Source organism: Streptomyces sp. NPDC004542 (assembly GCF_040610035.1).
GTDB lineage: Bacteria > Actinomycetota > Actinomycetes > Streptomycetales > Streptomycetaceae > Streptomyces.
The window spans coordinates 1-57671 of the sequence record NZ_JBEXLP010000029.1 but is presented as its reverse complement, the minus strand read 5'-3'; the positions used below and the strand labels follow the sequence as shown (position 1 = coordinate 57671).

The 57671-nt window shown below is 70.1% G+C and carries 50 protein-coding genes and 1 pseudogene (1 of these 51 running past the window's edge); 23 read left to right on the top strand and 28 right to left on the bottom strand.

The window, feature by feature from the left end:
- Positions 1-61: the 5' end (the start) of a LysR family transcriptional regulator gene (locus tag ABZX30_RS18190; protein WP_355934552.1), read on the bottom strand. It extends 869 nt beyond the left edge of the window; 61 of the gene's 930 nt are visible here — the first part of the coding sequence; it begins with the start codon at positions 59-61; the stop codon falls past the left edge of the window.
- A gap of 105 nt (positions 62-166) precedes the next feature.
- On the opposite strand from ABZX30_RS18190, the gene ABZX30_RS18185 reads away from it, so the two are divergent.
- Together ABZX30_RS18185 and ABZX30_RS18180 are read left to right on the top strand one after the other, a co-directional pair.
- Entirely contained in the window at positions 167-628 is a 462-nt protein-coding gene (locus tag ABZX30_RS18185) for a nuclear transport factor 2 family protein (RefSeq protein WP_355934550.1), read from the top strand.
- A complete protein-coding gene (locus tag ABZX30_RS18180) occupies positions 625-1218 on the top strand; it encodes a short chain dehydrogenase (RefSeq protein ID WP_355934548.1) in 594 nt (197 codons plus the stop codon). Before ABZX30_RS18185 ends, ABZX30_RS18180 begins: the two co-directional genes overlap by 4 nt.
- Positions 1219-1579: 361 nt before the next feature.
- On the opposite strand, the pseudogene ABZX30_RS18175 reads toward ABZX30_RS18180, so the two are convergent.
- The 6 genes and pseudogenes from ABZX30_RS18175 to ABZX30_RS18150 all read right to left on the bottom strand — a co-directional run.
- Positions 1580-1822: pseudogene (locus ABZX30_RS18175) on the bottom strand (transposase); the annotation flags it as partial.
- Positions 1823-1948: 126 nt separating this feature from the next.
- Positions 1949-5884 carry a MobF family relaxase gene (gene mobF / locus ABZX30_RS18170; protein ID WP_355934546.1) on the bottom strand — a complete coding sequence of 1312 codons (3936 nt, stop codon included), beginning with the start codon at positions 5882-5884 and terminating at the stop codon, positions 1949-1951.
- 378 nt (positions 5885-6262) lie between these two features.
- On the bottom strand, positions 6263-7378 hold the full coding sequence (locus ABZX30_RS18165) for a ParB/RepB/Spo0J family partition protein (RefSeq protein WP_355934544.1): 1116 nt from the start codon (positions 7376-7378) through the stop codon (positions 6263-6265).
- Positions 7375-8538, bottom strand: coding sequence for a ParA family protein (locus ABZX30_RS18160; RefSeq protein ID WP_355934542.1), 1164 nt, complete (start codon positions 8536-8538; stop codon positions 7375-7377). Before ABZX30_RS18160 ends, ABZX30_RS18165 begins: the two co-directional genes overlap by 4 nt.
- Positions 8539-8753: 215 nt before the next feature.
- A complete protein-coding gene (locus ABZX30_RS18155; protein WP_355934540.1) occupies positions 8754-9245 on the bottom strand; it encodes a hypothetical protein in 492 nt (163 codons plus the stop codon).
- 85 nt (positions 9246-9330) lie between these two features.
- On the bottom strand, positions 9331-11634 hold the full coding sequence (locus ABZX30_RS18150) for a hypothetical protein (protein ID WP_355934538.1): 2304 nt from the start codon (positions 11632-11634) through the stop codon (positions 9331-9333).
- Positions 11635-11737: 103 nt separating this feature from the next.
- On the opposite strand from ABZX30_RS18150, the gene ABZX30_RS18145 reads away from it, so the two are divergent.
- Positions 11738-12952: an IS30 family transposase gene (locus tag ABZX30_RS18145; RefSeq protein ID WP_355934536.1), complete on the top strand. Its 1215-nt coding sequence runs from the start codon at positions 11738-11740 to the stop codon at positions 12950-12952.
- A 128-nt stretch (positions 12953-13080) separates the two neighbouring features.
- Here ABZX30_RS18145 and ABZX30_RS18140 read toward each other — a convergent pair whose 3' ends face one another.
- The 9 genes from ABZX30_RS18140 to ABZX30_RS18100 all read right to left on the bottom strand — a co-directional run bounded on the left by ABZX30_RS18140 (position 13081) and on the right by ABZX30_RS18100 (position 19930).
- Positions 13081-13494 carry a conjugal transfer protein TraB gene (locus ABZX30_RS18140; RefSeq protein WP_355934534.1) on the bottom strand — a complete coding sequence of 138 codons (414 nt, stop codon included), beginning with the start codon at positions 13492-13494 and terminating at the stop codon, positions 13081-13083.
- Entirely contained in the window at positions 13491-15770 is a 2280-nt protein-coding gene (locus tag ABZX30_RS18135; RefSeq protein WP_355934532.1) for a hypothetical protein, read from the bottom strand. Before ABZX30_RS18135 ends, ABZX30_RS18140 begins: the two co-directional genes overlap by 4 nt.
- A gap of 129 nt (positions 15771-15899) precedes the next feature.
- Positions 15900-16130 (bottom strand): hypothetical protein, encoded by a 231-nt coding sequence (locus ABZX30_RS18130; RefSeq protein WP_355934530.1) that lies wholly within the window; start codon positions 16128-16130, stop codon positions 15900-15902.
- Positions 16131-16135: 5 nt separating this feature from the next.
- Positions 16136-16681 carry a hypothetical protein gene (locus ABZX30_RS18125; RefSeq protein WP_355934528.1) on the bottom strand — a complete coding sequence of 182 codons (546 nt, stop codon included), beginning with the start codon at positions 16679-16681 and terminating at the stop codon, positions 16136-16138.
- Between the two features lie 85 nt (positions 16682-16766).
- Positions 16767-18572 carry a hypothetical protein gene (locus ABZX30_RS18120; RefSeq protein ID WP_355934526.1) on the bottom strand — a complete coding sequence of 602 codons (1806 nt, stop codon included), beginning with the start codon at positions 18570-18572 and terminating at the stop codon, positions 16767-16769.
- Between the two features lie 65 nt (positions 18573-18637).
- Positions 18638-19057, bottom strand: coding sequence for a hypothetical protein (locus tag ABZX30_RS18115; RefSeq protein WP_355934525.1), 420 nt, complete (start codon positions 19055-19057; stop codon positions 18638-18640).
- Complete coding sequence (locus ABZX30_RS18110; RefSeq protein ID WP_355934523.1) at positions 19054-19377, bottom strand: hypothetical protein; 324 nt, start codon at positions 19375-19377, stop codon at positions 19054-19056. Before ABZX30_RS18110 ends, ABZX30_RS18115 begins: the two co-directional genes overlap by 4 nt.
- On the bottom strand, positions 19374-19514 hold the full coding sequence (locus ABZX30_RS18105) for a hypothetical protein (protein ID WP_355934521.1): 141 nt from the start codon (positions 19512-19514) through the stop codon (positions 19374-19376). The genes ABZX30_RS18110 and ABZX30_RS18105 overlap by 4 nt, the downstream gene beginning before the upstream one ends.
- Complete coding sequence (locus tag ABZX30_RS18100; protein ID WP_355934519.1) at positions 19511-19930, bottom strand: hypothetical protein; 420 nt, start codon at positions 19928-19930, stop codon at positions 19511-19513. Before ABZX30_RS18100 ends, ABZX30_RS18105 begins: the two co-directional genes overlap by 4 nt.
- Before the next feature lie 474 nt (positions 19931-20404).
- On the opposite strand from ABZX30_RS18100, the gene ABZX30_RS18095 reads away from it, so the two are divergent.
- The 4 genes from ABZX30_RS18095 (at position 20405) to dnaB (ending at position 24492) form a co-directional block, all read left to right on the top strand.
- Positions 20405-20611 (top strand): hypothetical protein, encoded by a 207-nt coding sequence (locus tag ABZX30_RS18095; RefSeq protein WP_355934517.1) that lies wholly within the window; start codon positions 20405-20407, stop codon positions 20609-20611.
- 379 nt (positions 20612-20990) lie between these two features.
- Positions 20991-21344, top strand: a complete 354-nt coding sequence (locus tag ABZX30_RS18090) for an XRE family transcriptional regulator (protein ID WP_355934516.1) — start codon at positions 20991-20993, stop codon at positions 21342-21344.
- A gap of 374 nt (positions 21345-21718) precedes the next feature.
- The gene (locus tag ABZX30_RS18085; protein ID WP_355934514.1) at positions 21719-22999 is read left to right on the top strand and encodes a hypothetical protein; all 1281 of its coding nucleotides are present in this window, start codon (positions 21719-21721) and stop codon (positions 22997-22999) included.
- Positions 23000-23094: 95 nt separating this feature from the next.
- A complete protein-coding gene (gene dnaB / locus ABZX30_RS18080; RefSeq protein ID WP_355934512.1) occupies positions 23095-24492 on the top strand; it encodes a replicative DNA helicase in 1398 nt (465 codons plus the stop codon).
- Positions 24493-24792: 300 nt separating this feature from the next.
- On the opposite strand, the gene ABZX30_RS18075 is transcribed toward dnaB, so the two are convergent.
- The 5 genes from ABZX30_RS18075 to ABZX30_RS18055 form a co-directional block, all read right to left on the bottom strand.
- Positions 24793-25881, bottom strand: a complete 1089-nt coding sequence (locus ABZX30_RS18075) for a hypothetical protein (protein ID WP_355934510.1) — start codon at positions 25879-25881, stop codon at positions 24793-24795.
- A gap of 101 nt (positions 25882-25982) precedes the next feature.
- Positions 25983-26249: a hypothetical protein gene (locus ABZX30_RS18070; RefSeq protein WP_355934509.1), complete on the bottom strand. Its 267-nt coding sequence runs from the start codon at positions 26247-26249 to the stop codon at positions 25983-25985.
- On the bottom strand, positions 26246-26539 hold the full coding sequence (locus tag ABZX30_RS18065) for a hypothetical protein (protein WP_355934507.1): 294 nt from the start codon (positions 26537-26539) through the stop codon (positions 26246-26248). The genes ABZX30_RS18070 and ABZX30_RS18065 overlap by 4 nt, the downstream gene beginning before the upstream one ends.
- 114 nt (positions 26540-26653) lie before the next feature.
- Positions 26654-27223 carry a peptide deformylase gene (locus tag ABZX30_RS18060; protein ID WP_355934505.1) on the bottom strand — a complete coding sequence of 190 codons (570 nt, stop codon included), beginning with the start codon at positions 27221-27223 and terminating at the stop codon, positions 26654-26656.
- Positions 27220-28191 (bottom strand): helix-turn-helix transcriptional regulator, encoded by a 972-nt coding sequence (locus tag ABZX30_RS18055; protein ID WP_355934504.1) that lies wholly within the window; start codon positions 28189-28191, stop codon positions 27220-27222. The genes ABZX30_RS18060 and ABZX30_RS18055 overlap by 4 nt, the downstream gene beginning before the upstream one ends.
- Positions 28192-28330: 139 nt before the next feature.
- On the opposite strand from ABZX30_RS18055, the gene ABZX30_RS18050 reads away from it, so the two are divergent.
- From ABZX30_RS18050 to ABZX30_RS18040, 3 genes are all read left to right on the top strand, one after another.
- Positions 28331-29488, top strand: a complete 1158-nt coding sequence (locus ABZX30_RS18050; protein ID WP_355934503.1) for a glycosyltransferase family 1 protein — start codon at positions 28331-28333, stop codon at positions 29486-29488.
- A complete protein-coding gene (locus ABZX30_RS18045) occupies positions 29485-30192 on the top strand; it encodes a hypothetical protein (protein WP_355934502.1) in 708 nt (235 codons plus the stop codon). Before ABZX30_RS18050 ends, ABZX30_RS18045 begins: the two co-directional genes overlap by 4 nt.
- A 1206-nt stretch (positions 30193-31398) precedes the next feature.
- Entirely contained in the window at positions 31399-32289 is an 891-nt protein-coding gene (locus ABZX30_RS18040) for a glycosyltransferase family 2 protein (RefSeq protein WP_355934501.1), read from the top strand.
- On the opposite strand, the gene ABZX30_RS18035 is transcribed toward ABZX30_RS18040, so the two are convergent.
- A complete protein-coding gene (locus ABZX30_RS18035) occupies positions 32247-32765 on the bottom strand; it encodes an ATP-binding protein (protein WP_355934499.1) in 519 nt (172 codons plus the stop codon). The genes ABZX30_RS18040 and ABZX30_RS18035 overlap by 43 nt on opposite strands.
- Positions 32766-32864: 99 nt before the next feature.
- On the opposite strand from ABZX30_RS18035, the gene ABZX30_RS18030 reads away from it, so the two are divergent.
- Positions 32865-33770, top strand: coding sequence for an FkbM family methyltransferase (locus ABZX30_RS18030; RefSeq protein WP_355934497.1), 906 nt, complete (start codon positions 32865-32867; stop codon positions 33768-33770).
- Between the two features lie 187 nt (positions 33771-33957).
- Here ABZX30_RS18030 and ABZX30_RS18025 read toward each other — a convergent pair whose 3' ends face one another.
- A complete protein-coding gene (locus ABZX30_RS18025) occupies positions 33958-34866 on the bottom strand; it encodes a hypothetical protein (protein ID WP_355934496.1) in 909 nt (302 codons plus the stop codon).
- Between the two features lie 280 nt (positions 34867-35146).
- On the opposite strand from ABZX30_RS18025, the gene ABZX30_RS18020 reads away from it, so the two are divergent.
- From ABZX30_RS18020 to ABZX30_RS18010, 3 genes are all read left to right on the top strand, one after another.
- Positions 35147-35455 (top strand): DUF4158 domain-containing protein, encoded by a 309-nt coding sequence (locus ABZX30_RS18020; protein WP_355934494.1) that lies wholly within the window; start codon positions 35147-35149, stop codon positions 35453-35455.
- 289 nt (positions 35456-35744) lie between these two features.
- On the top strand, positions 35745-35882 hold the full coding sequence (locus tag ABZX30_RS18015; protein ID WP_355934492.1) for a hypothetical protein: 138 nt from the start codon (positions 35745-35747) through the stop codon (positions 35880-35882).
- 301 nt (positions 35883-36183) lie between these two features.
- Entirely contained in the window at positions 36184-37470 is a 1287-nt protein-coding gene (locus ABZX30_RS18010) for a helix-turn-helix transcriptional regulator (RefSeq protein ID WP_355934491.1), read from the top strand.
- On the opposite strand, the gene ABZX30_RS18005 is transcribed toward ABZX30_RS18010, so the two are convergent.
- Positions 37464-37748, bottom strand: a complete 285-nt coding sequence (locus tag ABZX30_RS18005) for a hypothetical protein (protein ID WP_355934489.1) — start codon at positions 37746-37748, stop codon at positions 37464-37466. The two genes, ABZX30_RS18010 and ABZX30_RS18005, sit on opposite strands and share 7 nt — an antisense overlap.
- Positions 37749-37985: 237 nt before the next feature.
- On the opposite strand from ABZX30_RS18005, the gene ABZX30_RS18000 reads away from it, so the two are divergent.
- The 3 genes from ABZX30_RS18000 to ABZX30_RS17990 all read left to right on the top strand — a co-directional run bounded on the left by ABZX30_RS18000 (position 37986) and on the right by ABZX30_RS17990 (position 45456).
- Entirely contained in the window at positions 37986-41183 is a 3198-nt protein-coding gene (locus ABZX30_RS18000) for a Tn3 family transposase (RefSeq protein WP_355934487.1), read from the top strand.
- Between the two features lie 159 nt (positions 41184-41342).
- Positions 41343-42131, top strand: coding sequence for a hypothetical protein (locus tag ABZX30_RS17995; protein ID WP_355934485.1), 789 nt, complete (start codon positions 41343-41345; stop codon positions 42129-42131).
- Between the two features lie 280 nt (positions 42132-42411).
- Positions 42412-45456: a Tn3 family transposase gene (locus ABZX30_RS17990; RefSeq protein WP_355934483.1), complete on the top strand. Its 3045-nt coding sequence runs from the start codon at positions 42412-42414 to the stop codon at positions 45454-45456.
- 129 nt (positions 45457-45585) lie between these two features.
- Here the strand turns inward: ABZX30_RS17990 and ABZX30_RS17985 are convergent, their stop codons facing one another.
- On the bottom strand, positions 45586-47910 hold the full coding sequence (locus ABZX30_RS17985) for a plasma-membrane proton-efflux P-type ATPase (RefSeq protein WP_355934482.1): 2325 nt from the start codon (positions 47908-47910) through the stop codon (positions 45586-45588).
- A gap of 343 nt (positions 47911-48253) precedes the next feature.
- Positions 48254-49591 (bottom strand): chloride channel protein, encoded by a 1338-nt coding sequence (locus ABZX30_RS17980; RefSeq protein WP_355934480.1) that lies wholly within the window; start codon positions 49589-49591, stop codon positions 48254-48256.
- A 225-nt stretch (positions 49592-49816) separates the two neighbouring features.
- Between ABZX30_RS17980 and ABZX30_RS17975 the strand changes: the two genes are divergently transcribed.
- From ABZX30_RS17975 to ABZX30_RS17960, 4 genes are all read left to right on the top strand, one after another.
- Positions 49817-50041: a hypothetical protein gene (locus tag ABZX30_RS17975; protein ID WP_355934478.1), complete on the top strand. Its 225-nt coding sequence runs from the start codon at positions 49817-49819 to the stop codon at positions 50039-50041.
- Positions 50042-50215: 174 nt separating this feature from the next.
- A complete protein-coding gene (locus tag ABZX30_RS17970) occupies positions 50216-51223 on the top strand; it encodes a recombinase family protein (RefSeq protein WP_355934476.1) in 1008 nt (335 codons plus the stop codon).
- Between the two features lie 76 nt (positions 51224-51299).
- Complete coding sequence (locus tag ABZX30_RS17965) at positions 51300-52052, top strand: hypothetical protein (protein WP_355934474.1); 753 nt, start codon at positions 51300-51302, stop codon at positions 52050-52052.
- A gap of 99 nt (positions 52053-52151) precedes the next feature.
- Entirely contained in the window at positions 52152-54179 is a 2028-nt protein-coding gene (locus tag ABZX30_RS17960) for a pentapeptide repeat-containing protein (protein ID WP_355934472.1), read from the top strand.
- Positions 54180-54286: 107 nt separating this feature from the next.
- Here the strand turns inward: ABZX30_RS17960 and ABZX30_RS17955 are convergent, their stop codons facing one another.
- Entirely contained in the window at positions 54287-55342 is a 1056-nt protein-coding gene (locus ABZX30_RS17955) for a tyrosine-type recombinase/integrase (protein ID WP_355934470.1), read from the bottom strand.
- A gap of 256 nt (positions 55343-55598) precedes the next feature.
- Here ABZX30_RS17955 and ABZX30_RS17950 point away from each other — a divergent pair, with 256 nt between their 5' ends.
- Both ABZX30_RS17950 and ABZX30_RS17945 read left to right on the top strand, forming a co-directional pair.
- Complete coding sequence (locus ABZX30_RS17950; protein WP_355934469.1) at positions 55599-55967, top strand: hypothetical protein; 369 nt, start codon at positions 55599-55601, stop codon at positions 55965-55967.
- A 132-nt stretch (positions 55968-56099) separates the two neighbouring features.
- The gene (locus tag ABZX30_RS17945; protein WP_355934467.1) at positions 56100-56660 is read left to right on the top strand and encodes an NYN domain-containing protein; all 561 of its coding nucleotides are present in this window, start codon (positions 56100-56102) and stop codon (positions 56658-56660) included.
- Between the two features lie 513 nt (positions 56661-57173).
- Here the strand turns inward: ABZX30_RS17945 and ABZX30_RS17940 are convergent.
- Positions 57174-57446 (bottom strand): hypothetical protein, encoded by a 273-nt coding sequence (locus ABZX30_RS17940; protein WP_355934585.1) that lies wholly within the window; start codon positions 57444-57446, stop codon positions 57174-57176.
- Between the last annotated feature and the right edge of the window lie 225 nt (positions 57447-57671).

Sequence of the window (57671 nt, the reverse complement as noted above, 5' to 3'; positions counted from 1 at the left end):
TGAGGTTGCCTTCCTCGACCACTGCGGCGAAATAGCGCAGCAGACGGGTGTCGATATCCATGCCGTCAGGTTATGGAAGCAGGTATTGGACGACTACGGCGGACTGACGGAATCGTTGATCACGCGACCGGGCAGCCCGGTACCGACCCCATCGGGGAGCATCCACGTGACGACGAATAACGCCGTGCCCGACTCCAAGGTCGAGGCCGTCAACCACTTCTTCGCTGCCTACGCCGCCAATGACGTCAAGGCGATGAGCGCGATCCTGGCTCCGGGGATCGAGTGGACCATCCCGGGCCACCACCCGCTCTCGGGCACCAAGCGCGGCCTGGACGAAGTGGTCAGCTTCTTCGACCAGCTCGGCAAGGCCGGCTTCCAGGCCGAGCCCGTGTTTCTGGGCAGCAACGGCGAATACGTCGTCGACATCCACCGAGGCTGGACGACCCAAGGCGTCGGCCAGGTCGACACGATGTGGGCATTGGTATGGCACTTCGACGCAGAAGGCCAGGCCGACCGAGTGGTCAACCTCAGCGGTGACCAGCACCAGATGGACACCTACGTGTGGGCCAATTTCCCGCTGGCGCCCCTTCCGGGCCGCCTCGCCCGGGGACGGTCGGTATCAGCATGAAGATCATCGTGATCGGGGCGACCGGCACCATCGGCCGCGCGGTCGCCGACACGCTGGAGACAGAGCATGAGGTTATACGGGCTTCACGCAACGGCAGCACACAGGTCGACCTGGAAATCCCTGGCTCCATCGACGCTCTCTTCGACACCGTCGGCGGGGTGGACGCGGTCATCTGCTGCGCAGCCAGCGGTCGGCTCACGCCGGTCACGTCTCCGTCCGACGACGAGTTCACTCTCGGTCTGAAAGGCAAACTGCTGGGGCAGGTGATGCTGCTGCGCCGGGGCTGTGACCATGTGCGCGACGGCGGTTCCGTCACACTCACCAGCGGCGTCTTCAAGGAGCCGACGCCAGGCAGCTCGTTCGGTGCTCTCGTCAATGCCGGCCTGGAGGCGTTCGTCCAAGCCCTGGCCATCGAGATGCCCCGCGGGCTGAGAGTAAACGTCGTCAGCCCGGGCTGGGTGAAGGAGACACTCGAAAAGCTCGGCATGGACAGCCGGGGAGGCACGCCGCTGAGCGATGTCGTCCACTCCTACATCCAGGCAGTCACAGGCTCGATGCAGGGGCAGACTTTGACCCCGTCGCCCCGCTGAGACGTCGCTACCGACGCTCAGGAGGACCGCGCCCCGAGCAGCGGAGCCGTTAGGACAGGGCAGCCGGGGCGAGGCGAACGGTACGCGGTTGGAGTGTCCGAAGGCGTATGGGCTTGGGCTTGGTGTCCGTGGCGGCCGGTTCGACGGGGTGCGGTGCGGAACGCGGGGGCCGGGGTGGCCCGGTGAGACGGCGGACCATGAGAGTGATGAAGGTCCAGGTGATGTGGGCTTCGCTGTGGGAGATGAGCCGTTCGTAGTCTCGGACGTTCCTCCGGGCCCTCATGATCCACGAGATGGCGCGCTCGACCCGCCACCGCTTGGCGAGGACGGCGAAGCCGTCCTGGTCTTTTCGGCGGGGCACTAACCGTGTCGGCTCCAGCCATCCACGGTCCAGGGCCGCGTACAGAGCACCGTGCCCGCGTCGGTGCTCGACCGCCAAGGAGAGCTCGACCAGGGTTTTCACCGGCCCGTCCGTGCACAGCACCGCGTCGGTGAGCTCGAAGAGCGCGTCCGCCCGCTTGTAGAGGCACTCGTAGAACTCGACCCGAAAGCGGGACAACAGGCCCAACGCCTCGATTCCGGGCACACCGACAGGCAGACTCATGGGCAGCGGCCGTTCTCTCGTGCTTTGTGACTCGACATCTCGAAGCGTGGAGAACGGCCGTCTCCGCTGTCCGGTGAAGAACCGCAGGTCAGCAGGACGAGTGACCCGCGAGGTTAAACGCCAAGCTCAGCCGACGTGGATACCGCCTCCTGGGCGCTGCTGCGGAAGCTGGCGCTGGGCCTGTCCGCGGGCCTGACGGGCGCGGTCCGCGCTGTGCCGCCGCTCCTGCTGCAGCGCGGCGTCGCGGGCCGCGTCCTCGGCCAGGTGTCGACTGGGGGCCTGCGCGCTGATCTGCTGTCGCAACCGCTGCTCGGCCTGAAGCTGCTCGGCAGTCGTTCGCAGGTCGCGGGCCTTGGCTCCCAGCGAGACGGCTTCTTGCCGGGCCTGCCGGGCCTCCTCGGCGCGGGCGGTGTCGATCTGCGTGGCCAGGGTGGGCAGGTGGGCGCGCATCGCGGCGAGCTGCTGCCGCAGGGCCGTCGGGTCGGCGGGGGCCTCGCCGAGCGCGCCCTGGGAGCGGAAGGCCTCGGCGTAGGGGGAGGTACGCAGCGTCTGCCAGGCCTGTTGCCGGGTGGTGGCGGCCGCGCGTTCGGCGCGCTGCTGCTCGTCATGGGCTTCGGTCATCTGTCGCGTGTACTGGGCGAGCAGGGACTGTTGTTCGGCGCGCGAGGTGCCGGCCAGCCGCAGGGCGACCCGGCTCCGGCCGGCGGCCGCCTCGATGCGCTCCTTGATCACCTTGGCCTGCTCGGCCACGGTCGCGGCGCGGCGAGCGATGCCGGTCTCCTGCTCGGCCTGTGCGGCCAGTTGGTCGGCCGCGGCGAGGACAGCGGCCGCGGCTTGCGCGGTGCGCCGCCCGGAGCTCGGGTGTTCGGCCGCGACGGCCGCCAGTTCGCGCGCTTGGCGGGTCTGTTCGTCGGCGGCGTGCTCGGTGGCGGCGGCCGCGCGCAGTGCCTTGGCGAGCCGTGCCTCCAGCTGTCCGGAGGCCAGGCCCCCGTAAGGGCGGACTTCGCGGTCGTTCCAGGCAGGGAAGTCGGGTTCGCCGACGGCGGGCGTGGGCGGTGCCACGGGCTCGGGGGCGGTGCGCAGCTGGTCGCTGACCATGGCGTCGGCGCGGTCCTGGCGCAGCAGCACGGTGTACGCCTGCAGGGCGCGCTCCAGGAGTTCGGCCTCGTCGCGGGGCTCGCCCAGCCGGGCGCGGGTTTCGGGGTCCTCGAGGGCCGCGGCGGGCAGCCACAGGTGGTTGACCTCCTTGCCGCGGGTGATGCCGGGGTAGAGGGCGTACGCGTTCGCGCCCAGCCCGTAGACGAGGGCGGTGTCGGTGGTCAGGCCCTGGGAGGAGGCGATGGTCATCGCGTAGCCCAGGGAGACGGCGCCGGCGGTGATCTGCCCGGGGGTCAGCCAGGCCTGGGAGGTATGGGCCGTGCCGTCGGGGTTCTTGCGCCGCCAGGTGATCTGGACCCGGTGGTCGTCGGCGATGTCGGTGACCACGGCGCGGTAGCCGTTGAGGACGTCGGGGCCGGTGCCGCGGCGCGAGCGGTAGTCGTTGCTGCGCACCCGGACGACATCGCCGACGCCCAGGGTGAGGTGGTCACCGCCGGGCAGGGCGTAGCGGTGGGTGTGACCGAGTTCGCCGGCAGCCCGGCGCAGGGTCTGCGCTCCGGCGTTCAGCAGGGCCGCGTCACTGTTGCGGGCGGCCAGCACGACGAGGTTGTCGAGCATGTCGTACGCGTCGACGTAGCGGGCGCGGGCCTCGTTCCAGGCGGCGAGGATGCTGCGGCGAGCGTCGTCGGCGCTGTCGGTGGCGTGGATGCGGCCGCGGTCGGCCAGCAGGTTCAAGGCCTGTTCGCGGGCGCCGGTGCGCCAGATCTCCAGGGCGGCTCGCTCGCCCGCGTCCTTCTGCCGTCGGTTGACGGCGAGGGTCTCGCCGCCGACCAGGCGGTGGACTTCGGTGAAGCCGCCGCCGGGGCCGATCGCCTGCAGTTGCTGCGGGTCACCGACCGCGATGACCTTGGTGTTGGTGCGGGCGGCCTCGGTCAGCAGCACCGCCATGGCCCGGTCGTCCGTCATCGCGGCCTCGTCCAGGACCAGGACGTCGATGCCGGTCAGGCCGGTGCCGTCGTGGATGCGCTGCAGCCAGGCGGCGACGGTGCGGGAGGGGATGCCGGAGCCCTCGTACAGGTTCTGCGCGGCGACCGCGGACAGGGAGGCGCCGGCGTAGGTCAGGCCGGTCGCGTCCCAGCCGATCCGGCAGGCCTCCATCAGGCTCGTCTTGCCCGATCCGGCGACGCCGATGACGGCGTCCACGCCGTGCCCGCCGGTCAGCAGCCGCTCCACCACGCGCCGCTGCTCGGCGGCGAGTGAGAACCCGGCGGCCACCTCGAACACGGACAGGGCGGCCGCCGCCTGATCCCGGCTCAGGCGGGCGGAACCGTCGGCGTAGCGGGCCCGGGCCTGGTCCACGATGGTCTGCTCGGCCTGCAGGATGTCGAGGGTGGTGTACCGCTCGGCGTGCGCCATCAGCTGAGAGCCGCGCGGCGGCAGCGCCTTGACGTATCCGCGGACCGCGAGCACCCGCTCCGCAAGGCCTTCCAGCTCGGACGCGGGCAGGCCGAGCGGGCAGGCTTCGGCGACCCGGGCGAGCAACTGCGCGTGGGAGAACTCCTTGTCGGACGCGGTCAGCCCGTACTGGGGGTGGAAGACCTCGGCGGCGATCTGCTCGGGGGACGGGGTGCGCGGGCCGTCGGGGCCGGTCACGGCGAGCGGCCCGTCGGGGCCGGACGGGCCGGGAGCGGCGGCCGAGACCATCGCGTCGACGTCGTAGCCGAGTTCTTCGGCCCGTTGGCGCCAGCCGGCGCGCAGGTCCAGGACGCCGGTGTCGTGCTTGGCGTGCCGGGTCTGGGCCGACACCCGCAGCTTCTCCTCGCGGCTGGCGTCGGCGCCGGCGATGGCGTCCACCTGGGCGGCGCGGCGCGAGTAGTGGTCGCGCAGCGGCTCGGGGATGCCCTCGACCTCCCAGGCGCCGGTGCGCGGCGAGCGGGCGTAGCGCACGCCGAACCGCTCGTGGGCCAGCGCCCGCACCCGCCCCTTGAACAGGGCGTCGAACGCGCGGGCGTGCCGGTGCAGGTCCATGCCGCCGTTGGCGATGGCCCGCCACTGGTCGTCCTCGCAGCGGGCCATGTTGACGATCACGATGTGGATGTGCAGGTGGGGGTCACCGGGGGTGTCGTCGACCGGGCGGGCGGACTGGTGCTCGACGCTCCAGCCGAGCAGTCCGCCGGTGGCGATGCGGTGGAGCTTGCCGTCCTCGCTCGCCAGGCCGTAGCCGATCCACTGCTCCAGCTCGGCGAAGGCCTCCCGCTTGGCCTGGTGGACCAGGTCGCGGAACTCCTTCTCGTGCCGCTCCGCGAGCAGCGCCCACAGGGTGGAGTCGCTCTTGGGCAGGTCGGCGACGATGTCGTAGGCACGGATGCGGACACTGACCCGCTCGCCCTCGTGGGCGCGGGCCTCGGCCAGCTCGTCGGCGTCGTAGATGTCCTCCAGGGCGAGCCCGGCCGCGCGGGCGAGGCGATGCAGGGAGTCGACCTGCAGCCGGTGCCGCTCGCCTTTCTGGTGCACCATCCGGGCGAGCGTCGCCCACTTCTTCGCCTGCTTGGGCTTGCCGGCGAACAGGTCGGCCGGCTCGCATCCGGCGGCGTCGGCGGCCGCTTCGATCACCTCGACAAGCCGGGCGCCGGCCAGCTTGGCGCGCGGGTGCGCGCGCAGCTCGGGGCGGACCAGCTGCTCGCCGGTGAGGGGGTGGACACCGTTGGTCAGCGCGCGGGCAGCCTGCTTGCCGGCCTCGTCGAGGACCGCTCCCGGTCTCTGGCCGACCGCGGCGAGACCCTCCCCGATCCACACGAGCGTGCCGTCCTCGGCGGCGCCCATGCGGTAGTCGACCTGGTCGCCGACGGCGGTGGTGGTCTGCCCGGCGAGACCTTCGCCCTCCTGCTGGACGTAGCAACCGGAATGACCGGTGAGGCGGTACTCGACCTGCGCGTCATCCACGATCCCGGTGACCCAGGCCATCGACCGCCGCCCCCTTCCCCCGTCTTCCGCGGCCGAAGCCGCGTACGTCCCCGCAGGGGACGTACCTTTGTCCATCTGCTTCTGATCTTGATGGATCGTGAAGGCTAGCTCTGGAGGAGGAGGGGAGTCAACGGTGAGCAGCGGGGCGAGCGATGGACGACTGTGTCAGTAGGACGGTGAGGCTCGGAGAGCGTCCGGAGGCACTGGCATCGGGCGTGGTCGGCCTTTCGGACTCATCTCTCGGGTGCTCGACTTATCACGGCGTGATAATTCCGGGGCGCGCACCGGCTGGCCTGGCTACCCACTCCGCAGCAAGCAGTACGGCCCCGCTCGACGCCGTATAGGCGAGGCGAGCGGGGCCGCTGGGCGCAGGGGCTGCTATGGGGCTTCGAGCTCAGCCAGCAGCGCCTCGTACTGGTCCGGGTACTGCTCCCGGAGGACCGTCATCCACACACGGGCCCCCTGGATGAAGGCCTCCGGCTTCATCTTCTTACGGAGGTGGTGCACCCAGGAGGGCGCATCGTCGTACCCGAGCTGCTGCGGTTCCTCGGGCTGCGCCGCCTCCGCCTTCGCAGCCCCCACGTCCCCGGTGCCAGTGCGCGGTTCGGGGAGGGACGCGGATGCCTGCTCGCGGGCGGCGGCCGGCGTGGCCATACCGGACCGCGGCGGAGCAGCCGCGGGGGCGGGAGGGCCAGCGTGTGTCTCCGGGATTATCACGCCGTGATAATCGGCGGGACCCGCTGAGCGCTGAACGACCTCCTGCGGCGAGGCCGCCGCTGCCTTCCTGCGGGCCGCTTCCGCTCGTTCGTCCGCTTTGGCCTTCTGCTCCTCCGGAGACAGCTTGCCGAGGTTGCGGACGTGCTCCACCTTCCGCTCCCCGGTCACCAGATCCTTCTGCAGCTCGGGGGTGAGCTTCAGCAAGGACAGCTTGCTGGAGATGGTGTTCTGCGGGATGCCCAGCCGTTTGGCGGCCTTGGTCTGGGAGCCGTAGTAGTCGACCAGGCTCTTGAGGGCATGCGCCTCTTCGAGGTCGGTCATGTCGTCGCGGTGGTAGTTCGCGACGAACGCGGCCTCGAGGAGCGCTTCATCGGTGGCGACGCGTCCGTTGTCGACGCGGACCGGGATGGTTGCCATGCCGACGCGGCGGGCGGCCTCCAGGCGGCGGTGGCCGTCGACGACGATGTACTGCGCTCCGTCGTCGAGGTCGTCGGCGCGGTCCGGCCGGTTGCGCAGGTACGCGTCGACCGTGGCGACGGCGATGGGGATGATGATGCCGACCTCGCGGACGGTCTGCACCGTCTCGTCGAGGTTACGGAGGTGGTTGCGCGGGTTGTCGGGGTTGTCGCTGATGAGGGTGACCGGCAGCTCGGTGATGGCCGCTGCAGCCGTCTCCTCGCCTGCGATGGTCTTGTCGATGAGGTTGCGTCGGGAGGACCGGGCGCCGCGCGCTGCGCCGAACGCGGGCGCCGATCCAAGGGTGTCGGCCTTGCTCAACGGGTGGCTCCCCTCGCTACCTGCCGCATGGCTTCCGCCTGGTCACTCTGCGGGGCGTAGCTCAGCAGCGGCATCCGCTTGCGGACCGCTTCCCGCTGCTCCTTCAGGTCGCCGATGACGGCCAGGACCTTCGGGTCGCCGAGTGCCTTCCAGTTGTCCAGGGACGAGGTGGCGACGTAGCCGCGGCGGGAGTCGTACAGGTTGACGACCAGTCCGAGGTAGTCGACCTCGAGGGAGAGGTCTTCGCAGAGGTCCTCGACCTGCTGAGCGAGCATGCCGTAGGCGGTGGCAGACGAGTCCTCGGCGAGGACGGGGATGATCACTCCGGAGACGCCGGCGGGCTCGCCGCGGCGTCGGCGCCCGTAGTAGAGGGCGGCGTCCATGGCGATGCCGAGGCTGGGCGGGCAGTCGATGATGATGATGTCGTAGTCGGCTTCGAGGGGGCGCAGGGCCAGCTCGAGGGCCGCTTCCTTCTGGAAGCCGCGCTTCTGCGTCGCCACGACGGCGATCTTCGCGTCGAGGAGGAATCCGTCGAAGCAGGCGGGCAGTACGTGCAGCCGCTTCTCGTACCGCTGGTCGTCTATCACCACGACCAGGTCGCGCAGGTCTCCTTGGCCTTCGCCGCACATGTGGGAGACCAGGCTGTCGTGGTTGGGTTCGATCTGGGGGACCCCGAGTTGTTCGCTGAGGTGTCCCTGAGGGTCGAAGTCGACGATGAGGACCCGTTTGCCTTCTTCGGCATAGGCCTGGCCGATGCCGGCGGAGATGGCGGTCTTGCCGACCCCGCCTTTCTGGTTGCCGACGATCTTCCGTTCGGGGTCTGTTCCGCGGCTGCCGTGCCGGGGGGACGGGTTGGCGTCGAGCCAGTCGCGGATCGACTGGGCGAGACCCTGGGTGTAGGAGACGCCGCGATCGGTGCACGTCTCCTTGAACTGCTCGTACAGGCCCGGCGGGAGCCAGGTGGAGAAGGACTTGGCGCCGGCGGTGTCTACCTCGGTGCCGGTGCTGGCGTCGGCGCGCCAACTGCTGATGGCCGCCTCGACGGCGTCCTGGATGTCCAGGCTGAGTTCGGCGGCACGGACCTTGAGTGCTTGCTGGAGCGCCGAGGGCAGCTTGGACGCTACCTTTTCCCGGTCTCCCTCGGGGTATGGAGAGGGCATGACGTCACCATACTGACTCTTGAGGGCTCACCAGCACCCTCTTTGCGGCTCTGACGCCGTTTCACCCGGTGTGCGTGCCGTCCGGGTTATCACGCCGTGATAATCGCGGCCCGTGGATGGCAGCCCGAGCCGGGATTATCACGCCGTGATAAGTGCTGGCGTCGTCCCGGCAGCCCTGTTGGACCTGTTGGGTCCAACGAAGCTGGTCTCGCCGGTCAGCGGTGCCGGTTGTCGTTCTTGGTGTGGGCGATCAGTCCGGTGGTTCGGGTGCTGTGGTGGCTGTGGTTCTGGTGGACGTCGCCCGCGTAGTGGTGGTGCTCGGTGTGGGCCGCCCTGGCTCCCTTGAGGGCCGTGCCGACGGCGGCGGCGACCGCGGCCACCGCGGCGATGGGCAGCGTCACGAACAGCACGCTCATCAGGGAGACGGCGGCGAAGCCCTGACAGGCGAGCCAGACGCCGCAGCCGAGACCGACGCACCCGGTGCCCACGCCGATGCCGGCGACCGCGGTTCCGGCGGCCCAGGCCGGGACGATCCTGTTGTCGGGCTGGCGGACGGGCTCGGCGTCGCTGGGCCGGTTGGGCGTCTCGTCGCGAAAGCGCGTGGGCGTCGGGGCGGGCGGAGGCAGGCGGTAGACGGCCTCGACGGCCTCGATGAGACGGCGGGCCTCGATGGCGGCCTCGGATTCCTGCTCGGTGCGGTGGTCCACGGGAAGTGCTCCTTCATCTGCTGGGGGAGTGGCGGGGCCAGATGGTCGGTCGGTGACGGGAGTGGCCGGCCCCGTGCGGGGCGCGTCAGTCGCGCGGGGCGAGAGCCCAGGTGCCGTGGCCGACCCGGACGACCCGGCCTTCCTCGGCGAGTTTGCTGAGCGTGTTGTCGACCGAGCCGGAGCTCGGGCCGCCGTCGGTGCCGACACCGACGGCCGTGCGGATGTCGCGGACGCGGCGGGGTTCGCCGTCGGCGAGCGCCTCCAGGACCCTGTGCCGGAGCGTCTTGGGGGGTGCGGGGAAGGAACCGGTGCCGCCGGTGTGCGGCAGGCCCTTCTTGGCCTTCTTGCCCTTGCCGCCTTTCTCCTCGTCGCCCTCGCCCGGTGTCAGGAGGGCCTCGGCGGCGATCAGCGCCTCTGCGTGGGCGGCTGTGAAGACCGCGTCCTCTTCCGGGGTGAAGCCGGGGATCTCGGGCGCGGACTCGAACAGCCGGATCAGGTGCGGGTACGTCTTGTTCCGCTTGAGGGCTTTGAAGACCCGCATCAGGGTGGCGCGGCCGCCCTGCAGGCCCCAGGCCATGCCCGCGGTGATCGGCCCCGGCGGGACCTCCTTGCCGTCCCACGCGGCCTCCAGTTCCTCGGAGACCGAGCCGAAGAACCGGCGGATCGGGGTGACGTCCGTACCGTCGCTGACCATGTCCGTGGCCATGGACTGGGTCATCGTGCTGTTGACCCGGCCCATCCAGACGGTGCCCTGGCGGGCGTTGGCCCGCAGCTTCTCGGCGTCACCGAGGTCGGCGACATGGATGGACTGGCCCGCGAAGCGGATGCCGAACCCGAACTTGCGGCCGGTCTGCTGGATGCGGGCGATCATCGCCACGATCCACTTGCTGAACTCCGGCGGGCAGATGGCGTGTTCGCCGATGGCCAGGTTGATCTCGTCGAGCGTGACGTTCACCAGCCGCCACGGGTCGCCCAGGACGAAGGAGCCCCAGCCGTTGGCGGAGGAGACCTTCTCGCGGTGGTCGGCGACCGCGCAGGCGGCGGCGAGGGTGGCGGCCATGGCGGCGAGACCTGCGCCGAAGTGGCGTACGCGGCCGTCGGCCTCCGGCAGGGACATGCCGGACTGGGCGTCGGCGACGAGGCTGATCACGCCGCTGAGCCGTTCGGCGATGAGGACGGTGAGCAGGAAGACGCTCTTGCCGGAGCCCATGGCGCCGACGACCAGGTCGGTGAGCGCGCCCATCTCCGGGTCGTACAGCGGCATCTTGAACAGGCGTCCGTCGTGCCGCAGGCCGACCGCGATCCGGCCGTCCGCGCCCATCGTCAGGTCCTCGACGGTGGCCTCGCGGATGTTGAGCAGCGGGTGCTCGCGGTAGACGGTGACGACCGCGTGGGCCAGGCCGTCCGTCTCGATCATCAGCAGCTCGGGGTCGTCGATCTTCAGGGCTCGGGCCAGCTTCAGGCGAGGCAGGCTGATCAGCTCGCCGTCGGTGGCCGCCACCCGCATCCGCAGGGTGCCCGCCTCCTTGTCGAGGCGGTAGTCGACCAGTTCCATGCCGGGGGCCGCGCCGCCGGGTCCGGAGACCTTCTGCTCCCACAGCAGCTTCAGGCCCTGCTCGGTGGCCTTGGCTGCCATCTCGGAGGGGGCGACGCGCAGTTGCAGGCGGCCGGGGCCGTAGCCGTCGACGCCGGTGATGCTCACGCACTGCTCGGGGACGTCGAACACCGCGGCGACCGAGCGGGGGGTGACCGAGCTGGGCACGGCCTGCCCGGCCGGGGCGAGGACCAGGGCGGAGAAGTCGGCCCGCTCGGGGTGGTCCTGCCTGATGTCCTCCAGCCAGGTTTCCCCGGTGGCCGGGGAGGCTGCCCACATCGCTCTGATGTGCCCGTCGAAGGTGGTCGGCCGGGGCGCGGCCCGGGCGGGTACGAGCGCCTGATCCTCGCCCTGCTCGGCGGCCTGACGGTCGATGGCGCGGCGGAGACCGCGCGAGCGGGTCCACGGGGTGGCCGCCGCCATCCCGAGCGTCCAGACGCCGGCGGCCAGCATCGGCCAGGCGTCGGGGTAGTGGAAGACCGGCGAGAGCATGCCCGCCGTGTAGGTGCCGGACCAGCCCAGGACCGGCAGCGAGCGGTAGACCGACAGCAGCAGGCCCTCGCTGTCCTCGTCGGCGGCGCGCTTCCACACCCGCCGCCCGGACAGGTAGCCGGTGAGTACGACGGCACCGTGTGCCCACCAGGGGACGTCGGTGACCGGTCCGGCCGCCGCCCAGGTGCCGGCCGCGCCGTACAGGACGCGCTCGGCGATGGCCAGGCGCCGGGCCTGCTGCGGGGTGAGCCCCCGATCGGGGGCGGCATCGGCCTCGGGAGCCTTTGCGATCTCAGTCGTCACGGCGTTCCTCCCGCCAGGGGGTGAGAAAAGGGGGAATGGGGGAGGGGCCCGGTGGAGTCTTGGGTTCTAGGAGTCGTTGCAACACCCCAGTTCAAGGGGTGGGATGGACTTCGAGATCCGAGGGGACCGGACGCCGCAGGGTCCCAGGAAGCTGTCCCGGGAGCGGGAGGCATACTCCCGGCTCGTGCAGCAGGGATACAGCAACACCGAAGCGTGCCGGATCGTCGGCGTTGACCGCAGGACGGGCAACAAGTGGCGCAACGGCCGCTCCGGAGAACGCAACCGCAAGCCGGTACCACCGATACATGTGGTGGTACCGGCTCGCGGCCCGTCCCGGTACCTGAGCGAGGACGAGCGGATCCACATCGCCGACCGGCTGAGGGAGAAGACAACGGTGCGGGCGATCGCCGCGGAGCTGGGCCGCAGCCCGTCCACGGTCAGCCGTGAGATACGGCGCAACCGCCATCCGGCAAGCAGCGTCTACCGCCCGCACGCCGCCCAGGCCCGCGCCGATGCCCGTCGGCCTCGGCCCAAGCCCCGCAAGATCCTTCAGGACCCGCAGCTGCGCGAGGCCGTCCAGGCGATGCTGGAAGAGAAGTGGAGCCCGGAGCAGATCTGCCAGGCTCTGCGGCAGAGGTTTCCCGACCGGCCGGAGATGCATGTGGTCCACGAGACCGTCTATCAGGCGCTCTACGTCCAGGGCAGAGGCCAGCTCAGGCGTGAGCTCGCCGGCGCCCTGCGTTCCGGCCGCGCCCGGCGCAGGCCCCAGCGGCAGGCCAACTGCCGCCAGCCGCGTTTCACCACACCCATGGTCATGATCAGCGAACGCCCCGCCGAAGCCGCGGACCGGGCCGTGCCCGGCCACTGGGAGGGCGACCTGATCATCGGCAAGGACGGCAGGTCCGCGATCGGCACCCTCGTGGAGCGCGCCACCCGTTACGTGATGCTCCTGCACCTGCCCGGCGAGCACAGCGCCGAGGCCGTCCTGACCGCTCTGACAGCCACCGCCCGGACTCTGCCCGCCCAGCTGATGCGGTCCCTGACCTGGGACCAGGGCAGCGAGATGGCCCGGCACGGCGAGTTCACCCTCGCCACCGACATCCCGGTCTACTTCTGCGACCCCGCCAGCCCCTGGCAACGCGGCTCCAACGAGAACACGAACGGACTGCTGCGGCAGTACTTCCCCAAGGGCACCGACCTGTCCGTCCACAGCCCCGACCACCTGGCCGCCGTCGCCGACCAGCTCAACCGCCGCCCACGCAAAACGCTCGGCTGGGAAACCCCAGCCGAGCGCCTGCATAGACTGCTCGCGGCCTGATCAACACGACCACGTGTTGCGACGATCGCTAGAAACCGCCAGTTCACCGGGCCCCTCCTCGCTGTCAGACCCGTTGGGCATGAGGGGTCTGACGGGGGTTGTACTGGTTCTTCGTCGTGCGGTGTGGTTCAGCGCTTGCGGTAGAAGCCCGCCTTCGCCTGCCGTACGCCGGACGCCTGGACCGCCTCGTAGACGCCCCGGTATTCGGTTTCGTGGGCGTCCTTGAACGCGCGGGCGTTGGTTTCCATCTGGTCGGCGGCGCCGGACACGCCGTCGGCCGCCTCGGCGACCTTGCGCACGCGGGAGGCCGCTTCGTTGATCAAGCCCGTGAACTTCGGCTCGACCTCGGCCTCGGCGCACATGTCGGCGATTCGGTCTTGATCCCCGGCGTCCTTCTCCATCCGTCGCTTGAGGACGTACAGCCCCTCCTTGAGGGCCAGGGCCTGACCGGTGAGGGCCGTCATCCTCGCCGCGAGGGTGATGAACGACAGCCGCCCGCCCTTGGCGAGGGGCCTGGGGGTGTAGGGGACCAGGTCTGTCATCGCCCGTCCTCGTTGTGGATGCGGGCGGACGGCATGGTCAGGCCCGCGTCGAGCGCGGCCTGCTGCACGGGCCGGTAGGCGTCGTGCATCTCGTCGTGCGCCGTCTCGACCGCTTCGGCTGCGGCCAGGGACTCCTTGCGCATCGCCACGGCCTTCTTCTGCAGCAGGTCCATCGACTCCGCCAACCGGTCCATGGCGGCGGAGGTGAGGCGGCCGATCACGTTGTTGCGCTCCGCGAGCTCGACGGCGAGCTCCCGCAGCGAGTCGCGGATCTCGACCGCCTTGTCGGCCAGGACCGCGCACTCGTCGTACGTGGTCAGGCACTCGTCCTTGGAGTCCGCCAGGGCGTCCAGGACGTCGTCGAGCGTCACTTCCGTCAGGTGTTCCGCGGGCACCGTGGCCCGCGGGGTGGGGGTGGATACCGGTGATGCGCTCACGCGCGCTCCCTTCGTGGTGGGGCTGGTGCCGGTGGGCACGGCGGGCGCTGACCCGGCTGTCACCGCTGCGGGCTCCCACCGGCGGGCCTGCGAGCCGGGCACGTGCAGCGACTCGGCCCAGTACACGGTCTGCCGGTTCGGGTCGGTGTCCCGCATGGAGTCGTAGGCGCTGCGCCGCCCGCTGAACGTTCCGCTCGGGCCGGTCGGGGACGTCCCCACGGATCCGGTGGACGAGGTTCCCGCGGGTCCGGTCGAGGAGGCGCCCGACGAACTCGTCGACGACGTCGACGGGGTCGGCTTCGTGCAGGACTTGGCCTTCGGCTTGCTGAACCGGTGCTTCTTCTTCGGGCCCGGGCCCATGGTCCCGGCCGACTTCTTCGCCGCCCCGGGGCCCTTGGTCCCGGCAGGCTTCTTCGGCGACGCCGCGGCGCCGGCGCCGGTCCCCGCTGCGGTGCCGGACGCCGTGGCGCCGGGCATGGGCTTCTTCTTGCGGTGCTTGACCGTGCTCAGGATCGGCGGCGCGAGATTCTTGCGCCGCTTCTTCAGCCGCCGCCGGGCCGCCTTCGCCGTGGCCTGGCCCAGCGTGGTGCGCCCGGCACCGGCGGCCGCCGCCTTCTCCTTCTTCTTGCGCCGGGCCTCGGCTCGAGCCTCGTGCTGCTTCTGCTTGGCCTCGAACCGGGCGTCGCGGGCCTTCTCCTTCCTGTCGCCCTTCGCCTCGATCCGGGCGTTGCGGACCTTGTCCTTCGCGGCCCGGCGGGCTTCCTTCGCCGCGTTCTTCCGGTCGCGGGCCGCATCGCGGTCCTTCGCCCGGTTCTCGAGCCGGGCGGCCTGTCGGTCCGCGCGCCGCCGACTCTTCGCGCCTTGCCGGGCGGCGGCCCGCTCCTGGCGGCCACGGGCCCGCTCCAGTGCCGGGCTGGAGGCGTTCGGGCTGGGCGACTTGCCGCCGGAGGGGGACTTGATCCCCGACCCGGAACCGTTCTTGCCGCCTCTGCCGGTGCCGCTGTTGCCCGTGCCGGCAGAGCCAGTGCCGGTGGACGTCTTACCGCCGCCGGACTTGCCCGACCCGGTCTTCGCTCCGGGCCCGGTGCCCGTCGCGCCGGACTTCGTAGCCCTGCCGGGTCCGGTGCCGGCGCCGCGACCGCCGCCCGAGCCGGAGCTCTTGCCGCCGCCTGCGCCCGGTGAACTGCGCCCGCCGGAAAGGGCTTTGCGACCGAACTCCTGGCTGGAGGGGATCTTGCTTCGCTTCTGGGCGGCCTTGTCCCCGATGCCCTGCATGGCCAGGGCGTGCTTGGCGGCCGCCTCCTCGCTCGCGAGCTTGTGCTTGAGGCGGGCCTCGCGCAGCGGCGCGAGTTCCTCGGCGCGTTTCATGCGCCGCTGGCGCCAGTCGTGCAGCACCGTGGCGGTGCCGCGCAGGGCGGCGAGTGCGATGGCCAGCGTCGCCGCCAGACCCAACGCCGCCAGGCCCGGCTCCTGCGGGTCGCTGTCGTCGTCGGCACCGTCGCTGTCGTCGCCGGCACCGTCGTCGCCGTCGTCCAGGGCCTCGGACCGCACAGCCGCCATGGTCGTGGCCGGCGGGCGGGCCGGGGTTGGCGGCAGGCTCGGCGGCCCGGCGCTGAGCGCGAGCAGCGAGTCGGCGGCCGACCGGCGGGAGCGGGCCGGAAGTGTTCCGGCCCCGTCGGCGTCCGCCGGTGCTGAGGGAGCGGCGGACGGAGGCGGCGGGGCCGGGGGAGGTGCCGGCGGTGCGGCACCGGGGATCGAGGGGAGGCCCGGCGGGGGGCTGCTGCCCCTCGGCCGGAGGGAGAGGACGTTGTTCTCGCCGTTCCGGTTGTCGTCAGACACGACTACTCCAGGGGTTGACAGAGGGTGACCGGATCGGAGATCCTCGCGCGCCCGCGCGCCCATCCGCCCGCGCGCCCGCCTTGAGGTCTCCGATCCGCCCGCCCGCCGTGGTGATGAGGGTGATGACGATTACGTACGGTCACCACCGCTGTGGCGCTGGACCCAGTTCTCCAGGGTTCGCGCCAGGTCCTGCCACGGTTCCGGATCGCCCTGCGCGGCCCTCGCCTTGCAGATCGAACGGACCCGGTCCCACCACGCGTCGACCAGGCCCGCGTCGCCGCGCAGCTCGACCTGGCGGCGCTGACGCTCCAGCCAGTGCTGGTGCTTCTTGGCCTCGCGGGCGTCCTTGATCGTCGGCATGTGGTTCAAGCTCCCTTCTCGAACAGGTCGTTCACGCCGCGGATCCGCGATGGCGCCGCCGCACCCGGCTGACCTCCGCTTTCACTGCCGGTGGCCTCCTCTGCGCTGCTGGGGGCCATCGCGGTGCGGGTCTTGTGCAGGCTCTTGGCCGCGATCTCGCCGACGCCCTGACGCCGTGCGGCCTTCCTGGCGGCCTTCTCGGCCCGCTGGGCGGGCAGTGCCGCGATCTCCCTGACGTGGTCGGCGTAGGCCAGGCGCAGCGACTCGGCGGCCTGCGCGGAGTCCTTGGCCGCCTTGACCAGGGCCTTCATGTGCTTGTCGACCTTCCGGGCCCGCCACCGGGCGGACCACTTGCCGTCGCCCTCGACGGTCTGGGACCTCAACGCGGTCTGGAAGGCGGCCCGGGCCGCCTCGTACGCGCTGAGGTCGGCGTTGTGCTCGCGCTGGCGGTCCACCGTCCAGGAGGTCAGGTGCTGCAGGTTCAGCAGCGGCCGGAACTCCGCCGGGACACGGTTGATGACCTCGGGGCTGACGTGCTCGATCTCGGACACGGGATGGTTCTCCTCTCGGGAAGGGGCCCGCCGGCTGTCGGGGGCGGAAGGCGGGCCCGGCCCGCGGCGTACTCGCCGCGCCGCGTCAGGAGCGGACGGCACGGATCTGGTTGCGGACCCACTCGGGGTCCAGGCCGCCGAACTCGGCGGCGAGAGCGGTAGGTGACGGGGTCTGGCCCGCTGCGAGGATCTCGGCGGCGCGGGCCCGTACCGCTGCCCGCTGCTCGGCGCCCGGAGCGCCGGGCCTGCTGCTCCTACCGGTACGCCTACCGCCCCGGTTACCGCCACCGGTGGAGCGCGGGTTGCCCCTGCCGGTAGAACGCGGGTTACCGCTGCCGGCAGGAGCGGGATTACCGGTCGGGTCACCGCCACCGGTAGAGCCGCCGTCACCGCCCCGGTCACCGCTACCGGCAGGAGCCGGGTTACCGGTGCCGCTACCGGTCGCCTCACCGGTGACCGACTCCTCCTCGTCGGCCTGGTCGGCCTCGTCGTCCGCCGCCGTGTGGTCGTCCATGAGCTTGTGGACGCGCCAGACGACCGCGACGAACATGGTCACGACGGCGATGACGAGGAAGGTCTTGCCGTCGGCTTCCGGTACGGCGAGGTGGTACGTGATGTTCGCGCCGAGCATCAGCAGCAGCGCCGGGTACACGTCCCTCTCCCGCTTGAAGGCGACGACGCAGTAGATGTCGATGCACACCGGCAGCAGCGGAGAGAACGGCCCGAAGCCGACCATCTTCGCCAGGTGGTACTCGCCGGTGGCGGCCAGGCCGATCGCCGCGAACAGCGCCAGCCAGACCATCAGGTCCCAGAACCGGCGGGCCATGCCGCGCCTGCGCCTGGCCCACGACTTCTTCCGGGCCGCCGCCGCGCGGGCCTTGGCCAGTTCCGCCTTGGCACTGCGCTGCAGCTTCTCGGCCCGGGCCTGGGCCTCGACCGCGTCCTTCATCACCGCGGCCTTCTCCCCCTCGGCGCCGGCCAGGATCGCCTGCGCCTGCTTGCGGGCGTCGGCCTCGGCGGTGCGCCGCATGTGCTCCAGCTCGGCGGCCAGCGCCTCGCGCTGCTCCTTCCGGCGGTGCTCGTGCTGCTTGCCGAGTGCTCGGAGCTCCCTCTCGAATGCTGCCCGGGCCTGTTCGAAGTCCTCGCGGTAGGCGTCCAGTTCGGCCTGGTTGGCAGCGCGTCGTTCGGCGAGTTCCTCGTTCAGCTCCAGCAGCGCCGTCCGGCGGGCGAGGTCGGTCTCGGCGGCGACCGCCGCGTGCGCGGCCGCCGTCTCGTTCGCCTGCTTCTGGGCCTCCCCGAGGATGCGGGCCGCGTCCGCCAGGGCGGTGCGGTACGCGGCCTCGGCGGAGGACCGGCGCAGGGCGGCGAGCTCGACCGCCTGCCGCTCTGCCTCGGCGAGCAGCAGGCGGGCCTGCTCCTCGGCGGCCGCCATGACCTCCTCGGCCGTCCGCTGCGCGTCGACGCGGGCGGCATCCAGCAGGTCACGGGCCTCCTGGTCGGCGGCGGCGCGGACCCTGTCCGCCTCGCCCGCCGCCCGGCACAGCCGCTTCCCGGCTTCCTCGGCGGCCTCGGCCAGGACCTGCCTGGCGTCGGCGGCAGCCGCCTGCCGGATCGTGCGGGCCGTCCCCTCGGCGCCTTCGCGCAGCTGCGCCGCTTCGTCGGCGGCCTGCCGGCGGGCGAGGTCGAGGGTGTCGGCGGCTTGGTCCATCAGGTCTGCGGCCCGGTCCCGTAGGTCCGCGAGCCTGACCTCCGCCTCTTCCAGCACCTCCTGGCTCGGCGGCACGGGCGCCTCAGCGGCCGGTCGGCGCTGCGGCGGGGTCGTCGTCTGGGCCGGCGACTTGCGCGCCGCCGTCTTCTTCCGGGCGCTGCGGGTGCCGGTACGGGCCGCCACGCGAACTCCTTTCATGCGGGTGGCCGCCTCGCGGCGGCCACCTGGTGTGCGGTGCGGTCCGTCTCTCAGCCCCGGGCGAGGCGGGCGGCGAGCCGGTCGATCACGCCGACGGCACGACGCCCGACCCGCTCGATCCGCTGCCGGAACAGCAGGTCCCCGCCTTGGCGCAGGCGGTTCTCCGCCCGCACCAGCGGCCCGCGCCCCACCCTTTCCAGGTGGTCGTCCAGCCGCGTGAGGTGCTGTCCGCGGAGCGCGGACGCCAGCTCCGCGACCGTGTACAGGGCGGAGACGTAGACGAACAGGGCCACCGCCACCGTGCGGCGTCGCACCTTGTGGCCCAGGCCGCCGACCGGGCCGTGCGCGAGGGCGATCTCGACCAGGTTCTGGTGGACCTCCCAGTCCACCGACGACCAGGTCCTGATGTCCCCGTGGTCCTGGCGGAAGCGCTCGATGTTCAGCGCGGACTTGCTGACTTGTGCGTTCATTCGGCGGCCGCCTCTTCTCCGCCCCGGATCAGGGCCTCGCGGGCGATGTGGATCTGCTCGGCCACCTCGTGCGGCAGCTCGGTCGGGTCGATCTCCTGCAGCAGCTCGACCGCGAGGTGACGGCGCAGGAGGTGGATCTGGAGGTCGTCGACGATTCCGTCCAGCCGCTCCAGCACCTGGTCGCGTTCGCCGCGTACGGTCTGCAGGGCGAACAGGGCGGCCGCGCAGTGCACGGTCGCGGTGTCGACGCCGTCGGCCTTCTCGCGCAGCTCGTCGAGCGTGCGGGCCAGGACGACACGGATCGGGAAGCGCAGCTTCACTTGCGCCCCCTGACCCTGGACACGGCCCGGCCGTGACGCTGCAGTTCGGCCTGCGCCTGCCGGCGGGCCTCCTCCGCCTTACGGGAGGCCTCGGCGGCCGCGGCGGCCGCGGCCGCTGCCCGCTCCTGCGGGCTCATGCGGCCCACCCCGTGTGCTCGTCGCGACCGGCATACGCGTCGAAGGCGACGTCGACCGAGGCGACCAGGGCCTCGATCTGCTCGACGGTGATGCGCGAGCTGTCGACGAGGATGCGCAGACCCACGTTGCCCTGGCACATCGTCCCGGCGATCCGGAAGCCGGTCTCGGTCCGGGTGATGCCGCTGTCCTCCAGCTCCTTCACCAGGGCCGGCAGCAGGTGCGCGGCCTCCTTGCGGACGACCAGGTCCGCCAGGATCTCGCCCGGGCGGACCGTCACGGCGACCTCGACACCGAGCTTCGAGAGGTCCTGGACCTCCTCGAACACGGACCACGCCTCGGCGACGACGTCCTCGACACCGTCAAAGACGGCTTTGGCCCGGAGCGGGGCGGCCTGGGTGACTGCGATGATGGTCATGCGGATCGATTCCTTTGCTCTGGAGATCCGTGGACCCCCGGCACACAGGGCGCTGCAACGCCGTGCCGGGGGTCGCGCCGTTCATGGCCGGCGCGGTGGGCGAACGGGGAGTCGAACCCCTGCTTCTGACGAAGCCCCACCTGGGGCCCGCCCTCTTCTGACCTCGGGCTTCGGATGCCGCCGGGCGGCCCTTCGGAAGGAAGGCACGCCCGGCGACTTAAGCCCAAATCGCATCAATTGGCACACTGTTGAGTTCACAAGAAACGAACGGCCCGCCAGCTTCAGCCCTTGCGGACCTGGTTCTGACGCCGTCGAACGAGCAGCTGAGCCCACCAAGAAGCACCCGACCGTGTCGGCCGCCGCGCCTCGGTGGCAGGTCGAGCCTCACACAGAAGTCGTTGACTTTCAAGTTTCTAGAGATCTTATGAGTTGTGGTGTTCTATGGATCCTGTGACGCCCCGTACGCTCACCGGCATGGAAGAAGTGATGACGACCGAGGAAGTGCGGAAGAACTGGGGGAACCTGCTCACAGAGATCCGCAACCGGGTCCGGGGGGCGATCATCCTGCGGCGCTACCGGGATGAAGTCGCGGTCCTGGTCCCGGTCGACTGGTACCGAAAGGCCGTCAACGAGATCGGGCGGCCCGTGACCCTGGTCGACCCGACCAAGGTGGACGAGTAGCGACAGGGCATCAGCCCGTACGCCGCATGCCGTCAACCTCCTGCAACCGCCCTTCACTCCCGCGAGGATCGAAACTCAAGCAGAAGTGGAGCAGGAGATTGTGCGGCCGCAAGTCCGGCACGCCGCCAGCGGCTTCGCCCTCATGGCGTAGCTTTCCGCTGCTCGTCCCGGGCCCACCCGCAGAGCGGTCACCTGACAGCTCGCCAGACCGCGCCGGGCCGGGGTGTACCCCGGGCGACGCGAGGCCAACTCGAAGGAGACACAGGGATCCGAGTGCGGAGTTTCCACCTCCTCCGTACGGTAGGCTCCCCACACCCGCGTACAGGTGGACTTAACTTTGGTTAGTCACGTATTCAACAGGCCAGGAAGAGGGGGGAATATGGACCAGCACCCGGTGCAGTCGCCAAGCCAGGAGCAGCACCCGGTGGAGGCGGTGATCCGCGCGAGCGTCGCCGCTGTCCGCAATGTCACCGGTGAGTCCCTCACCGACATCGCCAAGGCGCTCGGCCGCTCGAAGGTCCTGATCTCCGGCAGACAGCGCGGTCAGTTCCCGTGGAAGACGTCCGACATCGGTTGGCTGGCCGACCACTGGAAGATCCCTCCGCATACGCTGCTGGCCGGCCCTACAGCCGCGATCAGCGCCCTCTCGGTCGCACGCGTCGATGAACTGCGGTCGGCGAAGGGACTGCCCAAGCAGGCGACGCTCCCCGTCCTGGCAACGACTGCCGCCTGAAATGCAAGCGGCCCGGGACAGGGTCCCGGGCCACCGCCCAGAAGGTGCTCGCGCCTCTCCTCGCCAAAGGTTGTCGCGAGTCCTTCCAAAACAGCTGTGATGTGTGCAAGGCACTCCATCACCCCTGGCTCCGGCCAGGGGGCCGGTGCCGCTTACACCCAAGTGGTACCCAGGTGCTTCCCCCCACTCTACGGGGGAGCGTCAAGTTGCGGGAGATCGCCCCGCACATCGACGGGGTGCACAGGCGCACAGGACAGCGGGAAGGTAAGCACGTTGTACCGCCTGACCAGCACCGATGCCGTTGGTGTCGGAGAAATTTCCCCGTCAGATGTTCTGCCTCACACCTTTCGAGGCGTCGCCCGGACGGTGGCCCGGTGAAGCGCCCGCAGAAGGCGTCGGCTGCCGCCGCTCCGCCGGACGACGACGAGATGTTCGAGTTCTCGGGCACGATCACCGACTACTGGTCGTACACCCAGGTCCGTGACTACGTGATGCTGATGCCGGGAATGACGCACACGGCGTTCCGGCTCTACTGCCTGCTGCGGTCGATGATGGTCGAGGCGTCCCGCCTGCCTCGCAACGGCATGCGGCGCATGACGATCGACCAGCTGTGCTGGCTGCTGCCCGGCCCGAACGACAAGCCGCTCAGCGTCTCCGCGATGTACGAGATCCTGAGGACGCTGGAGGAACTCAACCTCGTCGTGCCCAAGGACGCCGTAGAGCTCGAGGGCATCACCAAGCTCAAGGGCAAGGCGCGGGCCGCGCAGGGCATTTCCCGCGGCTTCACCGTCAACGACCTGCCGCCCGACGCCGTCCACACCGGATGGCGCAACGCGTGGGACAAGCTCGACGCGTACACGCCGGACTGGCGGGAGAACCCCCCGCAGCCGCCCACCCACCTCACCGAGGTCGAGACCTCACCGAACGGCCAGACCCAGGCCCGGGTGAGGCTGGTCGACCCCGACGGCAAGCCGTTCCAGAAAACTGGAACGCCGCAGGCCGCAGCCGACGAGGCCCCTTCATTCCAGATTTCTGGAACGCCATTCCAGATTTCTGGAACGCCCTTCCAGAAATCTGGAACGGATCTCGCGCTGACCAGCGGAAATGATCACCCTCTAAGAAGCTCTCTCAAAGAAGCCTCTCCCTCTCCTGTCCCGGGTGCCCCAACGCTCCCCAACGTCACGGCTGAGCCGGTGACGGGAGGAGAGGAGAAGTCGGCTTCGCCGGAGCACGACACCGCGTCCTCGGCTGCCCCCGAGGAGTCGGCCACCCACGACGACGTGCGGGTCGCCGAGGCCTGGATCACGGCTCGCCAGCAACACGGGCACGGTGTCCCCGCCCGGGGACGGACGGCCATGACCCGCGACGCGGCCAGACTGCTCGCCGACGGCATCGACGTCGATCACCTGATCGCCGCGGCCGCCGACATGGCCAGCCGGGCCAACTGGTACAGCCTGCCGCGCCACCTGGAGCGGTTCGTCCCGCCGGAGGCCTCGGTGCCCGGCCAGCGCCCTCCCCTGCCGCAGTGGTGCGGCAAGTGCAACGACGGCATCGAGCCCACCCAGCCCGGCCAGCGCATGCGCGAAGACGACGACGGCCGGCTCGTCCGGTGCGAGTGCCACCCCAGCTACGGCAAGAAGCCGGTCCCGGCCTAGAACCTCCCTCCGCAGCACAACGGCAGCAGGGGAGCCCGTAGCAAGGCCCCTGCCGCCACCCGAATCACCAGATCAGAAGGGACTGGGATTCATCCATGAGCGTGCCCACTCAGCACGACCGCATCGAGAACGGCGGCAGCCCGCTGTTCGACGACGCCCCGGACACCGTCCCCTTCGAGCGCCTCCCGCCGCAGGACGTGGACGCCGAACAGAGCGCCCTCGGTGGCATGCTGCTGTCGAAGGACGCGATCGGCGAGGTCAACGAGACCGGCATCGACGCTGCGGCCTACTACCGCCCGGCCCACGGCGTGATCCACGACGCGATCACCACCATGTACGGCAAGGGCCAGCCGGTCGACCCGATCACGGTCGGCGACCACCTGACCAAGAGCGGCGACATCGAGCGCATCGGCGGCGCCTCCTACCTCCACACCCTGGTGCAGTCGGTGCCGACGGCGGCGAACGCCGCGCACTACGCCGAGATCGTGGTCGAGCGCTACAAGCTGCGGCGTCTGATCGAGGCCGGCACGCGGATCGTGCAGATGGGCTACGCCGCTGAGGGCGAGGTCGCCGACATCGTCAACGCCGCGCAGGGTGAGATGCAGGCGGCGACCCAGCTCGCCGCCGGCGGCGGACTGGAGCGCGTGCAGTGGGCGGACGACATGCTGGAGGACTACCTCCGCAGCATGGACGAGCCGCCCCGCTCCCGGCTGCCGCTCCCGTACCGGGACCTGGAGGCCATGCTGCCGATGGAACCCGGCGACCTGGTCGTGGTCGCGGCCCGTCCGGCGGTCGGCAAGTCCGTGGTCCTGCTGGACTTCGCCCGGTGGGTGGCGATCGAGCACCGCAAGACGGTCCTGGTGTCATCCATGGAGATGAGCCGCCCCCAGCTGATGGAACGGATCATCGCTGCCGAAGCGCGCGTCCCGCTCAACCGCGTCAAGGACCGCAACTACCAGAACGACGACCGGCAGCGCATCCACACCGCCGCTCTGCGCATCAACGGCGCTCCGCTCGTCGTGGACGACGGCCCGGCCGCCACCATCGTGCAGCTGCGGTCGCGGCTGCGCTGGCTCCAGGCCCAGAACAGGCTGCCGGAGGTGCTGGAGGTCGACTACCTCCAGATCATGAAGGCCTCCGGCAAGCGCGGGCAGAACCGCACGGGCGAGGTGGACGAGGTCTCGCGCGGACTCAAGGAGCTCGCCGGTGAGTTCGGCGTCGTCGTCATCGCGGCAGCCCAGCTGAACCGCGAGGTCGAGAGACGCGAGGACAAGAAGCCGATGATGGCCGACCTGCGCGAGTCCGGCTCGATCGAGGCCGACGCCAACGCGGTGATCCTGCTGCACCGGCCCGACGCGTACGACAGGGACCACGAGCGGGCCGGCGAGATGGACCTGATCGTCGGCAAGAACCGGCAGGGGCCGACAGGCACCGTCACCGTCGCCTTCCAGGGACATTACGCCCGCGCCCGCGACCTCGGCACCGGCTTCTGATCTGCTGCTTATGGGATCTCAGATTCCGTGTCGGAATCTCACGGCTGATGTCGGGTCGGCGTCGGATCTGACGCCGACCGTGAGATGGCCTGGGTCACAGGCTTGCTGGTCCGCCACGGTCGGTGTGGACCGCGAGCAGATGACACGAGGCTGAGATTTCAGCGGCCGACAGGTCGTGAGACTGCAGGAGAAGCCACAGTTCCTGGAGACGGCCTCCGACAGGAACCGCGAGACCCTGCGGGTCTCCAAGGCCAAGGTCCGCACCACGGTCCTCGCCCGAGTGGCTGGGGAGGGTCGACGTCACGTCGCGGGCGCGGTCTTCGGCAGCATGACCACCACCTCGTTGAGGACGGCGTTGAGGCGGATGGGCTCGGGGATGTCGTCCATGCTGATACGCGGGACGGTGTGGCTGATCGGCCGGTGCATCACGTCGTCGGCGATGTCCTTGAAAGCCGCGAGCTTCTGCGCGTGGTTCTTGTCGTTGCGCTTCATGCTGAAAACGTGCTGGGCCGCCACGTGCTTGAAGTCGGTGTGTCCGAAAACCGGCGGGATGTGGTCCAGGATCGAGCGGATCATGGCGGCGCAGGCGTATGGGTTCTCCGCGAGGTAGGCGTCGTTCAGGCCCTGGCACAGGGCGATGAGCTTGTGCACCTTCCACCGGGTCGTGGCGGCCACGGTCTGCAGTTCCTCCATGAGGTCGACGTGGACGTACGCGCCCCGGCTCGGCTCCGCGGCCATGGTCTCCTCCTGCACGACGGTCGGGGCGTACTGGGCAGCGTTCGCGGCGACGATGTCGCACGTCTTCTCGATGTACTCCTCCACGGTGTGCATGCCGCGGAACCGCATGACGCTGCGGGTGACCTCCCGCTCCCAGGATCCGTCGCCGAGATGGGCGCCCCCGGTGCTGATGGCCGGTTCGTAGGACAGCAGATCGGGCAGCGCCTTGACGAACCACGGCTCCAGGTCGGGGAGCGCGATCTTCAGTTCACCAGAGCGCAGGACGACGGTAGGAACCTCGTCGGCGAGGACCGGCCTGCTACTGATGTACAGATCGATCATGTGGCGGAGGGTGCGCATGAACGGTTCACCGACGGCCATCCGGCCCTTCGGCAGCCTGTAGGCGCCGGCGACGGTCAGCCGCACCCGGTGGCCAGGGTCGATGGGCGCGCGCATGGGGACGGCGTAGCCGTAGCCGGAGGCAAACGGTGCCTCGTTGCCCACGCGCGGCAGTGAGTGGAAGACGACATCGGCGTCCTGGCCGCGCATGTCGAACTCGTGCTGCACGTTGGCCCACAGCGGCCACTCGCCCGTCTCGATCCACGGCTGGGCGATAGCGGTGAGGAGGCTCCGCTGGTCCGGGGTGAGCGTCACGTTGAGGAGCGTGGTCAAGGAAACCCCTTGGGGCGAGACGGTGGTGACGGGCGGCCTTGGGGCGTTCATGTCCGACAGCCTCGAGCCGTCCACGGGTCAGGTGGACGGCGGGGACATGCCTACGGTCCGGCGATCAACCAGAGGATGAGGATGGCGTCCAGGTCCTGGCTGTGGCGGTAGACGACGGAGATCCCGCGGCCGCCGGTCTGCTCGGGCAGCAGCTCGACGACGCGGGACTCGCTGCGCGGGTCTGCGTCCGGCAGGGCGCGGCCTTGCGCCGGGGCGTCTTCGAGCGAGCGGCGGACGCTCTCGACGGCGGCCCGCTCGGTCGGGCTGAGTTCGGTGAGGATCTTCTCGGCGGGGTCGCTGAAGAAGGCGTGGGTCACCGGGCGGCCTCGGCGAGCTTGCGCCGCAGTTCGGCCTCGACGTCGTCGGCGGGCCGGGCGAGGGCTGCCATGGCGCCGGAGTCGTACCGCATCAGGATGCGGTGGCGGTAGGCCTGGGTGATCTCGCGGACCCGGGTCAGGTCGTCCAGGTCGATCGCGTCGAGTTCCTTCTCGAACGCCTGCCGGTCACCGGGGAAGCCCCACGTCGACAGCGCCTCGCGCAGCTCGGCGAGCGTGCGCATGGGCGGGCTGAACTGGCTCGCGGCGGGGTGCTCGGGCTGCGCCGTCACGGTGACCTCCTCCTGGTTGCTGCCTATGACGCTACTCGGATCGGGCGTGTTGCGGGGAGAGTCCCCCGACAGCGGCCGGCATCTTCGGCGTGAAGACCAGCAGACTGCCCTTGGCTAGGAGTCGTATGCCCAGGATCGGCCGGTCTGCCGGTACTGCTCGACGGGGATGGGCTCGACGCCGGGCCGCATCCGGCTCAGGTACAGCATCCCGTTGAGGTGGTCGATCTCGTGGGCGATGAGCCGGGCAAGCCCCCGCTCGTACACCGTGCTGACAGTAGTGCCGTCGAGGGTCGTGGTCTCGACGGTGATGCGGAGCGGGCGGGGGACCATCCCGCGGACGTCGAAGAACGACAGGCACCCTTCGTACTGCTCGTCGGTGTCGTCGCAGGCGTCGGTGACGCGGGGGTTGAGCAGCACGATGGCGCCGGCGCCCGGGTCGGGTGGCTGGACGGCGGCGGCCGCACGGCCGATGCCGATCTGCGGGGCCGCGAGCCCCATGCCCTTGGCGAAGGGGTGGACCCGGCCGATGCGTTCCATGGAGGCGAACAGCGCTTCCACGGCCTGCTCGGCGGCCTCCCGCTCGGCGGGCAGGTCGAAGGGGCGGGCCGCCTCGGTCAGCACGGGTACGCCGCGCTGGACGACGCCGAGGTTGCGCATCTGCTCGCTGGGCCGGACCTGGCTCACCTGAACTCCCCTTGATTCACGTTCTGTTCGGGACGGGCCCGGAACCTCCATTCCAGACGATAGCGAGCGTGCAGAGCCGGGTGGCCGGTCGACCAGGTGAAGACGCGCATGCCGTCCTCCTCGCGTCGGCCGGGAGCGCTGGGCAGGGGAGAGGCCTCGGCGGTCATCGAGGTCTCGGTGCCCCACAGCACGGGATCGAGCGTGGCGGGGAAGGCGAGCGTGACCTCCAGGTGCTCAGTGGGCAGCCGCACGGCCCGCTGGAACCAGCGGCCCCACTTGGTGTCGCTGACGGTGTAGGCGTACTCGATCCACACCGAATCGCCGGGGTAGAGCGGGAAGCGGCCCTGATCGTTGTCGAACAGCAGCCATACCTCCTTGAAGGCATCCCGGTCGTGCTTGGCCTCCCAGCGCATCACCTCTCCGCGGCAGGTCGCCGTGAGCTCCAACTCATCCCAGGTCAGCGGGTGGGCCCGGTAGTGGGCGTTGGAACGCTCGGGGTCGCCGGGGTAGCAGTCGACCGAGATACGGATCAGGTATCGCGTGATCGGGGCCGTACCGGTGTTGCGCAGCAGACGGCGCATGGTCAGCCGGTAGAGGCTGCCGTCGTAGTCGAGCCGGGCGGCGTCGTGCTCCACGACGATCGCCGAGCCCGTGGCATACGGCTGCTCGGCCGGCCGCGACGCGGGAACGGCGGCCGCCGCGGTGGTCTGTCGGACTCGGGCCGTCTCGTACTCGTTCCACCTGCGCCAGATCGCCTTGCCCGCGTTCAGCGTCTCGTCCGCGCGACGCGCGAAGTCGGCGGTCGGTTTGTGCCGGCCGGACTCCATGTGGCTGACGTAGGAGGGGTGGAACCCCATCAGCTCGGCGAGGACCTTCTTCGGCAGGCCGCGCACCTCGCGCCAGTAGGCGACCTCGGCGGCGAAGTTCGCAGATGCCTGTTCCACGGTGACCGCGTCATGCGCGTCCATCAAAGCCCCCGCCCTGCTTGGGTGTTGAGTGCGTGAGTGAACCGTGAGTGAGGACAGTTCACCATTCTGTCGCCATGACCGTCGCCGGTTTCCTCCTCTCACCGGCCCGACGCTCGCGGCCGGTGAGAGGGGATGCGCCATGCCGCGCCTGCTGTACCTGCTCAACGTCTCCAACCCGAACCGGTTGTCGGCAGACTCCGGCTTCACCTTCGCCGACCTGCTGGCCCCGGCCCTGACGGATGCCGGGGCGGAGGTGACCGTGGCGGCCCCGGTCGCCACCGGTGACCGCCGGGTGGGCTTCGAGCCCGCCCGGGCTCCGGCCACGAAGTACCGGGCCCGCTTCGACCCCGGCCTGGACGTACTGGCGGACCTGATCCGGCGTACGCGGCCGGAGGTGGTGGTGGCCAACCAGATCGAGGCGGCACCCGCGATCCGGGCTGCCCTCCTGGAAGCCGGGACGGACGCGCTGATCGCCGGGTACTGCCACTACCTGCCGTTCTCCTTCGCCGACGACGGGCGGCTCCTGGCTGACCCGTCCCTGGACGACGGCGGGCTGGGGCGCAGCGTGATGCTGGCCTTCGCCGCCGGGCTCGCGGCGTGCGACCGCGTCCTCGTGCACTCGTCCACCGCCGCGTCCTGGACGACGGCGGCCGCCGCCCGGATGAGCGTGGAGCTCACGGAGAAGCTGCACGTCGTGCCCGCCCCCCGCGACGAGCGCCTGGTACGCGACCCCGCCGACGTCGACGTACCGGACGGCAAGGCGCACGCCGTCTACAACCACCGGCTCTACGCCCACTACGGCACCGCCGCGTTCACCGACCTGGCCCGCCGCCTGGTCGCCGAGGCACCGGTGAAGCTGACCGTGATGGACCTGTTCGGTACCCGCAGCCCCGAACGCGTCCGGCTGGACCCGAGCCCCGAGCGGCACCGCGACGAGCTCGCCTTCCTCGACGGCGTCACGATCGCCTCCGACCGGGGCGACCGCGTGCGGTACCGCAACCTGCTGGCCGGCGCGCACTTCGGCATCGCCCCGTTCCGGCCGGGCTGCCCCTGGTCGATGTCCGTCATCGACTGCCAGGGCATGGGCCTGCCGGTCATCGCCCCGCGCACCGGGTGGCTGGCCGAGCACATCGACGACGACCTTCTGTTCACCAGCCCCGAGCAGGCCGTGGCCATCGCGACCCGGCTCGCCACCGACAGCGAGTTCTACCGGGTGCACGCCAAGCGGGCCCACGCCGCCACCGCCGACCTCACCCCCGCCGCCGTGGCGGCCCGTTACCTGGAGGCCCTGCGATGACGGCGCCGTTCGACGCGGTGATGCTCTCCTACGACGAACCCCTCGCCGACAAGATGCACGCCCGCCTTCAGCGGATCCTCGGGACGCCGGTGAAGCGGCTGCACGGCGTTCAGGGGATGCGCCGGGCCTACCGGCTGGCCGCCGAGGTCGTCGACAAGGAGCAGTTCCTGCTGGCCGATGGGGACTTCGTCCTGGCCACCGAGTTCGCCCTGTCCGCCGTCGAGCCGCTGGACGAGGGCGTGTCGATGCGGGTGTGGCGGGCCCGCAACCCGCTCAACGGCCTGATCTACGGCTACGGCGGGCTCAAGCTGATCCGCCGCTCGGCCCTGCGGGCGCTCGGCGACGCGGTCGACGTGCTGGCCGCGCTGCCCGGCCGGTGTGAGTTCACCGCCGACGTCGCCGGAACCACCCGGATCAACCAGTCCCCGTATCACGCCTGGAAAGCCGGCTTCCGAGAGTGCGCGATGCTCTCGCGCGGCAGCGAGTACGGCATGGACGACGCGGAGGCCGCCGAGCGGATCGCCGCGTGGACCGCGGGCGGCGAAGGCGAGTTCGCCCAGTTCGCCGTCTCCGGCGCCCGCGAAGGCGTCGCCTTCGCCCACGAGGCCGCCCTCGTCCCGACCCTGTTCGACAAGCTCAACGACCCCGGGTGGCTCTACCAGCGGTTCACCGCCGGGCACGGCGAACAGGCCATCGCCGGATGACCGCCGCCCTGGTGCTCGTCGAGCCCGGCGCCCACCGGCCGGGCGGCCACCGCGACCACGCCCTGACCGCGCTCGCGGCCGCGCACGGCAACACGGTCGTGATGGCCCCCTACGGTGTCGCCGCACCGACCCGGGCCGCCCTGCTGGGGGCCGGAGCCCGGGTCACGGCTCCCGCCGGGAGGGTGCCCTCGGCGCTGGCGGCGGCCGCCGCGTACACCGCGGCGCTCGCTGCAGCCGCGCGGCGGGTGCTTGCCTCCCGCCGCTGGCCGGTGGCTGTGCGCAGACTCCCGCACCAGGTCACGCTGCTGGCCCGCTGCCTGGCAGAGGCCGCCTGCGTACGCACCGGCCGCCGCCTCACCGGCGGTGCGGGCACGGTGGTGGTCCTCAGCGCGAGCGAGGCCCTGCACGGCGCCGCCGGGCTGCTCGGCGGGCACCACGTCCGCTTCGTGCACGAGCTGGTCACCACGGAGGACGCCGCGCTGCGCCTCCTCGGCCACCTGACCCGCAGGGGCGAGCGGCGGGTCAAGGTCCTCGCCCCCACCGACGCCGTACGCGAGGACCTGGCCGCCCGCTTCCCCCGCCTGCCGCTCCACGTGCGTCCTTTCGCGGTCGCAGACCCCGGCGACCGGCTCACCGACACCGACCGCCGGCGGGCCCGGGAGGCCTTCGGCATCCCGCCCCACGAACCGGCCGTGTGCCTGGTCGGCGGCTGGTGGCCCTACAAGGACCTCGACGTCGTCGACGCCGCCCTCGCCCGGCTCGATGCACCCGTGCACGTGCTGGTCGTCGGCGGCCCGGCCGCCCACGGGCTGCTGAAGAGGTGGGCGGCCCTGCCACACGTCCGCCTGCACACCCGGCCCGGACCCGTTCCCGAGGCCGTGGTCAGTCAGGCCTACGCCGCCGCCGACGCGGCCCTGGTCGCCCGCCGGGCCGGGGTCGCCAAGGAGAGCGGCCTGGTGGTCGACGCCGTACGCCTGGGCGTCCCGCTCATCGTCTCCGACCACGACCCGGCGCTCAGCAAGGCTCTCGCCGGTCAGGACTGGGTGCGGCTGTTCCCGACCGCGGACAGTGCAGCGCTGGCGGACGTCCTGCGGGACCTGGCCTGGTCCCCGCTGCCCCGCCCCGCAGCCTGCGCGGCCGCCGACCTCGGCGTGCCCACGACCGCCGAACAGATCGCCTTCCTCACCGACCTAAGGAGCCGTGCCGATGACCGCCCTGCCCCCGCTGATCGCCGTGGTCGGACCCGTCGAACCCGCCCTGCTCACCGCCTGGGTCGCCCACTACCGCACGCTCGGCATCGAGCGGTTCCACCTCGCCTTCCACTTCCCCGACCACGTCGACCCGGACCGGCGCCACCAGGTGCAGGCCGCCTGCCGTGAGCTCGGGATCGTCCCGGACGCGGTGAGCGCCGGGCCGTGGCACGAGCACACCAACCCCCGGCTGCGGGACGCCCTGCGCGAGCGCGCCGGCGCCGGGTGGCACCTGCTTGCCGACTCCGACGAACTCCACGCCTATCCCGCCCCGCTCGCCGAGGTGATCGCCGCGGCGGAGGCCTCGGGGACCGGCACCGTGGGCGGGCTGATACTCGACCGGGTCAGCGCCGACGGCTCCCTGACCGGCTGGGACCCGGCCGAGGGACTGGACGCCGCGTATCCGCTCGGCGCCTTCCTCACCCACCACCTGCTGCGCGGAGACCCCCGAAAGATCGTCCTCGCGCACTCCGGCGTGCCCGTGGCCTCCGGCAACCACCGCGCCGAGGGCCACCGCCCCGCCAACCGCCCGCCCGTCGTTGTCCACCACTTCAAGTGGCGCGACGGCGTCCGCCGGGACGTCGAGCGGCGCGCGGAACACTCGGCGGACGGCACCTGGAAGACCGCCTCACCAGCCCGCCTGGCGGAGGCCCGGCGCCTGCTGGACCACCTTCAGCGGCACGGCGGCCGGATCGCCGTCGACTCCCCGCGGCTGTGCTTCCGGCCCGTCTCGCTGCGGACCGTCCCCGACTGGTGGGCGGCCGAGGCCACCCGGCTGGTCACCACCTGGCGGCCGCCCGCGGGTCAGAACGAGCCGGGCTCGATGATCTCCTCACCCTCGTCGTGAGGGGGCTCGAACCGGGCGTAGAAGTCGTCCAACGCCTGCGGGGTGACGGTCAGCGCGTTCGCGTCCTCACGCCGGTTGCGCTCCTCCAGGCGCCGCAGCAGCTCCGCACGGGGCACCGGGAAGTACAGAAGCCGAGGACGGCCGCCCGCCTCGGCGATGACCTTCTTCCACTCCTCGCGGTCCGAGCGCAGCCACAGCCCGTGGTCCAGCACGGCATCCCGTCCGGCGGCGATCAGACCGACCAGCTCCTCGCGGATCTCGGCGATCACCGGGGCCTCCAGGGCGAAGTAGTCCCGCTCCGGATAGTCGACGCCGTAGCGGCCGTGCCGCTCGTGCACCCGTTCGTCCACGGACAGCCGCACCGCCCCGGCCGGCACCAGTCGCCGCTTCGCGTACGTGGTCTTGCCCGACCCGGTCAGCCCCACCAGCAGATACACCACCGGACCCGACTCCCGACCGGTCACCGCCGCCTGCACCAGGGCTCCTCTCGCTGCGCGAACCGCTCCTCGGACCAGCCTGCCACCCTCCGCCGTCCCGCGCGGCCAGATCGCCGCGCCCTCACCCGGGAGTCCGCCGTGACCCCTCCGCTCGTGCTCCGGGCCCTGCGCGCGCACGTACGGCACATGCCCGACTGTCTCGGCACGCCCCAGGTGGCCGCCCGCCTGAGCGACCACCTCAAGCACCACCCCCTCACCGCGACGGCCCGCACCCTCGACGGCACGGTCGTGCCTGTGGTGACCAGCGACGTCATCCAGCGCTATCTGTGGCTGTTCGGGGTGTGGGAGCCGCACCTGACCGCGTGGATGCGTGCCCGCCTCGCCCCGGGCGACCTCGTGGTCGACGCAGGCGCGCACACCGGCTATTACACGCTGCTGGCCTCCCGGCTCGTCGGCCCCGCCGGCCGTGTTGTCGCCATCGAGCCGTCCCCCGCCTTCCACCAAGCCCTGACCGCGAACCTCGCGGTCAATGGGTGCGGCAACGTGCGCACCATCAACGCCGCCGTCTCCGACCGTCCCGAACGGCTCACCTTCTACCTGGAACGTGCCACCAACCTCGGCGGCACCACCGCCGTCCGCCCGCGCAGCGTGGCGGCCTCCTTCCAAGCCGACGCCGCGCCGCTGCCGAGCCTGCTCACCACGGAGGAGCTCGCCGCCGTCCGACTGATCAAGCTCGACGTGGAGGGCGGTGAGGCCGCCGCCGTACGCGGGCTCGCCCCGGTCCTGGGCAGCCTGCGAGACGACGCCGAACTGGTCATCGAGGTCACCCCCAAGACCCTGGCCAAGCAGGGCCACACCGTCGACGACGTTCTCGGGCCCCTCACCGCGCACGGGTTCCACGCCTACCGGATGGCCAACGACTACGCCGCGGCCAGCTACCCGGCCGCCCTGCGTCGGCCCCTTCCGCCGGTGCGGTGGCGCGGACCGATCACGGAGATGAGCGATCTGGTCTTCTCCCGTCTCGACGCGGAGACGCTGCCGTAGGCGGGCCTGCGGCATGGGCCTGCAGCGGGTCGCCGGGCTCGGTGACGACCTTCCAGTCGGCGACCCACTTGCGGATGATCCGCCGTGTTCCGTCGTCCTCGTCGGCGACGAACTGGACGACGCCGACAGGGTTGTCCTGCCACGGCTGGGCCGTCCTCCACGAACTGGAGGATGGCCCGGTACAGCGTCACCGGCCCTCCCCGGCGGCCGCGGCGGTCTCCTCGGCGAACGGGGAGGGGGAGTGGGCGACGACGTCCGGGTGCAGCGTGGGTGCGACCTCTTCCAGGTCGAGGTGGGTGGCGGCGACCTCGCGCAGCACCCGGGTGAAGGTGACGTGGTCGAGTCCGCGGCCGGTGCGGGAGACCAGCAGCGGGCCTTCGGTCTCCGTGGAGTGCGGGGCCTTGTGGGTGCGCACCGGCAGGTACTCGTCCAGCGCCCACACCAGGGGCCTCGGGATGGGGGTGAGGGGGCCGACGGCGGAGGCGCTGTTGTTCTTCACCGGCAGTCGCCAGGCGGGCCCGGCGGCGTTGTCGCGCTGGATGTACTGCATGACGACGGCGATGGACTGGCCCGGGCGCAGGCCTGCGAGGGTCATGTAGGCGGCGAGGCGGGCGCGTTCGGGGTGGGGGCCGCGGTAGCGGTCGGCGGCGGTGCGCAGGGCGTCGGTCTGGAAGCGGGTGAGGGTCTGGCGTTCGGCCGGCGGGGTGGGCCCGGCGAGGGCGCGGCGCGGGGGGAGGTTCCAGCGGGCGGCGCCGAGGTCGTCCTCGCAGTGGGCGTAGAAGCTGCGGACGGCGGAGACGGCGCGGCCCCGGGAGGCGGCGGCGAGCAGACTGCCGTCGAAGGCGGTGAGCTTCGAGGCCCAGTCCTTGACGTGCAGGGGCTCGAAGTGCCAGACGAGATCACCGATGTAGGTGAACCAGTCCTGCTTCCAGTCGGGCGGGGCGTCGATCCCGGCGAGGTAGAGGCCGTAGCGGTACTTGGTGTCCTCGTCCCAGACGCGCCCGATGACCTCTTGGCCGTCGGGCCCGACGTATGCCCCGGAAAGCCAGCCATGCAGGATCGCGTACGGGTCCCGGACCTGGGGTGCTGAGCTCATTCGGCCACTCTATGGACTGCGCGGCCCGGCCCGGCGACGGCCTCCCCGGGCGCCTCGACCCGCACCTGTACTTTAAGGAACAGACCGGCCACCCCCACCAAGGGCCAAGAGGTGGCTGACCACTCTACAAACGGTGCGGGACGGCGCGGCGCCGCCCCACCCCACGGCACTTGACTGAGGTGCCAGTCTGTTCCTTAAAGTTCAGTAGCACTCCTCGCCTCGGCCGCTCGCGCTCCGGGGCGGTCGCCGGCACCCACCACACCGGCCGCTTCACGAAGCGGTGAAGTCGTACCAGCGCACGGGCTGCTTCCCCGCACTGGAGGATGTGCCGGAGCAGGTGGTGGAGTTCGCACGACGCCAGGTCGAGCTGCCGGAGGGCACGCTGCCGTTGTACCAGGCGGAACGCACGGCCAAGCACCACCGGGGCCTGGTCCGCAAGAAGGTCGGTGTGAAGTACGACCAGGGCGAGGCCCGGCGGATCGCCGAGCGGTCGATCCGCAAGGAGGCCGAGGCGAAGAACCGGCCGGCGGATCTGATCAACATCGCTCTGGAGAAGGCAACTTACCAGGAGTCAGAGATGTCGACGTGAATTTCCTGCAGTTGGACTGCTGTCTTTCGAAACGCCCCGGATCGGGGCCCGGTTCCCGGCTGCCCAGGGTCACCAAAAGTATGACTAGTTCGTCAGGTGACAGCCACTCAGCGTCCGGCCGATGCAAAGTAGTTGCTGCTGGACCGGAGTCTTTGCGCGTAGAGCGCTCGGGAGATATCGAGCCGGGAAGGCGGTCCGTCACAGCCGGTACCATGGTGCCCACCTCCTTCCCGTCAAGGGGCCGATCGGCTCCGATCGGGTCGACCGAACCCGGGAAAGGAGGACGACCATGTCGGATCTCGACTCGCCCCCGAAGGGCGAGAAGGACCTCGACAGGAAGCGTCACTACCGGCAGCTTGCCGGACTGGTACTGAAGGCGGCTCTCGCAGCCGGGCTCCGGTTCCTGTTCGAGAAGCTCTGGCCGTAGAGACGAAAACGGCCCCGGCTGCTCCAACAGCCGAGACCGCTTCCGGTCGGACAGACAAGGTGCCGTGTGCTCTAACCGTCGCGAAGGGGAGGGCACGCGGCATCTTGCTTTTTCAAGGTCGGCGGGACGTACGGCCCCTCGCTCGTGAGGCCGCTTCCAACTTGCTTCGCGAGCAAGGCGACGGCCTCAAGCATGCGGACTGACACGCCCCGTGCCAACCATATTTTGAGTCTTAACAGTACCGAATCGCCGGTCTGACGCCCACCCCGCCCGTAATATCACGCGTTCCGCGTAACCTCTAATGACAGTGAACAGTACCTGTTGGAGCAAGCTGAAGGGAGCGGCGATGGCACGAGGTGTCAGGGGGTTCGACGGATCGGCACTGCGTGCCGCGCGACTTGTCGCCTCGTGCCCCGACCACCCGCACATGCTCACCGTCGCCTGTCTCGCCCGCCTGGTCGGCACCTCAAAGGCGCTCATCCTCAACTACGAGCATGGCCGGAGCAGTCCCTCTCCCCAGCGGCTCGCGGATCTGGCACGGGCCGTAGGGGTGCCGGCCTCCGAGCTGCAGCATGGCGCCCAACTGCCGGATCTCCGAGTGGCCCGCGGCCTGACGCTCGCCGAACTAGCGGACAGGCTGGGCCTGGCAGTGAACACTTATCGGCGGATCGAGTCGAGCGGCATACTGCCCAAGCGTCGCCCGGGCGTCTTCTGGGACCTGGCGCACGAGCTGGACGTCGACCACTCTCAGTTGGACGCGGCGATCCGGCGGATTCCCGCCGTCCAAAAACGACGGAAGTGCGCAACGTTGATGCTTGACGATGTGCTCGCGCACGCCCTGGAACCCGGCCCCTTCCAAGCCCTGCAGGACACCTCCCTGCCCGCTGAGATGCTGGCCGGGGTGTATGGAGTGACCTCCTCGACGGTGAGCACGGTGGTCAACATGCTGCTCGCCGACCTACGCCAACTGGCCCTGCAGCGGGCCCAACTGGAGGCCCGCCGGGACTTCACCGCACACTCCAAGTCGACTCAGATGTATGAGCGTGAGTTGGAGACCATCTCGAGCCGGATCGCGGAGGACACCGAGAGGGTCCCCGACATCCTGGAGCGTTACCTGGTCAACCCCATGCCGCAATCCTGCTGGCACAGCTTGGCGAAGCTCTACGCTGCCGGGCCTCATGGTTCCGGGCTCTCCTCCGCCGTGTCCGACGATGTCGTCGCCGCACTGAGGAAGACGTTCGACCACTACCTCATCAAGGAGACCCCCACCGGGCTCAGGCTCTCGGCCCCCGGAGTGCTGTTCTTCCTGGACACCCTGCCGTACTACCGGATCCTCTACGTGCCTCCGGATCGCGCGATACGGCCTGACCCGCAGTTCTACGGATGGCCGTCCTTCCGTGCGCGAGCACAGCCCCACCGCCGTCACCGGCTCCGGGTAGCCCACGTTCTGGGCCAAGACCCACGCCCACACTGGGATGGCGGCTCATGGATGACGATTCAGGGGGGCCGGGGCTGGGCGCCAGCGGACCCGTGGGTGTCATCCACCACCTCCTGGTCCGATGAACCGCCACCGCCACTCATTCACTGACGGCCTCGCGAAATTCGGACTGCGATCTGCGCCGCCTGCTTCACCCGCTGTGCCTGCTGGTGGGCGCGGCGCGCGGTGACCTCGCGGTCGTACAGCTCCGGGTACTTCTCGGCGATCGTGGCGCCCAGGTTCTTCTCGGCGCGGGCGTCGGCGGCCCGGGCACGGAAGATGGCGGCGTTCGCCCGGGACTCGCCCGCCTGCCGGGTGGCGCGACCGAGGTCGTCGCGGTCCCGCTTGTGCCGAACCCGGCTGAAGGCCGCGGTGCTGCAGCCGGTCACACCGCACCCTTCGTAGGCGTCGCGCCGACTCCCGATGTTGGCCCCCGTTGGGGTCCAGCCAAGGTGAGCCCAAAAGCGGCCACAGGATGGTCTTGGTGTTCTGACTGCCCCGTAACACCGACGAGTTGCTCGTGTCCGGGGTTTGGGCGTTCAGATCTTCTCTGGTCCGTGGGCTGGGGATGATCGCGCGGGCGCGGCGTGAGGCGCCGTGGAAGCTGGGCGTCAAGTGGGGTGGGGATGACCTCGATCGAAAGGACCGCATATCCGCGGTTCAAGCGGCTGATCACCGCGCGCGAGCTGCATGTGTTCTTCACTCCGAGCGAGGAGGAGCGGGTGTGGGCCGAGGAGGCCACGGACTCCGACGAGCACCAGCTCGCGCTGTTGGTGGCGCTGAAGTCGTATCAGCGGATGGGCTGTTTCCCGAAGGCGTACGACGTGCCGGAGCAGGTGGTGGAGTTCGTGCGCCGGGCGGTGGAGCTGCCGGAGAGCACGTTGCCGGTGTATGCGTCGGGCAGGACGGCCGAGCGGTACCGGTCGTGGGTGCGTGAGCGGTGCCAGGTGCGCTACGACGGCCCGGCGGCCCGGTCTCTGGCCGAGGAGACGATGCGTATCGAGGCGGCGTCGAAGAACAACCCGGCGGACCTGATCAACATCGCGCTGGAGAAGCTGGTCGAGGCCGGGCTGGAGATCCCGCGGTTCTCCACGCTGGACGCGATGGCGTCCGCAGTGCGGGGTCAGGTCAACGAGGAGATCCTGGTGGGGATCCGGGGCCGGACGACCGGGGAGGAGCGGCGCCGGCTGCTGGGACTGCCGGATGTGATCGGGCTGGACGGCAAGACGCTGTTCAACGCGCTCAAGCAGAACCCGGGCCGGGCGACCTGGTCGCACTTCAAGCGGCTCAAGGGCCACCTGGAGTGGGTGGACGGACTCGGCGATCCCGGGAAGTGGCTGGAGGGCGTCGCGTCGGCAAAAGCCGCGGACTTCGCAGGCGAGGCAGAGGCCCAGGACGCCGGAACGTTGAAGGACTACACCGAGGACAGGCGGGTGGCTCTGATCGCGTGTCTGGCTGGCAAGGCCCGTATGCGCGCTCGTGACGATGTGGCCACGATGTTCTGCAAGCGCATGGCGGCGAAGGCGAAGAAGGCCCGCGAGGAGCTGGCCGAGATCCACCGCCAGCAGCAGGAGATCGTGGAAGCCCTGATCGGCAACTACCGTGCCCTGCTCCAGCAGGTCGACAAGGAGGGGCCCGCGCAGCGGGCCCGGGCGAGGGCAGCGGCGCTGACGAAGGAGGCCCTGGACGCGCTGGAGGGCTTGGAGGAGGACGCCAGCCCGGCCGAGGTCGCCGAGCGGCTGGGCGGGAAGGTGTCGCCGGCGTTGTTGCTGATGGTCGAGGGGCTGATGGTCCAGTCGAACGGCCTGGGCTCGCTGCTGTCGGCGGTGGACGGGCTCGGCGGGTTCGAGGCCCAGTACGCGCAGATCGAGAAGGTCTCCGCCCATCACGGCGACAACTGGGAGGTGCTGCTGCACGGGCACCTGAAGGCCGACCGTCCGGTCATGTTCGACCTGACCGACGTCATCGAGCTGAAGGCCACCAGCGAGGACACCGGAGTCCTGGACGCCCTGCTGCACGCCAAGGCCCACCGCATCCCGGCCCGCGACTACATCCCCGACCGCGGGGCGGACGGCGAGAAAGTCGACGTCTCCTTCGCGACGCAGAACTGGCAGAAGACCATCCGTGACCGCCGCCGGCCCGGGTACTTCGTGCGCCGCCACTTCGAGGCCATGGTCTTCTACTACCTCGCCGACGAGCTGCGTACCGGGGACGTGGCGGTGATCGGGTCGGAGGAGTACGCCGACTGGTCCGAGCAGAGGCTGCCCTGGGAACAGGTGGAGGCGAAGCTGCCCGAGTACCTGGTCGAGGTCGGCCTGGGAGCCCCCGGCGAGACCACGCCGTTCGACGGCCGCGCGCTGGTGTCCCTGCTGCGCGGGCGGCTGACCGAGGCGGCGGCGAAAGCGGACGGGGAGTATCCCGACAACGACGAGCTGTTCATTGATCCGGACACCGGGGTGCCCAAGCTCAAGCCGCGGCGGGCGAAGGGAGCCCGCAAGAGTGCCGAGCGTCTGGAGCAGGCGATCAGGGAGCGGATGCCGGAGCGGTCGCTGTTGGGCATCGTGGCCCGCACCGCCTACTGGATCGAGTGGTGGCACCGGTTCGGGCCGGCCTCCGGCAACGACCCGAAGCTGAAGGACCCCTTCGGCCGCTACGTGATCACCACGTTCGTCAAGGGCACGAACATGACGTTCGCCGAGGCCGCCCGGCACATCGCCGGGGTCAGCGCGCGCGAGCTGTCGGTGGCCGCCCGCCGGCACACGACCACCGCCAAGCTGAACGAGGCACTCACCGACGTGGTGAACGCGCACGCCAAGCTGGACATGTCCCGCGCCTGGGGCAACGGCACCACCGCCGCGGCCGACGGCACCCACATGGACACCTACCTCGACAACCTCCTCGCCGAGACCTCGGTGCGGTACGGGGCCGTGGGCGGCATCGCCTACCACCACATCTCGGACCTGTACATCGCGCTGTTCACGCACTTCGTGCTGTGCGGGGTGTGGGAAGCCGTCTACATCATTGAGGGCCTGCTGAGGAACGCCTCCGAGGTGCAGCCGGGCACGATCCACGCCGACACCCAGGGCCAGAGCTACCCGGTGTTCGCGCTCGCGCACCTGCTGGGAATCGATCTCATGCCCAGGATCCGCAACTGGAAGGACTGCCTGTTCTTCCGCCCCTCGCGCAGCGCCGTCTACGAGCAGATCGACGCCCTGTTCGGCGAACCCAGGCGCAACGTGATCGGCTGGGACCTGATCGAGACCCACTTCAAGGACCTGATGCGAGTCACCGTTTCGGTCCGCGAGGGCACGGTCTCCTCGACACTGCTGCTCAAACGGCTCCGCTCGGGCTCCCACAAGAACGCCACCTACACTGCCTTCCGCGAGGTCGGGCGCGTGATTCGCACTGTCCAGCTGCTGCGGTACATCTCGGACGCGCCGCTGCGCGGCCGGGTGACGGCCGCGACCAACAAGGTCGAGTCGTTCAACGGCTTCAGCGACTGGGTGCGGTTCGGCCAACGCGGCACCGTCGCGCACAACGACCCGGTCGAGCAGGAGAAGGACGTGAAGTTCACCTCGCTGCTGGCCAACCTGGTGATCTTCCACAACACCCTGGACATCGCCGACGTGGTGCGGCAGCTCCAGGCTGAAGGCTGGGACATCGACCCGCTGGACCTGGCCGAGATCTCGCCGTACCTGACCGAACACATCAACCGCTTCGGGGCGTACTCCACACACGAACTGGGAATTGCCCCGGAGGCTTACGACACCCGCCTCGATGTCGACTTCACCGCGTTGGAGGACGAGCGGTCCCCAGCAGCTTGAACTGGGTGCCCGCCCGAGCGCCGCCCGGCATCCGTCACGTCGACAGCCGACCGCAGGGGCATCAGCCGGCGCAACGAGCACGCAGGCCCGGTGAGAACGGGACCTCTGATGTCCCTCAATTCGTGCATGACTCAAACCGCGGGCGCCGACCATGCCGGTATGACGAATCCCGAGTGGTTTCCTCTGGTCACGGCGGCTGCTACGGCGCTCGGCGCCGCAGTCGCGGCAGTGATCGGTCGCCTGTCCTCGCGTACGGCGCTTCAGATCGGTCAGTTGTCTTCACTTACGGCGTTCGAGTCGTCGTACACCAAGGACCGGCTGGACGCGGTGATCCGGTTCCTGGATTCCGTGGAGACGGTGCTGGCCGACCCGAGGCCGGACACACGGGCCAAGGTGAAGTCGGAGTTCCTGAGGGTCCGCATCGTGCTCCACCCAGGCGGCCCGCCGGTCGACGTCGCACGGCAGATCGTGACCAGGCTCGATCACCTGATGGGCAGCGACGCGCTGAGGCCGTCCGACGAAGAGAAGATGCTGGAGAAGCTGCTGAAGCATGTGCGGGATGAGCAGGGGGCGATCGAGGAGCACGGCGCCGATGACCCGCCGCAGCTGAAGTGGGTGCTGGATGAGGTAATTAAGTTGCGAGCCGAGGACGATCAGGCCGTAAGGGAGGGCAAGGCTGCACGGGACCGTGAGCAGCAACTGGAGGAAATCGAGCATGATCTTCAGGGGCAGCTGACGCCTGACTGGCTCAACGTGCGAGTGGCACTGGGATCGGCGGAGGAGAGGAAACAGCGCAGGCAGCGTGAGAAGCGGCATCGAGAAGCCTGTGTTGCCGTGGCTGGTGGCCGTGAGCGCTTCGTTACGGCCACGGAGGAGTGGCTGGCCGAACGGCCTGCGCTGCTCGGCAGGCGCGACAGTGGCTACCTCCCGGACGACCAAGTCACCTGAACGCCGCCATGACCTCCGCTCGCAGAGAGCTGGCCTGACCTTCCGAGGCCTCGGGCTGCCCATTAGGGGCTCGGGGAGTAGTGGAGCAGGGAACACCAGTACGGCGTTCAGTTTGCTGAACGCCCGGTACGGCCCTGTTCTCCCGAAGCTACGGCGAAGTGACAAGTAGCTCTCTGTAGCGGATCTGGGGTGCGCTTGTCAGCGTTTTTGATCTTCTGGGCTCATCGGGGGCCGTGCTCGGCGAGGTTGGTCCGGTCGTGACGACCGGAGGGAGTGCAGGGTGCGGCAGGAGTGGGAGCCGGAGGACCTGATCGAGGTCTGGACGCTGCTGGAGGAGGACCAGGAGCGGCTGCGGAACAAGTCGGGGGCGAACCGGTTGGGGTTCGCGCTGTTGTTGAAGTTCTTCGAGGTGGAGGCCCGGTTCCCGGAGGACGCCGGGGAGATCCCGGTGCCGGCGGTGTCGTACGTCGCCCAGCAGGTGAAGGTGGCGGCGGAGGAGTGGGCCGCGTACGACTGGTCGGGACGGGCGATCAAGCGGCACCGGATGGAGATCCGGGGCGCGTTCGGTTTCCGTGAGTGCACGGAGGAGGACCAGGGCCAGCTTGCCGAGTGGCTGGCGGTCGAGCTGTGCGGGGTGGAGCTGAACCGGGACCGGCTGGCCGAGGCGGTGGTGGCCCGCTGCCGCAAGGACCGGCTGGAGCCGCCGGCCCCAGGACAGATCGCCCGGCTGGTGGGCAAGGCGGTCAGCGCCTTCGAGGAATGGTTCTGCGCGGCCACCGTGGGTCGGCTGTCGGCGGCGACCCGGTCCCGGCTGGACGACCTGATCGCCGAGGACGCCGACACGGACGCGGACAGCGCGGGTGGCGGGGGCACCTTCTTCACCGAGTTGAAGGCGGACCCGGGCGCGCTGGGGCTGGACAGCCTGCTGGCGGAGGTGAACAAGCTCCAGCGGGTGCGCGGGCTTCAGCTTCCGCCGGAGCTGTTCGGGGACGTGTCGGGGAAGCTGGTGGCGGCCTGGCGGGCGCGGGCGGCGAAGGAGTATCCCTCGGACCTGCGGGCGGCGGCCGGGCCGGTGCGGTACACGCTGCTGTCGACGCTGTGCCATGTGCGGGAGACGGAGATCACCGACTCGCTGGTGGAGCTGTTCATCCAGCTCGTGCAGAAGATCAACACGCGGGCGGAGAAGAAGGTCGAGGGCGAGTTCACCAAGGAGCTCAAGCGGGTCCGCGGCAAGGAGGGCATCCTGCTGCGGCTGGCGGAGGCGGCTGTTGCGGAGCCGGGCGGCACGGTCCGCAAGGTGATCTATCCGGTGGCCGGGGAGTCCACGCTGAAGGCCCTCGCCGCGGAGGCCGCGGCGAACGAGGCCCGCTACCGGGCCCGGGTGCGTACGGTGCTGCGTTCGTCGTACTCCAACCACTGGCGGCGGATGCTCTCGCCGCTGCTGAACGCGCTGGAGCTGAAGTGCAACAACACCGCCTACCGGCCGGTGATGGACGCGATCGACCTGCTCAAGCGGTACCTGGACCAGCCCATCGCGAAGGAGGGCGCGTTCTTCGACGAGGCGGAGAAGATCCCCCTGGCCGGGGTGGTGCGCGAGGAGTGGCGCAAGGCGGTCGTGGACGAGCGCGGCCGGGTCGAGCGCATCCCCTACGAGCTGTGCGTGCTCGTGGCGCTGCGGGACGCGCTGCGGCGGCGGGAGATCTGGGTGCCGGGCGCGAACCGGTGGCAGAACCCGGAGGACGACCTGCCACCGGACTTCGAGGACAACCGCGATGTGCACTACGACGCGATCCGCCAGCCGCAGGACCCGGAGAAGTTCATCGAGGCCCTGGAGAAGAGGCTGCGCGAGGCCCTGACCCGCTTCGACACGGCGCTGGAGCTGGGCACCACGGGCGGGGTGGACATCGTCCGTCGGCACGGTGAGCCGTGGATCAAGGTCTCGCCGCTGGGCAAGCAGGAGGAGCCGGAGAACCTCGTCGCCCTGAAGGCGGAGATCGAACGCCGCTGGGGCACCATCGACCTGATCGACATCCTCAAGGAGGCCGAGTTCGCCACCGGCTTCACCGGCGAGTTCACCTCGGTCGCCACCAGGGAGGCGGTCCCGAAGGCGGTGCTGCGGCGCCGGCTGCTGCTGGTGCTGTTCGCGCTGGGCACGAACATGGGCATCAAGCGGGTCGCGGTCACCGGCAAGCACGGCGAGAGCGAGGCCGTCCTGCGCCGGGTGCGGCACCTGTTCGTCAACCGGGCCAACATGCGCGCGGCGCTGGTGCAGCTGGTCAACGCCACCTTCGCCGCACGCGATCAGGCGTGGTGGGGCGAAGGCACCGCCTGCGCGAGCGACTCCAAGAAGTTCGGCTCCTGGAGTTCGAACTTCATGACCGAGTGGCACCAGCGGTACCGCGGGCCCGGGGTGATGATCTACTGGCACGTCGAGAAGAAGTCGCTGTGCGTCTACAGCCAGCTCAAATCCTGCTCGGCCTCCGAGGTCGCCGCGATGATCGAGGGCGTGCTGCGGCACTGCACGGACGTGGAGATCGACCGGCAGTACACCGACACGCACGGCGCCTCCATCGTCGGGTTCGCCTTCGCCCACATGCTCGGCTTCAACCTGCTCCCGCGGTTGAAGAACGTCGGCTCGGCACGCCTGTACCGGCCGGCGGCCGGTCAGGACGAGAAGTGGCCGCACCTGGCGCCGGTGCTGTCGACCAAGACGATCGACTGGGACCTGATCCGCCAGCAGTACGACCAGATCGTGAAGTACACCACCGCCCTCCGCCTGGGCACCGCCGAGGCCGAGCAGGTCCTGCGCCGCTTCACCCGAGGCGGTCCCAAGCACCCCACCTACCGGGCGATCGAGGAACTCGGGCGGGCGGTACGTACGGCGTTCATCTGCGACTACCTCGCGGACGCCGACCTGCGCCGCGAGATCAACGACGGCCTCCAGGTCGTGGAGAACTGGAACTCCGCCAACCATGACCTGTTCTACGGCAAGGACGGCGACCTGACCGGCTCCGACAAGGAGTCCCAGGAGGTCTCCATGCTCGCCCTGCACCTGCTCCAGTCCGCGCTGGTGCACGTCAACACCCTGCTCCTTCAGGACGTCCTGAGCGAGGAGAAGTGGCAGAAGCGGCTCACCGACGCCGACCGGCGAGCACTGTCCCCGCTGTTCTGGACCCACGTGAACCCCTACGGCCGGTTCGAGCTGGACATGAACTCCCACCTCGACTTCGCCGCCGCGGCGTCCATGCTGCCCGGCCCTCGCACTGCGCCCGATACGCAGACTCCCGAACCGGCGGCGGAGGGTACGGCCGGTTCGGCAACCTGAAGACCCGCCCGCCGGCGGGCGGCTGGATCGTTGACCGGGGATGAGGCGCCGGGCCGGACGCTGGGCTCAGCGCCGCCGACACCAGCACCTTCGAGCGGGACGTTCGTGTGCCTCGTCGCCCTGGCGCCTTCAGGTCTGCAGTCGCATGTGTTCCAGGAGCGGGACTTTCAGCATGTCCAGGATCAACGTTGCCGCAAGCACCGCGCCGAGCAGAGCGGCCAGGTAGGTGAGGCTGACGGGCGCCATCAGGATTCCACGACTCGCCAGCACCGTGACGATCACCACGTCGAGAGCGGTGGCCGCCAGCATCCAGGTGCTCGGCCTGGATGCCCACAGGTGGTGCCGTTCGCGAACCAGGTAAACGGTCGCCTGGCCAGTGGCGACCAGCATGACGAACACCAGCGTCTGCGTGCCGGCGAGTGAGAGCCCGAGGACGTCACGGCCGATGTAGAAGGTGGCGAAGGAGAGCACGAGCCAGGGCACGGCGATGCCGAGCGCTGCAAAGGACAGGCTGCGGACGTGCCAGCGGTCGGGCCGGGCGGAGAAGCCGACCCGGTCAGTGGCAATCGACATGGTCACGAAGTCATTGGCGAACAGCAGGAGCAGCACCAGCCGCGGTGTCGTCACGAAACTCCCGGTGACCAGAAGGCCCAGGCCGAGGAACAGCGAGACCTGGAAGGTCTTGGTGATCTTGTTGAGGGTGTAGGTGAGCATGCGCTGGTAGACACGCCGTCCCGTCTCCACTGCGGTGACCATGTCACTTAGCCCCTGGCCGGTGAGGACCAGACTCGCCGCGTCCTTGGCGACGTCGGTGGCGTCGGCGACGGCGACGCCGACCTCGGCCCGTTTCAGTGCCGGAGCGTCGTTGACCCCGTCGCCGGTCATGCCGACCACGTGGCCGCCGCGCTGCGCCTGCTCGACCAGGGCGAGTTTGTCGGCGGGCAGTACGCCCGCCACCACGTCGAAGTCGAGGCTTCCTGTCTTCCGGCCGCGCACATGCTCCGCCGTAGCAAGCCGCTCGCCGATGCCGACCTGGCGGGCGACGGCCACCGCGGTCACCGCGGCGTCGCCGGTGACCATCACCACACGGATGCCCAGGTCCTTCAGCTGGCGCACGAGGCCGGCGGAGTCGGGGCGCAGCCGGTCACCCAGCGCGAGGAGACCGGCCACCTCCATCCCCGAAGTCCCGCCGCCGTCCGCGGCTACCGCCAGCACCCGTGCCCCGTCCGCAGCCAGGGCCTCTACATCGGCCGCAAGGCCCGGCGGGGTGGTCGCGAGGGTTCCCAGCACCGCGGGAGCACCCTTGGCCACGTGCAGGGCCGTCCCGTCGGCGGAGACGATCCGGGCTTCCGAGCGTTTGGTCGCCGGGTCGAAGGGCACGAATCCCGCCCGCTGTCCCAGCTCTCCTGCACCCTGGGCTGCCGCAGCTGCGAGCACCGCGAGGTCAATCGGGTCCTGGGTCGCCTCGTCACTGGCTGCCGCCGCCAGGGCAAGCACCTCAGCGTCACTGCGCCGACCGTAGGGGCGGACGGCGACGATCGACAGGCGGTTCTCGGTGATGGTGCCAGTCTTGTCCGTGCACAGCAGGTCCATCGCCGCGGCCTCCTCGATGGCCGTCAGATGGGTGACCAGCACGCCGGCCGAGGCGAGCTCTTCCGCGCCGAGCGAGGTGGCCAGAGTGAAGGTGGCCGGCAGCGCGACCGGCACCGTGGCCACCACCAGGATCAGAACGAACGGCAGCAGCTCGCGGGCAGGCAGGTCAGTGATCAGGCCGTAGGCGAGGATCGCCACGACCAGAGCACCGTCCATCACCAGCAGCGACCACACCACCTTGAAGATTGTCTCCTCCAGATGGCTGGCAGTCTTCGCACCGCGCACCAGCTCGGCAGTCCGCCCGAAATACGTGTGCGCCCCGGTCGCGGTCACCACGCCGCTGGCCTCACCGCGCCGGACGATCGCCCCCGAATACAGCGTGCCGCCCCGCCCGACCTCCACCTCGGCCGACTCCCCGGTCAGTACCGATTGGTCCACTGCCGCAGTCCCGTCAGACGCGGTCACGTCAGCCGGAACGATGTCACCGAGGCGCACATGGACCAGATCGCCCGGGACCAGTCGCTCGGCGTCGATCAGCTGCCAGTGCCCACCCCTGCACACCCGGGCCCGCACCGCGAGCCGACGGCGCAGCAGTGCGAGGGCGTCCCGCGCCCGGCCCTCCTGGACGTAGCCGAGCACCCCGTTGAAGACCACCAAGATGCCGACGATCAGCGCCTCGGTGACCTTGCCTGCCGCCAGCTCCAGCACTACCGCAGCCTCCAGCAGCCACGGCACCGGCCCCCACAGCTTTCCCAGCACCGCCCGCAGCACATGCGGACGCTCTTGTGCAAGCGTATTCGGCCCGTAGCGCGCCAGGCGGGCAGCCGCCTCAGCCTCGCTCAGGCCCTCACCGGAAGTCACACAGCCTCCTGCTGTTGGACCACTTCCAGGACGGTCTCGGCCTCCGATCGGTCCGAAGGCATCGACACCGAAGGCCACAACGGCACGCTACCGGCCCCGGCCGGGGAAACCTGTACATATCGCTCGCTGATGCCATCTGATCAGCGGCGCTGCGCCCGAGGACACACGACCGGAGTACCCCCACCATCTCCGCGCCGCCGCACCTGTCGGGTCTATGGCCATTGCGCCCTCCGCCGGGAGGCGTAACGGTTCCGGGCGGATACGGAGGGGGACGACCCTGTTCCCTGCTGGGAGGCGGCCCGTTTCTGCCGCAACGCCGTGAGGGTGGCTGTGTGGCGGGGTGTCATTGGGCGGGGAGGCGTACGGAGTAGATGGAGGGGGTGTCGAGTCGGCGGGAGACGAGCATGGCGCCGGTGACAGCGAAGAGCAGGGGGACCATCAGGGCATCGATGGTGCGGGTGAGTTCCAGCATCAGGACGACAGCGGCGATGGGGGCCTGCATGGCGGCGGCAAGGACCGCAGCCGCGCCGATGACCGCGAAACCGGCGGCCGGGGCAGGCCAGGCGTGTGCCCAGCCCTGCCCCGCCAGAGAGCCGAGCAGGGCACCAGCGGCGATGGTGGGGGTGAACAGGCCGCCGCTGGCGCCGCTGCCCAGGCTCCCGGCGGTGGCGATCGGCTTGAGGAAGAGCAGGGCCACCAGAAGAGGGGCTGCGACCTGCGCGGAGAAAGTGAGCTGAACGATGTCCTTCCCATTGCCGAGCAGTTCGGGATAGGGAACGGCCAGCACACCGACCACGGTGAACACCAGCAGCGGCGCGACCAGCAGCCCCCACCCCGCAGGCCGGTGGTCATGCGCTATCCGGATCATCCGCACCCAGCCGACCGCGACCAGCCCGGCGAGGGGTCCGATCAGCACGGCGAACACGGTCAGTGACATGGACAGCCCCACTTCGGGCAACTGGTAGGTGGGCCCGTTGGGCAGGACCGTCCAGGCGACCGCGGTGGCGATACAGCAGGTGGCCAGGGCAGGCAGGGCCAGGCGCAGCGACAGGACGCCGAGCATCACCTCCAGCGTCAGCAGCGCCCCGCCCAGAGGGACGTTGTACACGCACGCCATGCCGGCGCCTGCGCCGCAGGCGGCGAGCAGCCGGCGGTGCGCGGTGTCCAGACGGGCCCAGTCGGACAGCCGGGAGGCCAGCGCCGCACCGGCCAGTCGCGGTGCTCCCTCGCGCCCCAGCGAAGCACCCATGCCGACGATCACCACGGACAGGACCGCGGTGCCCAGACTCCGCCGTAGCGGCAGGTGCCCTTCGTGGCGCCACAGCGCCGTACTCACCTCCGAGCCGCCGGGGCCCGTCCACCACCGCAGCAGCCACCAGCCGATCCCGGCCACCGCCCCAGCAGCGGCCAGGGCCACTACACGGCGGAGCGCGCCAGCCTGCTCGACGGCGGTCAGGAAGCTCCCCGACTGGTAGGAATACGTGAGGTGGGCTGCCGCATGCAGCACCACCATCAGTGCGGCACCCGCAAAGCCCGCCAGCACACCCGTGGCCACGACCAGAACCCAGAACCGCGCGGAAAGCGCGGGAACATCCGATGGCGCGATGAGGTTCGGCTGCCCCGCCATCTCCGCGCCGCCGGACTTGTCCCGTCCCTGGCTGTTGCCCCGTTCGCCGTCCATCGCCCGCCCTTCCCGGGAAGCCAGCCGCTGCTGAACCCTCGCCGGGCATCGTCTCCCGTCCCGCCCGGCCAAAGGGGGTCCGCCGCGCGTGTCGCACCGCCCACGCAAACCGGCCGCCAGCACTCTGGCCAGGGAGTCCGTACCGCTATCCGCCTGTCTGCGCACACCACCGGATCGGCCCGGCCCTCGTTGTACCGGGGAGACACTGAACGTGAAGGCACGGCGATGAACTGGAATGCGCAATGGGTACGGGACGCCTCGGTGACCGTCGCGGACCTTGTGATCACAGCCGCCCTGGTCATGGGCGCCATGCTGCTGCACACCCGCTGGCTAGCGGCAGTCGGCGGCCTGTGGGCGCTGCTGACCCTGAGACAGGGCTATCTGGCCGCGCGAGAACGCAAACGGCCCACGCGCGCCCCGAGCAGAACACGGCGTCGCACACGTTCCTGAGTGCGTGACGCGACGGAAGGAAAATCCACTCTCACAAACGGTCCTTTGCCCGAGCAAGATCAATCACGAGCCGCCGGACCTCCGTCGCGCCCGGATTTGTTCGCAGAACCCGTTCTCACTCAAAAGCGGGACTGGCCCCCTTCTGAGACTTGCATTGTGCGAAAATCCGGGCCCATGACGGACCCTCAGCAGCCTTTCCCGACCGACCGGTCGGACGCCGACGACGTCGAACAGCACGCCTGTCCGAAGTGTGACGCACAGCCCGGCTCGCCGTGCCGCTCGCGCGGCGGCGCGGTCGCCTCCGCCTACCACACCCGCCGCTTCACGGCGGTGCCCCAGCTGAAGAAGGCGCTGCGGGTGCCGACCCCCGCCGACCGCGGCCCGGGCCGACCCTGGCGGCCCGGCACCCCGCCGCCGGCGCCGATCGACCCGGACCTGCCGAACGCGGACATCCGGATCGGGTACGCGCGGTGCTCGACGCTCGGGCAGGAACTCGACTCGCAGCTGGACGCGCTCAGCAAGCACGGCATCCCCCGAGACAAGATCTTCAGCGAGAAGATCAGCACCCGGGTACGGGTCCGGCCCCGGTTCGAGGAGGCGCTGCGGACGGCGCGGGAGGTCAAGGCGCACGCCCCGCACTGCCGAGTCATCTTCACCGTGTACGAGATGAAGCGGCTCGGCCGTGACGCTGCCGAGCTCACCGCGCTCGCCGACCACCTCACCGCTCACGGCCTGGTCCTGGAGATGCTCGCCGGGCCCCTGCCCGGCATCTACGACCCCACCGGCCCAGGCAAGCTGCTCTTCGCGTTCTTCGCCGCGATGGCGGAGACCGAACGGGAGAACATCCGCGAGTCGACCCTGGAGGGACTCGACACCGCGGCCCGCAAAGGCAAGCACGGCGGCCGACCGCCCGTCATCACCGACGACATGCTCCACACCGTCCTTCGCCGCCGCGCGGGCGGCGAGTCCGTCGAGCAGATCCAGCCCGACCTGATCATCCCCACCGGCAAGCGCAAAGGACAGAACCCCTCCGTCGCAAGCATCTACCGAGCGCTCGCCGAGCACGCCAAGCGCGAGGCGTACCCCGAAGCTGTCGAACAGGCCCACGCCGACTTCGCCGCTCTCCAGGTCGGCGAAGTCCCCGGACCCCGCCCCGCTATCCCTGACCGAGCGTCACTCTGATTACAGAGAGCTACTTGTCACTTCGCCGTAGCTTCGGGAGAACAGGGCCGGTACCGGCGTCGGGCGAGGTGGCAGGGTGTCGCGGGTGACGGGTGAGTGGCTGAGGAAATTCCGCCGGGAGCGGCGGGTGCTGGCGCGGGTACGGCGGGCGGCGTGGCGGCTGGAGCAGGCCGAGCGGGAACGGGACTGGTCCCTGGCCGCTGCCCGAGGCGAGAAAGTGTCGGTGCGGAAGGTCGCCGAGGTGGCGGGGCTGTCGCCGACCCGGGTACACCAGCTCACCAAGAACGCCGACCTCGATGCCCTGGACGCCGAGCTCGGACAGCTGCGAGTGGCGGGCTGGCCGGCCCCGGAGGACCCGGACGGCAGCGACGACGAAGAACTGTCTGGCCGTGCAAGCATCGCCGAGCGTCTGCACGACGAGGTCGACTGGCTACGGCAGTGCGCCGAGTGGCTCGACCACCTGGAGACTAAGCCGTACCCGCCAGCCGCCAACCTCCGCCCCGAAGCTGACTTCCCCGACACGTGCACCGTGCCGGTCCACATAGCCCGGATCGCGGCCATCCTGCGGCGGATCGCCTTCGACATCGACGAACTGGCGCGCGCCCGCCGCGTGGACGACCTGCACGCCGCCCAGGTCGGCGATGACCCGCGCGCCGAACGGCGGCGCAGGCTGGCCGAACCCGACCTGAACTATGCCGAGTTCTGCGACCGCACCGGAACGCCCTGGCGCTCCACCCAGCAGGGTGAGCTCGCCTGGACCGCCTACCAGGCTGAACGCCGACGCCGCGGCGAGACCGACGAAGACCCCTTCCGGCACGGCAGGCCCTGACCCGGAACAGCCCGCGAACCCTGGCGCCGACCGCCGTGCACCCTCGGCAGGCAGCGCCCCCTCAGCCCGTCACGAGCCAACCACCGGAGCTCCCAGGCCATGAGCACCCCACCGGCCCCCGCACCCACCCCGCCTTCCTGGCCACACTGCGGACACGGCGCCAACCCCGCCACCGACCCTGTCGGCTGCCCAGGCATCCACGTCCCTGGCCACACCGCATGCCTCGCCCACCTGAACGACACCGACCGCGACGCCTACCTGACCGGCCTGACCCCAGGCGCGGACATCGACCACCGCGGCACCACCTTCACCCCACTCCTCCTTGAAGCCCTCCTCCAAGCCCTTCATGACCCCACCACCCAGAAGTACCGCCTCGGCGACGCCCGGTTCCACCAGACGAAGTTCTCCGGCCTCGCCATATTCAGCAGGGCTGAGTTTTCCGGCTTCGCAGGGTTCAGCGGGGCTCAGTTTTCCGGCGCCGCTCAGTTCGACCAGGCGCAGTTCACCCGCGAAGCCCGGTTCGACCAGGCTCAGTTTTCTGACCTCGCCACGTTCGACCAGGCTCAGTTTTCCGGCGCCGCTCAGTTCGACCAGGCGCACTTCACCGGCCTCGCCCGGTTCGGCCAGGCACAGTTCTCCGGCCTCGCCGGGTTCACCAACACGTGGTTCGTCAGCGACACCAGGTTCAGCAACGCGCGGTTCGACAGCATCGCCTCGTTCCTTGGAGCACAGTTCGCCGACAGCGCCCGGTTCAACGAGGTGCGATTCTCCGACGTCGCCATGTTCGGCAGGGCGCGGTTCTCCGCTGGCGTCCACTTCAGCGGTGCGCAGTTCTCCAGCACCGCACAGTTCACCGAGACGTACGTAACCGGGGACGCCGTCTTCGACTGGGCGACGTTCTCCGGCCCCACCCGGTTCGACGAAGCGCGGTTCGCCGGGCACGTCGCATTCGTCGGAGCACGTTTTGCCGTGATGACACGTTTCGGGCCCGTGGTGTGCAGCGGGACGGTGGATCTGTCCGGCTCGTTGTTCGAGGTTCCCGTGACGCTGGAGATCGCGGCGCGTGACGAGGTGCGCTGCGTGAGGACGCGCTGGGAGTCGACGGCAACGCTGCGCCTGCGTTACGCAACCGTGGACCTCAGCCACGCGGTGCTGTTGTTCCCCGTGGCGGTCAACGCTCACCCCGCTCCGTTCATCGACATCGAGACCGGCACGACGGTGGCCGAGGAACTGCTACGGACTTCCGAGTCCGGGGTGCGGGTGGTCTCGGTGCGCGGGGTGGACGCCGCGCACCTGATGCTGACTGACACTGACCTGAGCAACTGCCTGTTCGCCGGCGCCTTCCACCTGGACCAGCTACGCCTGGAAGGCCGGTGCACCTTCGCCCCCACCCCCAACGGCCCTCGCCACCGACACCACATATGGCTCTGCCGGTGGAGCCGCCGGCGCACCCTTGCCGAGGAACACCACTGGCGTGCCCAGGCTTCTGGCCAGTCCGCCATGCCCCCGGGCCAGGCTCCTTCCCCCCGACATTGGCGTATTGGACCGCACCACCCGGACCCCGATCAGACTCCTGACCCGGAAGACGTTGCAGCGATCTATCGGCAGCTGCGCAAGGCGTTCGAGGACGGCAAGAACGAGCCCGGCGCCGCCGACTTCTACTACGGCGAGATGGAGATGCGCCGCCACGACCACACCGGCACCCCGCCCGGCGAGCGCGGCCTAGTGTGGGGGTACTGGCTGCTGTCCGGCTACGGCCTGCGTGCCTTGCGCGCCCTGGGATGGCTGGTAGCGGCCGTGGCCGTCACCATCGTGTTCATCATGGGGCTCGGACTGCCCGACTCATCCCCGAAACAGACAGCCACCGGCACCATTCCCGCCACCGGCGGACCGGTAACGCTGATCGTGGACAAGCCAGACCCACAGCTGACGCTGCCCGTCGGAGACCGATTCACCGGGGAACGCTTCGACCAGGCCCTGCAAGTGGTGCTGAACTCCGTCGTGTTCCGCTCCAGCGGCCAGGACCTCACCACCTGGGGCACCTACACCGAGATGGTCAGCCGCTTCACCGAGCCCGCACTGCTCGCGCTGGCCGTCCTGGCCATGCGCAGCCGCATCAAACGCTGACCCCCACAACCACCCACCCCCTGTTCAGCAAACTGAACGCCGTAGCGGTGTTCCCTGGCCCCGGTCTCCTGTCTCCCGCCCCACGGTGAAAGGTAGGGCCGCGCCCGCTACCGGTTCTGGCGACGTGCGGCAGGGTCGCGCTCCGCAACGTGCCGGGCGACCGCGTCGACGCCGGGACGGGCGTACCGCTCCAGGGAGCGGACGGAGGCGTGGCGGGAGCGGGCCAGCAGCATCGGGGTGGAGGTGCCGTCTTCGGCGTCGTGGGTGAGGGCGCTGTGGCGGAGCCGGTGGAGTGTCCAGCCGTCCAGGTCCTCGATGTCCTCGGGGGAGGCGAGGGGGTTGGCCAGCAGCCGGGTGTTCTCCTCGAAGATCTCTTCGGCCCGGCGGTAGGAGAGCCGGGCCCGGCCGGTCTCCGGACACACGTCGAGTGTCGGCGTCCCGGCCGGGGCCTTGCGGTCGGTGAGGAACAGCGGGCCGCGGGTGCGGCGCGCGATGAGCCGGGGCAGGAGCTGGGCGGTGCCGGACTGCCAGTGAATCCACTCGGTCGCGCCGCCCTTGGCGGTGATCCTGCCGCGCTTGTCCTGCGGGTACAGGTCTTCCACGTTCAGGCACAGCACCTCATCGGCCCGCGCGGCGGACTCGTAGAGCATCTTCCAGAACGTCTTCTCCCGCAGGGCGACGTCCAGGCGCCACAGGGCGGCGATCTGGTTCTCCGCGAGGGCCTTGGTGCGGTCCGGCGGCGCCGGCCGCCGCTCGATGCCGATCGTCGGATCGCCGACGATCCAGCCCTGGCGCTGCCACCAGCCGATCGCCTTGCGCGCGATGGACAGCTCCCGGTTGACGGTGTCGGCGTCCATCTCGTCCGCCCGCGCCGCCGCCAGCTCGGCCAGCACCTCCGGCAGCGCCGGGTCGGCGATCGCGGCGACGGGGAAGACGGGCGGCTTCGCGCCCCGGCGGGCGGGCCCGGTCGGCGCCGGTTCGCCGGCGAGCATCCACCCCCACGTCGTCAGCGAGATCCGGTAGATCCGCGCGGAGGACTTCGCGATGCCCGCGCCGGTGAGGTACCGCTCGACCGCCACGGTGTACGACGACGGCGGGGCGGACAGAGGCACCACCCGGGAGCGCGGTACACGCAGCACGCCCCCGCTCCCGAGTTCGGTCACCGGTTCGATCGTCACGCCCGCCCCGCCCTTCCGGTCCTGCCGCAGTAAATGCGTACACCTCGCCCCGGCGGCCGGAATGGCCCGCCGCAGGTCGCGGTGATCACCGTAGGGGCTCTGTCGCGGTAAATCCGGCATTTACCGCGACAGGCGAGATGCCCCCGGAGCGGGCGACCTTGACAGACTCAAAGATAAATGCAAGAATAGAGATATCCTTGAAGTCAAGGATTGGGAACATCTACAGAGTTGATTTGCGAGTATGCAAGAAGAATTTGACGACATTGAGACCTGGGACGACCTGCGCAAGGCGGCAGACGTCAACGGTGGCGTCTATCTGACGAACATGGGCGTCCTGCGTGAGGTCAAGAAGGCCGGGCGGCTGGGCAACCTGGTGCGCGAGGAGATCGGCAACAAGCTGAGCAGTATCGGGCTAGGGCACCTGCCCGACGAGCTGCCGGCGTACCAGGAGCGGTCCGTGATCCTCTACGTGAAGGGCGGCCCGGTCGGCAAGGTAGTGCAGGCGGTGATAGACACCCCCAGCCACGAGAGCGCCGATCAGCTCCGGCAGCTCAACACCTCGGAAGCGCAGGACAAGCTCCGGCGGATCGCCGAGATCGTCCAGGAGTAAGCCGAAGGCCCGACCTGATGGCACAGGTCGAGCCTTCGCGATGATTCAGATCAGGGCTCTCAGCTTGGCGGCGGAGGCCCTGCCCGCTTCCCCACACTACAAGAACACGGCCTACAAGAAAGGCGTCCCGCCATGACCCTGTACGTCTACGTCGACAACTCCAACATCTGGATCGAGGGCCAGCGGATAGCAGCTGTCCGCTCGGGAGCGGCCCGAGACATCCGTTCCGCGCTCGCCCAGCAGATCACGGCACCCTGGACCTATGACTTTGGCCGCCTCTACGGCATCCTCTGTCCACCCGGCGAGAACATCGGCCGATCCATCCTGTTCGGATCCAAGCCGCCGGAGAACGACAGCATCTGGCAGCGCGTACGCGATGCCGACTTCGAGGTCGAGACCTTCGACCGAAGCACCTTCACCAACAAGGAGAAGCAGGTCGACATCGCCCTGAGCACCAGGATGATGGAGGACTCGTTCACTTACATGAAGGCCGACAAGGGAGACATCGCGATTCTCGCCGCCGGTGACGGGGACTTCCTACCGACTATTAAGTCGCTACAAAACCGTGGACTCGGCGTCCGGGTCGTCTCCTGGTCGCACGCTGTCAGCCGCCAACTTCGAGACGCTGCGGATGAGTTCATCGAACTCGACCCTCACTTCGACCACCTGACCCGGATAACGCCGGCTGCGTGATCGCCGGTAAGACGGTCACCGTGGTGGTCCTGCCCCATCTCCATACCACCTCATCCGGGAACGAGACGGTGACCGGGTACCCGGGCCAGCACGGTCGCCTGAACTCATCCGCCCGCCGGGCCCTTGCGGCGGCCTCCTGGATTGTGTCAGCGGCGGAGGCAGCCGCTCTCGCGTCGTCGCCCCGGCTCCAGGCAGGCATCGCGCTCGCAGCGGTAACCGCACTGGTTGGGTCCCAGGTGAGGTCGTTGATGACCCGGTAGGGGCGGGCAGTCTTCGCTGCGCTCGCGAAGTTCAGCCGGGAGCTGATTGTCTCCGGCACCCGCGAGGGTGGGATTCCACGGGTCGTTCTCCCTTTCGACCGAGCACCGTGCTGGCCCGGAGCCAGCGCGGTCATTGATCGCCTACCGTGGTTCTGATACGTGCTCAACTGTCCGATGGCAATTACTCAGAGCTACTCGTTACCGGGCCGTAGCCATACGAGAGCAGGGCCTGATCCGGGTGGCGGCCAGCAGGTCAGCGAACGGCGTCTCGGTGAGTTCGTTCAGCGACATCACACGCCTCCCTCAAGATCGGCACCATGCGGGCGGGGATCCGGATGACCCGCTCGTGGTCCGGGATCCCGGTCGCGTGCCCGGGCACCCACTCCGTGTTGCCGATCACCTGCTGCAGGAGCGCCTCGGCTTCCTCCCCCTGCAGGACCAGGTCAGCGCTCTGCTCTTCCACCCACACCGTCGGTGATCCTTCGCCTCCGGTGTTCGGGTCGATCCCGACGAACCGTAACGTCACCACTGCCTCCGCTGTCGAGTCGGTTGCGCACAGTTGCGCCCCGACCGTTCCGCGTCCGGCGGGCACCGTCAATCCCCCGCACGGACGCCTCCTCGGACAAGCAGCGGATTAGTTCTCCCTGACCAGACACGGAGCCTTTTCCATCCTCAGTCTGAGCTGGTCAGATGAAGGGTCAGGACGGCCTGGACGAGTTTGGTGATCCGGGTGGTTGAGCACCGGAGCTTG

Excerpts from the sequence above, each read along its gene's own strand:
- ABZX30_RS17995 (WP_355934485.1), top strand. The coding sequence starts at position 41,343 with ATGACGAATCCCGAGTGGTTTCCTCTGGTCACGGCGGCTGCTACGGCG.
- ABZX30_RS18095 (WP_355934517.1), top strand. The coding sequence starts at position 20,405 with ATGGAAGAAGTGATGACGACCGAGGAAGTGCGGAAGAACTGGGGGAAC.
- ABZX30_RS17970 (WP_355934476.1), top strand. The coding sequence starts at position 50,216 with ATGACGGACCCTCAGCAGCCTTTCCCGACCGACCGGTCGGACGCCGAC.
- ABZX30_RS18055 (WP_355934504.1), bottom strand. The coding sequence starts at position 28,191 with ATGGACGCGCATGACGCGGTCACCGTGGAACAGGCATCTGCGAACTTC.
- ABZX30_RS18090 (WP_355934516.1), top strand. The coding sequence starts at position 20,991 with ATGGACCAGCACCCGGTGCAGTCGCCAAGCCAGGAGCAGCACCCGGTG.
- ABZX30_RS18145 (WP_355934536.1), top strand. The coding sequence starts at position 11,738 with ATGGACTTCGAGATCCGAGGGGACCGGACGCCGCAGGGTCCCAGGAAG.
- dnaB (WP_355934512.1), top strand. The coding sequence starts at position 23,095 with ATGAGCGTGCCCACTCAGCACGACCGCATCGAGAACGGCGGCAGCCCG.
- ABZX30_RS18130 (WP_355934530.1), bottom strand. The coding sequence starts at position 16,130 with ATGCCGACGATCAAGGACGCCCGCGAGGCCAAGAAGCACCAGCACTGG.
- ABZX30_RS17975 (WP_355934478.1), top strand. The coding sequence starts at position 49,817 with ATGAACTGGAATGCGCAATGGGTACGGGACGCCTCGGTGACCGTCGCG.
- ABZX30_RS17945 (WP_355934467.1), top strand. The coding sequence starts at position 56,100 with ATGACCCTGTACGTCTACGTCGACAACTCCAACATCTGGATCGAGGGC.
- ABZX30_RS18180 (WP_355934548.1), top strand. The coding sequence starts at position 625 with ATGAAGATCATCGTGATCGGGGCGACCGGCACCATCGGCCGCGCGGTC.
- ABZX30_RS18045 (WP_355934502.1), top strand. The coding sequence starts at position 29,485 with ATGACGGCGCCGTTCGACGCGGTGATGCTCTCCTACGACGAACCCCTC.
- ABZX30_RS18025 (WP_355934496.1), bottom strand. The coding sequence starts at position 34,866 with ATGAGCTCAGCACCCCAGGTCCGGGACCCGTACGCGATCCTGCATGGC.
- ABZX30_RS18000 (WP_355934487.1), top strand. The coding sequence starts at position 37,986 with ATGACCTCGATCGAAAGGACCGCATATCCGCGGTTCAAGCGGCTGATC.
- ABZX30_RS18100 (WP_355934519.1), bottom strand. The coding sequence starts at position 19,930 with ATGACCATCATCGCAGTCACCCAGGCCGCCCCGCTCCGGGCCAAAGCC.
- ABZX30_RS18140 (WP_355934534.1), bottom strand. The coding sequence starts at position 13,494 with ATGACAGACCTGGTCCCCTACACCCCCAGGCCCCTCGCCAAGGGCGGG.
- mobF (WP_355934546.1), bottom strand. The coding sequence starts at position 5,884 with ATGGCCTGGGTCACCGGGATCGTGGATGACGCGCAGGTCGAGTACCGC.
- ABZX30_RS17960 (WP_355934472.1), top strand. The coding sequence starts at position 52,152 with ATGAGCACCCCACCGGCCCCCGCACCCACCCCGCCTTCCTGGCCACAC.
- ABZX30_RS18160 (WP_355934542.1), bottom strand. The coding sequence starts at position 8,538 with ATGCCCTCTCCATACCCCGAGGGAGACCGGGAAAAGGTAGCGTCCAAG.
- ABZX30_RS18115 (WP_355934525.1), bottom strand. The coding sequence starts at position 19,057 with ATGAACGCACAAGTCAGCAAGTCCGCGCTGAACATCGAGCGCTTCCGC.
- ABZX30_RS18105 (WP_355934521.1), bottom strand. The coding sequence starts at position 19,514 with ATGAGCCCGCAGGAGCGGGCAGCGGCCGCGGCCGCCGCGGCCGCCGAG.
- ABZX30_RS18010 (WP_355934491.1), top strand. The coding sequence starts at position 36,184 with ATGACAGTGAACAGTACCTGTTGGAGCAAGCTGAAGGGAGCGGCGATG.
- ABZX30_RS18040 (WP_355934501.1), top strand. The coding sequence starts at position 31,399 with ATGACCGCCCTGCCCCCGCTGATCGCCGTGGTCGGACCCGTCGAACCC.
- ABZX30_RS17980 (WP_355934480.1), bottom strand. The coding sequence starts at position 49,591 with ATGGACGGCGAACGGGGCAACAGCCAGGGACGGGACAAGTCCGGCGGC.
- ABZX30_RS18050 (WP_355934503.1), top strand. The coding sequence starts at position 28,331 with ATGCCGCGCCTGCTGTACCTGCTCAACGTCTCCAACCCGAACCGGTTG.
- ABZX30_RS17950 (WP_355934469.1), top strand. The coding sequence starts at position 55,599 with ATGCAAGAAGAATTTGACGACATTGAGACCTGGGACGACCTGCGCAAG.
- ABZX30_RS18015 (WP_355934492.1), top strand. The coding sequence starts at position 35,745 with ATGTCGGATCTCGACTCGCCCCCGAAGGGCGAGAAGGACCTCGACAGG.